Source organism: Cellulomonas persica, assembly GCF_007989825.1.
In the GTDB taxonomy this organism is placed as follows: domain Bacteria; phylum Actinomycetota; class Actinomycetes; order Actinomycetales; family Cellulomonadaceae; genus Cellulomonas; species Cellulomonas persica.
In genome coordinates this window covers 1-57671 of sequence record NZ_BJUA01000018.1, presented here as the reverse complement: position 1 = coordinate 57671, position 57671 = coordinate 1, and the positions used below count along the sequence as shown (strand labels likewise).

Genomic DNA, 57671 nt, shown 5'->3' with positions numbered 1-57671 from the left:
GTCGATGGGCCGCGCGCAGGGCGCGGCATGAGGTCAGCGCAGGTCAGCGTCGAGGAGCGAGCACGGCCGACGTCGTCGCCCCGTCACGGGGCGTCTTCCGACGCCGGCGTCCGATACCCGTCGGACGGCGTCGCGGTCCGGCGCGACGCGCGATAGGCGGGCCGGTACGCCGAGACCGTCCGCTCTCCCGTGATCCAGTAGCGCCACGGGTGGCGCATCGAGTCGCCGCCCGGGCCGGACACGCCGACCCGCGGCCCGCTCGCGTGCGTCGCGTGCACCGCGGCCTCGCGCCGGTGCACGACCACGCGGCCACCGGCCTCGGTGACGTCCGCCCCGTTCCACTCGCGGTCGATCCCCAGGCACACCGCGAGCCGCGCCGGCCCACGCGCGAGCTGCCGCGCGGAGTCGACGACGCCGACCGCCTCGCGCCAGCTCCAGGCGAGCTCGGCACCCTCGACCACTTCGCCGGCGCGCAGCAGCACGGCCGCGGGGCGACCGGTCGGCTCGGCGACCACGTTCACGCAGTGGTGCAGGCCGAGGTGGCGGTAGACGTACAGGCGCCCCGGCTCGGCGAACATCACGGCGTTGCGGGCGGCGCGTCCGCGGTACGCGTGCGAACCCGGGTCGTCGGCACCCGCGTACGCCTCGACCTCGGTCAGCCTGATCGTCACCGTGCCCGCGGGCGTGCGCGTCGTGACGTACGCGCCCAGCAGGTCCTTGGCGACGGCGTGCACGTCACGGCCGTACCAGGTGCGCGCCGGGATCACGGCGAACGCGTGCGCGTCCGGGACCTGCGGCGCCGTGGCGCCGGACGGCACGGCTGCGAAGGCGGTCCCGAGCGCGCCCGCGTGCGCCGCGTGGGCCGACGAACCACCCGACGAACCGGCCGGCGAACCAGACGACGAGCTCACCGACGCACCCCGCGCCGACGAGCCGTCGGGCTCGGGCGCGCGCGAGGCGTCGGCGAACGGTGTCACGGGGTCATCCTGCCAAACTCGTCGAGCCTGATGTCGGCCCGCTCACGGGTGCGTTCGCGCGTGAAGTGCACGTGCTCGTCGTCCATCCACCGAAGCCACTGCTCACGCGCGTGCTCGCCGTCGCGCGCCAGGCCCCGCTCGAGCCGCAGCGCGGCGTCCGCCTCGACCCAGACGCGCAGGACCGCGACCGGGTCGCACGCGCGGCGGGCGGCGCCGCAGCCCTCCACGACGAGCAGCGCGGGCACGGGGACCTCGACCCAGTCGGCGAACGCCCCGGCGTGCCAGTCGTAGCGCTGGAACCGACCGGGCAGGCCGCGGCGCAGGGGCTCCAGGACCTGCGCGGACAGGCGCGGCCACAGCGAGCCCTCGAGCCCGGACCAGCCCTCGTAGAGGTCGTCGAGGTGCACGACGCGCGTCATGACGCCGCGTGCGGTCGCGGCCCCGACCACGCGTGCGGCGGTCGTCGTCTTGCCCGAGCCCGCGGGGCCGTCGACGCACACGAGGCGCACCGGGCCCAGGCGCGGGGACGCCGCGAGGGCGCGCTCCACGATCGTGAGCGCGCCCTCGTCGGACGGTGTGGTCATGCCGGCCGTCAGGACACCCAGCCGCGCAGCTCGGCGGCGCGGGCCTGCGCACGCGTGAGCTGCTCGGCGACGCGCACCGGGGCGGTCCCGCCGTGCGCCGAGCGCGACGCGAGCGAACCCTCGACCGAGAGCACGTCACGCACCGCGGGCGTCAGGTGCGGGGAGATCGCGGCGAGCTCGTCGTCGGTCAGCTCCCACAGCTCGATCGTGGGCTCGTGCGCCTCGCACGCGCGGACGCACTCCCCCGCGACCTCGTGCGCGACGCGGAACGGGACGCCCTCGCGCACGAGCCACTCGGCGATGTCGGTCGCGAGCGAGAAGCCCTGCGGCGCGAGCGACGCCAGCCGGTCGGTGTCGAACGTGAGCGTGGCGACCATGCCCGCGAACGCCGGCAGCAGGACGGTCAGCTGGTCGACCTGGTCGAAGACCGGCTCCTTGTCCTCCTGCAGGTCGCGGTTGTAGGCGAGCGGCAGCCCCTTGAGCGTGGTGAGCAGGCCCGTCAGGTCGCCGACCAGGCGGCCCGCCTTGCCGCGCGCGAGCTCGGCGATGTCGGGGTTCTTCTTCTGCGGCATGATGCTCGACCCGGTCGAGAACGAGTCGTGCAGCCGGACGAAGCCGAACTCCTTGGTCGCCCAGAGGATGACCTCCTCGGCGAGCCGCGACAGGTCGACCGCGAGCATCGCCGAGACGAACGCGAACTCGGCGACGACGTCGCGCGACGCCGTGCCGTCGATCGAGTTCTCGACGGGAGCGTCGAAGCCGAGCTCGGCGGCCACGGCCGCCGGGTCCAGGCCGAGCGACGAACCGGCCAGCGCACCCGAGCCGTACGGCGAGACCGCGGCACGCTTGTCCCAGTCGACGTACCGCTCGACGTCCCGCAGCAGCGGCCACGCGTGCGCGAGCAGGCTGTGGGCGAGCAGCACCGGCTGCGCGTGCTGCAGGTGCGTGCGCCCCGGCATGGGCGCGTCGCCCGCGGCGGTCGCCTGCGCCGTGAGGGCGTCGACGACGTCCAGCACGAGGCCCGCGATCGTGCGCGCCTCGCGGCGCAGGTACATGCGCACGAGCGTCGCGATCTGGTCGTTGCGCGAGCGGCCCGCGCGCAGCTTGCCGCCCAGGTCCGCACCCGCGCGCTCGATCAGGCCGCGCTCGAGCGCGGTGTGCACGTCCTCGTCGTCCGGCGACGGGCCGAACGCACCCGACGCGACGTCGGCCCGCAGCCGCTCGAGCGCGTCGACCATGCCCGCGACCTCGTCGTCGGACAGCAGACCCGCCGCGTGCAGCACGTGCGCGTGCGCGACCGAGCCCGAGATGTCGACGTCCGCGAGGCGCCAGTCGAACTGCGTCGAGCGCGACAGGTCGGCCAGCGCCGCGGCCGGGCCGGACGCGAACCGACCGCCCCACAGGGCGAGCGGCGCGTCCGGCTGACCGGCCACGGGCGTCTCAGGCACTGATGCCACCCTGCGAGCCGAGGTCCACTCCGTTGCCGAACTTCACGTCGCGCGCGGCGGCGAGCTTGCTCGACAGGCCGTAGATCTCGATGAAGCCCTTCGCGGCGGCCTGGTCGAACGTGTCGCCCGTGTCGTACGTGGCGAGGTTGAAGTCGTACAGCGACGAGTCCGAACGGCGACCCGTGACGGTCGCGCGGCCACCGTGCAGCACGAGGCGCACGTCGCCGGAGACGTAGCGCTGCGTGTCCGCGATGAACGTGTCGAGCGAGCGCTTGAGCGGGCTGAACCACTGGCCGTCGTAGACGAGCTCGGTCCAGCGCTGCTCGACCTGGCGCTTGAAGCGGGCCTGCTCGCGCTCGACCGTCACGTTCTCGAGCTCCTGGTGCGCGGCGATGAGCGCGATCGCGCCCGGCGCCTCGTAGACCTCGCGCGACTTGATGCCGACCAGGCGGTCCTCGACGATGTCGATCCGGCCGACGCCCTGGGCACCCGCACGACGGTTCATCTCCTGGATCGCCTGCAGCGGCGTCACGGGCACGCCGTCGAGCGCGACCGGGACGCCCTGCTCGAACGTGATGACGACCTCGTCGGCGACCGGGGGGAAGGTCGGGTCGTCGGTGTAGGTGTAGACGTCCTTCGTCGGGCCGTTCCAGATGTCCTCGAGGAAGCCGGTCTCGACCGCCCGGCCCCACACGTTCTGGTCGATCGAGAACGGGTTGTGCTTGGTGGTCGCGATCGGGAGCTTGTGCCTCTCGGCGAACTCGATCGCCTTGTCGCGCGTGAGCGCGAGGTCGCGGACCGGCGCGAGGCACGTGAGGTCCGGCGCGATCGACGTGATGCCGACCTCGAAACGCACCTGGTCGTTGCCCTTGCCCGTGCAGCCGTGCGCCACGGTCGTCGCGCCGAACTGGCGCGCGGCACGCACGAGGTGCTTGACGATCACCGGGCGGGACAGCGCCGAGACCAGCGGGTACCGGTCGAGGTACAGGCCGTTGGCCTGCAGCGCCGGCATGCAGTACTCCTCGGCGAACTCGTCACGCGCGTCGGCCACGTAGGCCTCGACCGCGCCGCAGTCGAGCGCGCGCTGACGGATGACGTTGAGGTCCTCACCGCCCTGGCCGACGTCGACGGCGACCGCGATCACCTCGGCGCCGGTGGCCTCGGCGATCCAGCCGATGCCCACGGAGGTGTCCAGACCGCCGGAGTACGCGAGGACGACGCGCTCAGTCATGAGATGTCACTTTCTACGAGCTGGGTTGCTGCGAGCAGGGTTCGGGTCGTACAGGGATGCCGGTCAGGCGGGTCGCGGCGGGCTCAGGAGGTCCCGGTCGCGAGGGTCAGGAAGCGCGACGCCAGCGCGGCGCCGTCGGGGTCGCGGGACACGACCAGGATCGTGTCGTCCCCCGCGATCGTGCCGAGCACGGCGGGGAGCACGGAGTGGTCGATCGCGGAGGCGAGGTACTGCGCGCCCCCGGGCGGGGTGCGCAGGACGACGAGGTTGCCCGACGACTCGGCGGTCAGCAGCAGCTCGGCGCACAACCGCTCGAGCCGTGCCGCGAGGTGCTCGGCGTCGGCAGCGGGGGCGGTCGGCAGCGCGTGGACCGCACCCTCGGCGGGCACGGCGTAGACGAGGGCACCCGACGGCGCGCGCACCTTGACCGCACGCAGCTCGACGAGGTCGCGCGACAGCGTCGCCTGCGTGACCGAGACGCCCTCGTCCGCGAGCAGCTGGGCGAGCTGCTGCTGGGAGTGCACGGGCTCACGCGTCAGCAGCGCCGCCACGAGCGACTGCCGGGCCGCCTTGGTCTGCGGCACGGTGGACCGGGCCGTGCCGCTCGTCGTGCTCGAGACCGTCACCGCGCTCACCGGGCCTCGAGCAGGAACGTCAGGAGCGCCTTCTGGGCGTGCAGCCGGAACTCCGCCTCGTCCCACACGATCGACTGCGGGCCGTCGATCACGTCGGCGGTGATCTCCTTGCCGCGGTACGCGGGCAGGCAGTGCAGGACGTGCGCGTCCGGCGCGGCGAGGGCCAGCGCGGCGGCGTCGAGGCGGAACGGCACGAACGGCGTCTCGCGCTCGATCGCCTCGGCCTCCTGCCCCATCGAGACCCACGTGTCGGTCGCGACGACGTCCGCGCCGGACACCGCCTCGGCCAGCGAGCCGACGACCGCGACCGAGCCACCCGTGCTCGCGGCGATCCGCTCGGCGTCCGCGACGACGCCCGGGTCCGGGCGGAAGCCGTCCGGCGAGCCGATCCGCACGTGCATGCCCGCGGTCGCGCCGCCGAGCAGGTAGGAGTGCGCCATGTTGTTCGCGCCGTCGCCGACGTAGGCCAGCGTGAGCCCGGGCAGCGCGGCGACACCGCCCCGGTGCTGTGCGACGGTCGCGAGGTCGGCCAGGATCTGGCACGGGTGGAAGTCGTCCGTGAGCGCGTTGACCACGGGGACGCCGGCGACCGCGGCCATCTCCTCGATCCGCGACTGCGCGTGCGTGCGCCACACGATCGCGGCGACCTGCCGACCGAGCACGTGCGCGGTGTCCGCGATCGACTCGCGCTTGCCGATCTGCGCGAGCTTGCCGTCGACCACGAGCGGGAAGCCGCCGAGCTCGGCGATCCCGGTGCTGAACGAGACCTGCGTGCGCAGCGTCGGCTTGTCGAAGATGACGGCGACCGCGCGCGGACCCGACAGCGGCTTGCGGATGTAGCGGTCGTCGCAGAACGCGAGCGCGAGCTCGAGCACCTGCGCCTGCTCGTCAGGCGTCAGGTCGTCGTCACGCAGGAAGTGCCGGGTCACGCCGCCACCTCCCCCGGGTCGAGCGAGGCGAGGAAGTCGACGAACGTGCCGAGCTGCTCGTGCGTCACGACGAACGGTGGCGCGAGCCGGATCGTCGTCGGGTTCACGGGGTTGACGACGAAGCCGGCCGCGAGCGCGCGTGACGCGACCGCGGGCGCCACGGCCGAGCTCAGGCCGATGCCGACGAGCAGGCCCTCACCGCGCACCGAGTCGACGAGCGGGTGGTCGAGACCGGCGACGCGCTCACGCAGTCGGGCGCCCACGTCGCGCACGTGCGCGAGCAGGTCGTCACGCTCGATGACGCCGATCGTCGCCAGGCCCGCGGCCGCCGCCACCGGGTTGCCGCCGAACGTCGTGCCGTGCTGGCCGCGCCCGAGCAGCGTCGCGGCGGTGTCGCCGAACGCGATGAGCGCGCCGACCGGGAAACCACCGCCGAGGCCCTTGGCGACCGTGACGGCATCGGGCACGATCCCGCCGCCGACGTGCGGCAGCTGGTGCGCGAACCACTCACCGGTCCGGCCCATGCCGGTCTGCACCTCGTCGAGCACGAGGAGCGTGCCGTGCCGGGCGGTCAGCTCACGAGCGCGCGCGAGGTAGCCCGGGGGCAACGGCAGGACGCCGGCCTCACCCTGCAGCGGCTCGACGAACAGCGCGGCCACGTCACCCGGAGCGAGCGCCGCCTCGAGCGCGTCGGCGTCGCCGAACGGCACCCACTCGACACCCGCGGGCAGCGGCTCGAACGGCTCGCGGTACGCGGCCTTGTGCGTGAGCGCGAGCGCCCCCATGGTCCGCCCGTGGAACGCGCCCTCGAGCGCGAGGATCCGGGTACGGCCCGTGCGGCGCGCGAGCTTGAACGCGGCCTCGTTCGCCTCCGTGCCGGAGTTGGTGAGGAAGACGCGCGACCCGGCGGGCGCCTGCGCGAGCGCGAGCAGCCGCTCCGCGAACGCGATCTGCGTGGGGCTCGCGAAGAAGTTCGAGACGTGGCCGAGCGTGCCGAGCTGCGCGCTGATCGCGGCGGTCAGCGTGGGGTGCGCGTGGCCGAGGCTGTTGACCGCGATCCCGCCCAGCAGGTCCAGGTAGCGGTTGCCGTCGGCGTCCCACACGTACGGACCCTCGCCACGGACCAGGACGCGCTGCGGCGGGCCGAACGTGTCCATGACCGCGTGCGTGTACCGCTCGGTCCACTGCGCGACCGAGCCCTCGGCGACCGCCACGGGGATGCCGTCCACGGTCGCGGCGGCCTGGCGCAGCGCGCGCCGGGTCGTGGGCACCGGCGGGTGGGCCGATGCAGGGGCCGGCGCGGTCGTCGGCTCGCTCATGCGGACACCTCCGGGTGGACGACGGGGATCGGGGCGGTGAAGGGGGCGTCGGCAGGCTCCTCGTCCGGCAGGACCATCGTGCCGATGCCGTCCGAGGTGAAGACCTCGACGAGGATCGAGTGCGGCGCACGGCCGTCGATGACGTGCGCACGGCCGACCCCGCCGGTGACGGCGCGCCAGCACGCCTCCATCTTGGGGCGCATCCCGGAGTCGAGCGTGGGCAGCACCTCGGCGAGCTGGCTCGCCGCGATACGGCGCACGAGCGAGCCGCGGTCGGGCCAGCTCAGGTAGAGCCCCTCGACGTCGGTCAGGACGATGAGCTTGCGGGCACCGAGCGCGACCGCGAGCGCGGCCGCCGCGGTGTCGGCGTTGACGTTGAGCACCTGGGTCGGGTCGTCCATGTCCGGGGCGACCGTGCTGACGACCGGGATCCGGCCCGCGTCGAGCAGGTCCTGGACCGCGCCCGGGTTGACCTTGACGACGTCGCCGACGAGGCCGACGTCCACGGGCTCGCCGTCGACGTACGCGTGCCGCCGCCGCGCCTGGAACAGGCCGCCGTCCTCGCCGGACAGGCCGACCGCGTGCGGGCCGTGCGCGTTGAGCAGGCCCACGAGCTCGCGCGAGACCTGGCCCGTCAGGACCATGCGGACCACGTCCATGGCCTCGGGAGTCGTGACGCGCAGGCCGCCGCGGAACTCGGACTCGATGCCGAGGCGGTCGAGCATGGAGCTGATCTGCGGTCCCCCGCCGTGCACGACGACCGGCTTGAGACCGACCTGCCGCAGGAACACCATGTCTTCGGCGAAGGCGCGCTTGAGCTCGTCGTCGATCATCGCGTTGCCGCCGTACTTGACGACGACGAGGGCGCCCGAGAACTTCTGCAGCCACGGCAGCGCCTGGATGAGCACCTCGGCCTTCTGGTCGGGCCGCAGGTCCGTGCGCGTGTCGAAGTGGAAGTCGTCGGGGACGGCGTTCGTCTGGCCGCCGCTCGTCGGGTCGGGCTGGGTCACGTCGAGTACTCGCTGTTCTCGGAGACGTAGGCGTGCGTGAGGTCGTTGGTCCACAGCGTCACGACCTCGTCGCCCGCGTGCAGGTCGATGAGCACGTGCACCTCCCGCGACGCGGCCAGGTCGACCTTCGAGCGCGGCTCGTGCGCGCCGCCGGCGCGGCAGATCATGACGCCGTTGATCGTGACGTCGAGCTGCTCCGGGTCGAACGGCGCGACGTCCGCGGGCACGGTGCCGACCGACGCGAGGATGCGGCCCCAGTTCGGGTCGTTGCCGTAGACGGCCGCCTTGAACAGGTTCGAGCGCGAGACCGCGCGGGCGACGGCGAGCCCCGCCTCCTGCGACGACGCGCCCGTGACGGTGATCGCGATGTCGTGCGTCGCGCCCTCGGCGTCGGCGACGAGCTGGCGCGCGAGCTGCGCGGCGACCGCGGTGACCGCTGCGGTGAAGCCCGCCGGGTCCGGTGTGACGCCGGACGCGCCCGACGCCATGAGCGTGACGGTGTCGGACGTCGACATGCAGCCGTCGGAGTCGACGCGGTCGAACGTGTCCCGCGTCGCGGCGCGCAGCGCGGCGTCGGCGAGCTCGGCGTCGACGACCGCGTCGGTCGTGATGACGCACAGCATCGTCGCCAGGCCCGGCGCGAGCATGCCCGCGCCCTTCGCCATCCCGCCGACGTGCCACGTGCCGAGGTCGCCGTCGACCGTCATGTCGGCGGTCTTGGGGACGGTGTCGGTCGTCATGATCGCGCTCGCGGCCGCCGGTCCGCCCGTGGTCGACAGCGCGTCCCGCGCCGGCGCGATGCCGGCCAGGAGCGTGTCGATAGGCAGCCGCTCGCCGATGAGACCGGTCGAGCAGACGACGACGTCGCCGGGCGAGACACCGAGCGCCTCACCGACGGCCTCGGCCGTGCGGTGCACGTCGAGGAAGCCGTCAGGCCCCGTGCACACGTTCGCGCCGCCCGAGTTCAGGACGACCGCGCTCACGACACCGTCGGAGACGACCTGGCGCGACCAGGTGACCGGGTGGCCGACCACGCGGTTCGACGTGAAGACCGCGGCACCGACCTGCAGCGGGCCGTCGTTCACGACGAGCGCCAGGTCCGGCCGTCCGGAGACCTTCAGGCCGGCGGTCGTGCCGCTCGCGCGGAAGCCGGCCGGTGCGGTCACGCCCGGGGAGAGCTCGGCTGCGTCCTGCGCGGTGATCGTCACGGTGCCACTCCGTCCATGGGCAGGCCGAGCGTCTCGGGCAGCCCGAGCGCGAGGTTGAGCGACTGCAGCGCACCACCGGCGGTGCCCTTGACCAGGTTGTCGATCGCGGTGACCGTGACCACGCGCCCCGCGCGCTCGTCGACGGCCACCTGCACGAGCGCGGTGTTGGCGCCCAGCGTCGCAGCGGTCGTCGGCCACTGCCCCGGCGGCAGGAGGTGGACGAACGGCTCGTCGGCGTACGCGGTCTCCCACACGGCACGGACCGCGGCCGGGTCCGTGCCCGGCACGAGGCGTGCGGTCGCGGTCGCGAGGATGCCGCGGGACATCGGCACGAGCGTGGGGGTGAACGAGATCGTGACCTCGGGCGCACCCGCGGCGCGCAGGTTCTGGGCGATCTCGGGGATGTGCCGGTGCGTGCCGCCCACCGCGTACGGCTGGGCCATGCCGAGGCCCTCGGACGCGAGCAGGTGCGGCTTGAGGCTCTTGCCCGCACCCGAGTAGCCGTTCGCGAGCACCGCGACGACGTCGACGGGCTCGATGACGCCGGCCGCGACACCGGGCTGCAGGCCGAGCGTCACCGCGGTCACGTTGCACCCGGGGACGGCGATCCGCGTGGTGCCCGCGAGCTGGGCCCGCTGCGCCGCGGCGACCTCCTCCCCCGTGTGCAGGAGCTCGGGCAGCCCGTAGGGCCAGGTGCCGGCGTGCTCGCTGCCGTAGTAGGTCACCCAGTCCGCCGCGTCCACCAACCGGTGGTCCGCGCCGAGGTCGACGACGACCGTGGCGGGGTCACGCTCGGCGAGCTCGGCGGCGACCGCACCGCTCGCGCCGTGCGGCAGCGCCAGCACGACGACGTCGTGCCCGGCGAGCGCGTCGGGCGTCGTGGGCTGCAGGACGCGGTCGGCGAGCCGGCGCAGGTGCGGCTGGTGCTCCCCGAGCGTGCTGCCCGCGTTGGAGTGCGCCGTGACCGCGCCGATCTGCGCCTGTGGGTGCTGGAGCAGCAGGCGGAGCATCTCGCCCCCGGCGTACCCGCTGGCTCCCGCCACCGCGACTGTGAACACCATGCGCATGAACATACACGCCGACGCGAATCAATGCACGTAAGTCCGGCCACCGACGCCGGCGAGCTCGTGGGCTGCTGCCGTCGAGCCCGAGGTCGCACCCGCGACGGGGATGAAACGAGCGACCGCGAGCGTTCGCCTCGACGTGCACGCCGTCATCGCCACCCACGCCGGTGGACCCGAGGTCCTGTCGTCCGTGACGCAGCCCGACCCGAGCCCGGGGCCCCACGAGGCCCTCGTGCGGGTGGCAGCAGCCGGCGTCAACTTCATCGACACGTACCGCCGCGCCGGCGTGTACCCCGTGCCCTACCCGCACGTCCCCGGCTCGGAGGGCTCCGGGACCATCGTCGCCGTGGGCGAGCAGGTCACCGGGTTCGCACCCGGCGACCGCGTCGCGTGGTCGGCCGCGCCCGGCTCGTACGCCGAGCTCGTCGTCGTGCCGGAACGCGAGCTCCTCGCCGTCCCCGACGGCGTGGACGACGAGACCGCTGCCGCGCTGCTGCTGCAGGGGCTGACCGCGCACTACCTGGTGACGTCGACGTTCCCGGTCGAGCCCGGCGCGACCGTCCTGGTGCACGCCGGCGCGGGTGGCGTGGGCCTCCTGCTCACCCAGCTCGCGACGCAGCGAGGAGGGCACGTCATCGCGACCGTCGGGAGCGTCGAGAAGGAGGCGCTCGCGCGAGCCGCGGGAGCACGCGACGTGATCCGGTACCGCGAGCTCGGCGACCTGACGACGGACCTGCCCGCGCAGGTGCGTCGGCTCACCGACGGCCGCGGCGTGGACGCCGTGTACGACGGCGTCGGCCGGGACACGTTCGACGCGTCGCTCGCGTCGCTGGCTCGGCGCGGGATGCTCGTGCTGTTCGGCGCGTCGTCCGGGCCCGTCCCGCCCGTCGACCCGCAGCGCCTCAACGCCGCGGGCTCGCTGTTCCTCACCCGGCCGACGCTCGGTCACTACGTCGCCGACCGCTCCGAGCTCGAGTGGCGGGCCGGGGAGCTCTTCCGGGCCGTGGCCGACGGCCGCCTCGACGTGCGGATCGGTGCCCGCTTCCCCCTGTCGGCCGCGGCCGACGCCCACCGCGCGCTCGAGTCGCGTTCCACCACCGGAAAGGTCCTCCTGCTGCCGTGAGCATCCCCACCCTGAACGCCACCCGTACCGTCACGGTGGAGGTCTGGTCCGACGTCGCCTGCCCCTGGTGCTACATCGGCAAGCGACGCTTCGCGCAGGCGCTCGAGCGCTTCGACCACCGCGCGCACGTCGACGTCGTGTGGCGCTCCTTCCAGCTCTCCCCCGACACCCCGCGCGGGCCGGGGCGTCCCGAGGCGCAGGCGCTCGCCGAGATGAAGGGGATCCCGCTCGACCGCGTGCAGCAGATGTTTGCGCACGTCACGAGCGTCGCCGAGAGCGTAGGACTGCGGTACGACTTCGACACCGTGCTCGCGTTCAACTCCTACGACGCGCACCGCCTCACGCACCTGGCCCGCGAGGTCGGCGGGCCGGCGCTCGCCGACCGGACCGTCGAGGCGCTGTTCTCGGCACACTTCGAGCGCGGCGTGGACCTCGGCCGCGACGAGTCGCTCGTCGCGGTCGCGCGCGAGGCCGGGTTCGGTGACGCGGGGTACGACGACGAGGCCGTCGCCGCGTTCCTCGCGGGCGACGACCAGTCCGACGCGGTCGACGCCGACCTCGCGGCGGCGCGCGAGCTCGGTGTGTCCGGCGTGCCGTTCTTCGTCGTCGACCGCCGGTACGCCGTGTCCGGGGCCCAGCCCGTCGAGGTGTTCACCCAGCTCCTCGACGCGGGCTGGCGGGAGGCGAACCCGCTGCAGGTGCTCGCCGGCGACGCGTCCGCCGACGCGTGCACCGACGACTCGTGCGCCCTGTGAGCCCGGCGGTGCCCGCAGACGCGCCCACGCGCGCCGTCGACGTCGCGGTCCGCGACGTGCGGGCGGACGACCTGCCGCTGCTGGCCGCGCTCAACGACGCGGCCGCGCCCGCCGTCAACGCGCTGGGGCTCGACGGCCTGACGGCGCACGTTCCCGCGTGCGACGCCGCTCTCGTCGCCCACGCGGGCGACGAGGTGCTCGGGTTCCTGCTCGCGCTCGCGCCCGGCGCGCACTACACGAGCGAGAACTACCGGTGGTTCTCGCAGCACCGGCCCGGCTCGCTGTACGTCGACCGCATCGTCGTCGCACCGCACGCGCACGGGAGCGGCGTCGGACGCGCGCTGTACGCCGCCGCCGACGCACGCGCCCGGGCGCTCGGCCTCGCCCGCGTGACGTGCGAGGTCAACCTCGACCCGCCCAACCCCGGCTCGTCGGCGTTCCACGCGCGGCTCGGGTTCGCCCGCGTCGGCGAGCTCGACACCAAGGACGGGACGGTGCGCGTCGAGCTGCTCGAGCGGTCCCTGGACGCCGGCGCGCGCTGAACGTCACGCGATCACTGCGGGTCAGCGCACGGGTGGTCGCACGGGGTGGTCGCACCTCAGGGCGTCCGGCAGGTGAGAGCGGCCAGGTGAGCACGCGCTCTCCCCTAGGCTCACCGTGCGGACCACGGCGTCGTGGTGCACGCGCGTCGGCGGCCCGCACCGCACCACGACGCGCCCAGGAGGCCCCCGCATGACGACATCCCCGGACGTCCGGCCCGCTCCACGCCCGCTCACGGAACCCGTCGGCACGGTCGTGCCGTCGCAGGTCCCCACGCACTGGTACAACCTCGCGGCCGACCTGCCCGAGCCCCCGCCGCCCGCGCTGCACCCCGGCACGCGCGAGCCGCTCGGCCCGCAGGACCTCGCCCCCCTGTTCCCGATGGCGCTCATCGCGCAGGAGGTCAGCACCGAGCGGTACGTCGAGATCCCGCAGACGATCCGGGAGATCTACGCCCTGTGGCGGCCCTCGCCGCTGGTCCGCGCACTGCGCCTCGAGCGCGCGCTCGGCACGCCCGCCAAGATCTACTACAAGTACGAGGGCGTCTCGCCGGCGGGCTCGCACAAGCCCAACACCGCGGTCGCGCAGGCGTACTACAACGCCGTCGAGGGCACGACGAAGCTCACGACCGAGACGGGTGCGGGTCAGTGGGGCGCGTCGCTGTCGTTCGCGTGCTCGCTGCTCGGGCTGCAGTGCGAGGTGTGGCAGGTGCGCGCCTCCTACGACGCCAAGCCGTACCGCCGGATGCAGATGGAGACGTACGGGGGTGTCTGCCACCCGTCGCCGTCGGACCTCACCGAGGCCGGCCGCGCGATGCTCGCCGCCGACCCGGACACCACCGGCTCGCTCGGCATGGCCATCTCCGAGGCCGTCGAGGTCGCCGCGCAGGACCCGAACGCGCACTACGCGCTCGGCTCGGTCCTCAACCACGTGCTGCTGCACCAGTCGGTCATCGGGATCGAGGCGCTCGACCAGCTCGACGCGATCGGCGAGACGGCCGACGTCGTGTTCGGCTGCGCGGGCGGCGGGTCGAACCTCGGCGGGTTGAGCTTCCCGTTCATCGGTCGCAACCTGCGCGACGGGACGACGACGCGCGTCGTCGCGTGCGAGCCTGCGGCGTGCCCCTCGCTCACGCAGGGCGAGTACCGGTACGACTTCGGCGACGTGGCCGGCCTGACCCCGCTGCTCAAGATGCACACGCTCGGCAAGGACTTCGTGCCGCCGCCCATCCACGCCGGCGGGCTGCGCTACCACGGCATGGCGCCGATGGTCTCGCACGCGTACGAGCTCGGTCTGCTCGAGGCGATCGCGGTCGAGCAGGAGGTCGCCTTCGCGGCGGGCGTCGAGTTCGCCCGGGCCGAGGGCATCATCCCGGCGCCCGAGTCGACGCACGCGGTCGCCGGTGCGATCGCGCACGCACGCGCCGCCACGACCGACGAGACGATCGTCATCGGACTGTCGGGGAACGGCGTGCTGGACCTGCCCGCCTACCACGACTTCCTCTGACGGGTTCCTCTGACCGGGACCGACGGGGGCCGGGTGTCGTCTGACGCCCGACCCCCGTCGTCCCGGCTCACGTCGCGGCGACGGGTACCCGCCCGGGCGCGACGGCCTCGTCTCCCGCGGCGCGCTCGTCGTGCCGACCAGGACCCGGCCAGGACTGCGCGAAGAACGCGAGCTCGTGCTCGCACGAGCGGACGAAGGCCTCGGCCATGAGGCGCCGCTGCGTCTCGTCCACGCCGCGAGCGGCATCGTCGACCAGGGCCCGCGCCTGCGCGGCGCGCGCCGCGAACTCCGGGTCGCCGTACAGCGCGATCCAGTCCCCGTACGGGTGGCCCGCCAGGTCTCCGGCACGCGCGAGCAGACGCATTCCGACGTCCGCGTACAGCCAGTAGCACGGCAGGACGGCCGCCACGACCTCGGCGTACGAGCCGCGTGCGGCGGTCGCGAGGAGGTGGTCGACGTACGCGCGCGTCACCGCCGACCGCACGCCGCCCGTCCGCCGGTCCGCACGGGCGAGCCGTGCCTCGTGCAGCCGCTGCTCGACGTCCAGGCACGCGGCGGCGCCCCGCGCGAAGAAGCCCTGCGCCGTCGGGCTCGGCGCGGCCTGGCTCGCGTGCGCCAGGACGCGCGCGTAGTCGGCCAGGTAGAGCGCGTCCTGGTGCAGGTAGTCCTCGAACGCGGTGAGCGGCAAGGTGCCGTCGCCGAGCGCGCGCACGAACGGCAGCGCGTCGCACGCGGACCGGATGGCCGCCACCTCGTCCCAGACCTCGTCGGTGAACGGACGACGCCCGAGCGCCGGCAGGTGGTGCAGGTGGTCGACAGGGCCGGCGCCGGATCCCACGAGCAGCGCGTCGCCCGCCGCGATCGCCCCGGTCAGCCAGGCCTTCGCCTCCCGCGCCGCGGTGGGCCAGTCCGCGCGGACCGGCCGCAACGCGGCCAGCGCGGCCGACAGCGAGCAGCCCGTGCCGTGCGTGCTCGTCGTGGCCACCCGGTCCGCCGCGAACTCGACGACGCCCGCGGCCCCCACGAGCGCGTCCGGGCTCGCCGGGCCCGTGAGGTGCCCACCCTTGACGAGCACGGCCGTGCCGCAACGGTCCGCGAACCGACGGGCCTGGTCGAGCGCCATCGGCCACGTCGCGGCGACGGGCTCGTCGACGAGGACCGCCAGCTCGGGCAGGTTCGGCGTCACCAGGTCCGCCCGGACCGCGAGCGCCCGCACCCGCGACTCGGCGTCCCGGGAGAGCAGGCGGTCGCCGCTGCTCGCGACCATCACGGGGTCGAGCACGACGACCGGCGTGCGGCCGCGCGCACGCTCGCGGTCGAGCCAGGCCGCGACGTGCTGCGCGACCTGCGCGGTCGCGGTCATGCCGATCTTCACCGCGTCGACGACCACGTCGTCGCTCACGGCGTCGAGCTGGGCGTCGAGGAGCTCGACGTCCGGGACGTGCACCGCGCGCACCCCGTGCGTGTTCTGCGCGACGACCGCGGTGACCGCCGCCATGCCGTACGCGCCGTGCGCCGCGAAGGACTTGAGGTCGGCGGCGATGCCCGCCCCACCCGTGGGGTCGGTGCCGGCGATCGACAGCGCACGCACGCGTCGCGGCCGCGCCACGTCCGCCGGGCTCATGCCACACCTGCGCGGCTCGGTCCGGACATGCCCGAGGGCTGCTGCTGCCACGCCTCGACCAGCATCCGCGCCGCCCGTGCCGGGTCCGCGGCCGCGCAGATCGCGCTCACGACCGCGAGCCCCCGAGCACCGGCCCGTCGGACGGCGGGCACGTCGTCGAGACCGAGCCCGCCGATCGCGACGACCGGCAGCACGCTGGTCCGTGCGGCCTCGCCGAGCCCGTCGAAGCCGGCCGCCACCGCGGCCTCCGGCTTGGTGCGGGTGAGCCGCACCGGCCCGGTGCCGATGTAGTCGACGACGGCGGGGTCGACCGCGCGGACGTCCTGCGGGCGCGCGGCGGAGACCCCGATCAGCGCGCCGGGACCGAGCAGCGCACGCGCGTCGCCCGCCTCCAGGTCGCTCTGGCCCAGGTGCACGCCGTCGACCCCGGCGCCCCGTGCACGGGCCGCGAGCGCGACGTCGACCCGGTCGTCGACCAGCACGAGGGCCGGTCCGGCGAGCCGGACCGCGTCGGTCACCGCCACCGTCAGGTCGACGAGCTCACGCACGCCCACGTGCTTGGCGCGGACCTGCACCGTTCTTACGCCCGAGCGCACCGCTGCGGCGGCGAGGTCGGCGGGTCGCCGGCCGACGGCCGCGCAGACCGCGGCGTCGACCACGAGGTACGGGCCGGGCGGCAGCGACGCGCGGCCCCCGGCGCCGCCGGTCATGACCGCGCCCCCGGGACGTGACGACCCGTCGAGCCGCCGGCCGGGGCGCCCTCCACGGCCTCACCCGCCGGTCGGGCCGCGACGCTGTCGACGGTGAGCCGCTCGCCGGCGGCCTCGAGGTCCTCTCCCCGCAGCAGGTGCAGCTCGTCGAGGAGCGCCACCTGGAACGACGCCGGCCCGCGCGCGAGCGCCCTGGCTCGCTCGGCGGCGATCCCCAGCGCGAGCGACGCCCCGACCGCCGCGGTGATCGGGTCCGTCACCGCGGCGAACGCGGCGACGAGACCGCCCAGCGCGCAGCCCGCCCCCGTGACCGAGGTCAGCAGCGGGTCGCCGGCCTCGACCCGGACGGCGACGTCGCCCGCCACGACGAGGTCGGTCGGACCCGACACCGCCACGGCACCTCCCGTCGCACGCGAGACCCGCACGGCCGCGGCGTAGGCGGCGTCGACCGTGTCCAGCGCGTCGACCCCGCGGCCGGACGAACGCAGGCCCGCGAGCGCACGCACCTCGCTCGCGTTCCCCCGCACGACGGCCGGGCGGGCCGCGAGCAGGTCCTCCGCGAGGCGCGTCCGCACCGACAGCACACCGACGGCCACCGGGTCGAGCACCCACGGCACGCCCGCCCGCAGTGCGGTCGTCACGGTCGGCTCGACGCACGCGCGCTGGTCGGGTCCGGGCGTGCCGAGGTTCACGAGCAGGCCGCCGGCGACGGCCGCGAGCTGCTCCGCCTCGCCCGGCACGGCCGCCATCGCGGGTGACGCGCCGATCGCCAGCAGGGCGTTGGCGACGAGGTTCGTCGTGACCTCGTTCGTCAGGCACTGGACCAGTGGGGCGCGCTCCCGGACGGCGACCAGAGCGGCCGCGGCGTCGTCGGCGAGGGTCGCGCTCCGCATGGCGGGTCGCGCGGTGGTGGCGCGCAGGGGGACGGCAGACGTCATCACGATGACATCCCTTCGCTAGTACGAACTAGATCAGGTTCGGCGGGTGTGATCTCAGCCCTGCGAGCAGGGCACCCCGTGTCAGTGCGGTCAGGCTAGCGCTGCCGCGACCCGTCCGTCCGCCCCTCGACCGCCCAGTGGGACGGCACGCCGAAGGGCGCCCGGCCGGGGTCTCCGGTCGGGCGCCCTTCGGGTGGTGAGGTCAGGGCTTGGGCTTCGGGTGCGGCGGACCGCCCTTGCGGTCGACCTCGAGCCGCTCGTGCGCGGACGCCGACGCGTAGCCGTCGTCACCGGCGTAGGTCGCGGTGACCTTGACCGACTCCGTCACCGCCCCGAGCGTGAACGTCGCAGTGCCGTCGCTGAGCGTGCCCCGGTACGTGGTGCGCCCGACCTCGAGCGCGACCTTCCCGGTCGGCGCCGGCGCTCCCGGGGCTCCGGTGACCGTGACCGTGATGACCGGCGTGCTGCCCTTCGTCACCGTCCAGCTCGGGGTGGCCATCGTGACCTTCGGACGCGCCTTCGTCACGGTCAGCGTGACCGGCTTCGAGGTCGACGCCGTGACGCCCGCGCCACCCCCGTAGACGGCGGTCAGCGAGTGCGTGCCGACCGCGATCGTGCGCGGCAGCACGACGGTCGCCGTCGCGGTGGACGGCTTGGGCCTGCCCGGTCCCGGCTTCGCGGTGCCGGGGCCCGCGGGCACGAGCGTCCCGACCGCCAGCACGTCGTGGCCGTCACGGATCTGGACGACGCCCGTGGGCACAGCCCCCTCGGCCTTCACCGTGACCTTCGCCGTGACCTGCCCGCCGAATGCGACCTTGTGCGGCGTGACCTGGAGCACCGTGGTGGACGACGACGTCCGCACGATCGTCACCGACAGCGTCCCCGTGGACCCGTCGTGCCGGTCGTCGGTCGGGGTGAACACGGCGCGCAGGTCGTGGGCGCCCGCCGTGAGCTCGACGTCGAGCGTCGCCACGCCAGCCCGGACCGCGACCGTGCCGAGCCAGGCCGTGCCGTCCACGAACGTCACGGTCCCCACGGCGGCCTCGGGCGAGACGGCCGCGTGCAGCGTCTGCGTCGCGCCGGCGACCGGGTCACCGGTCATCGTGAGCACCGTCGTGGTCGGGGTCGCCGCCTCGACGGTCAGCGGGATGTGCACCGTCGTGCCGCTCGGGTCCGCGACGAGCGTCAGCTCGTGCGCACCCGCCGCGGTCCCGACCGGGACCTGGAACGCGACCGTGGCGGCGCCGTCGCTGACCGCGACCTCGCCGATCGACTCCCCGTCGAGGCGGATGTCGAGGCTCGTGTTCTGCGGGGAGCCCAGGCTCGTGAGGTCGAGGTGGGACACGCCGAACGAGACCGAGTCGCGGGCGGACACCGTGGACGGCAGGTCCGACACGGCGACCGCGTGCCGCGCGAAGTCGGGCGACAGGTCCGGGTGCGACTCGAGGAACGCGATCCACGCGTCGCGGTCGACCAGACCCGAGTCGCGCGTGTCGGAGCCCTCCGTGAACACCCGGAAGTTGTCGCCACCCGTCGCGAGGAACGAGAACGTGCCGACCCGGTAGTCCGCCTCGGGATCGAGCGGCTCGCCGTCGATCGTCACGGACGTGATGCGGCTGCCCTCCGGCAGGGTCGCGTCGTACGTGTACGACACGTTGTCCGAGAGGCCGAGCTGCAGGTACGCACGCGACGGCACGTTGCCGTTGGCGTCGCGCTGCCACTGCTGGTTGAGCATCGTGAGCAGCTGGGCACCCGTCAGCGTCGTGGTCCAGAGGTTGTTCGCGAACGGCAGCACCGCGTTCGCCTCGGCGTACGTGACGATCCCGTCCGTCTCCTCGGCCCCCGACTTCGCGTAGTACAGCTCGTTGCGCAGACCGCCCGGGTTGACCACGCCGATCTGGGCGCCACCCAGGCGCTCGTCGGCGAGCGTGTCCCGCAGCGCGTTCGCGACGAGGTTGCCGAGCGTCGACTCGCTCGCGCGGTCGTCGCGCCCGGTCGACGGCAGCGGGCCCGGGCCCACGTACACGCCGTCGACGTACGAGCCGCCCGTGTAGGCCGTCGTGATGTCGGCCGTGACCGAACCCACGGGCTCGCGACCGATCACGTCGGCGTACGCGATCGCCTCGTCGACGATCTGCTTGACCTGCGCGACGCGCGGGTAGGTCGCGATCAGCGTCGCGTCCGCGGTGGTGACGCGCGCGACGTTCTCCTCGGTGTGCGACAGCACCTCGTCGGTCGCCGGGTCGTACCGCAGCACGACCTTGCCGAGGAACTCGCCGTACGAACCCGTCTGCAGGATCGGACGCGTCTTGCCGGCGACGCCGGGCACCGCGCCCGCCCACGCGTACTGCTTGTGGGTGTGGCCCGTGAAGATCACGTCCACCGCGGCCGAGGTCTCGGTGACGATCTCGGCGAACGCGCCGCCCGCGGCGACCTCCTCCTCGAGCGTCGAGCCGTCGGGCGTGCCCGAGCCCGCACCCTCGTGGTACTCGGCGACGATGACGTCGGCCTCGCCGTTGCTCTCGTCACCGTCCGTGAGCTGCGCCGCGACGCGGTTGACCGCCTCGACGGGGTCCCCGAAGTCGAGGTTCGCGATGCCCGCGGGTGTCACGAGCGCCGGGGTCTCCTCGGTGACCGCGCCGATCACCGCGACGGTCACGCCGTCCATGTCGAACGTCGTGTACTCGTCGAGCGCGGGCGTCGTCGTGCCGTCGAGGTAGACGTTCGCGCCGAGGTAGTCCCACTGCGCGTTGCGGTCGCCGTCCGGGCCGATCACCCGGTCGGTCAGGTCGGCGTAGCCCTGGTCGAACTCGTGGTTGCCGACCGCGGAGGCCGCCAGCTCGAGCGCGTTGAGCACGTCGATCGTCGGCTGGTCCTGCTGGACCGCGGACGCGAACAGGGACGCACCGATGTTGTCGCCCGCGGACAGGAACGCGACCGGTCCGGTCGCCTCCGCCCGGAGCTTCTCGACGGTCCCGGCGAACTTCACCGTGTTCGACGACGTGACACCGGCGGTCGTCACCGACTCGATGCGGCCGTGGTAGTCGTTGATGTTGAGGAACGTCAGGTCGAGCGGACCGCCCGCCTGCTCACCGGCACCCAGCCCGACGATCACCGGGTCGTGGTCCGACGAGCGGTACTCGTCGCCGGAGTAGAACAGCGCGCCGTGGTAGTTGTACCGGCTGTACTCGAGCGCGATGGACTCCTCGGCGTTGATCTCCCAGATGTCCGCTCCCGTGGCGCGCTCGAGCGCCGCGTCGTTGAGCAGCACGTGGTCGAGCGACCCCGACAGCCCGCCGAACGAGTACGAGTACTCCCCCGGCGCGAGCTCGGCGGCCGCGTCGGTGTAGCCCGCGTCGTACAGCACCTCGAGCGGATCCTCGAGCGTGTAGGAGTTGAAGTCCCCGACGAGCGCGACCGCCTCGACGTCACCCTGGATGTCCGCGACCCAGTCGCGCAGCGCGGTCGCCTGCGCGACGCGTGACGCGTTCGACGCGCCCTGCCCGTCGCCCTGGTCCTCGTCGCCGGGCAGCGGACCCGCCGAGCCCTTGGACTTGAAGTGGTTGACCGCGACGAGCACCGGCTCGCCGCCGCCGACGGGCTCGAAGGCCTGCGCGAGAGGCTCGCGCGCGTTGTCGAACGGCTCACCGGCGTCGGACAACGTCCCGAGCGCGCGCGACTCGCCCACGCGCGACACCGCGGCCGGCTGGTAGATGAGCGCGTTCGAGATGACATCCATCGTGTCGGGGTCGGGCAGCTCGGCCGACGACGGTACGAACGCCCACTTCTCACTGCCCGCCGCCGCGTTCAGCGCGTCGACCAGCGTGCTCAGCGCCTCGTCGGCGACGCCGTCGACGACCAGGGAGTTCTCGATCTCGAGCAGCCCGACGACGTCGGCGTCCAGGTCGTTGATCGCGGTGACGATCTTGGCCTGCTGACGCGCCAGGTCGTCCGGGTCCCACGCGCCGCGCGGGTCGCACCCGGTGTTCACCGTGACGGGGTCGCCGGTGCGGTCGGTGTACGGCACGCAGCCGGACGTCGTCGCACCGAGCGTCGTGAAGTAGTTGAGGACGTTGAACGACGCGACCGTCAGGTCGCCGCCGACGTCGCGCGGCCGCTCGGTGCGCGTGTTCTCGAACGTCACGGGCCCGTCCGTCGGGCCGCCGAGCGGCCGGGTCGGGTCGAGCTTCCACGCGTTGTTGACGTAGGTGACGACGACCGGCTCGTCGAACGTGACGGCAGCGCCGACGCGCACCGGGTTCGTCAGGGACACGTACGGCGGCACGAGCGCCTGGTTGGCCGACGAGAGGTAGTTCGTCGTCGCGCCGTCGTCGAGCACGACGCCGCGAGCGGCGTTGTCGTCCTTGACGGCCTGGATCGCGGCGGTGTCCTGCGGGTCGGCGACCTCGGTCCACTGCAGCAGCGGCGTGGTACCCGTCGCGAGGCCGACCTCGCCGTACTGGTTCGTCGAGAAGGTGTTCGAGACCGTCAGGTCGCCGCTCGGGGCGAACAGCATCGACTCGATCGACTCGCGCGCCGCCGCGGTCGCCGGCCAGGCGCCCGTCAGCGGGGTCACCGTCGCGTCGGAGTCGAGGACCTCGAGGCCCGCCGCGCTCGTGACCGTGATCTCGGTCAGCCCGTTGAACTCGCTGACCGCGCCGGTGACCGTGACCTCGTCACCGATCGCCACGAGGTCGTCGGTGCTCGAGGAGAAGACGAACAGGCCGTCGGACGCGGTGCGCTCCCCCAACGTCCCGCCCGTCCCGGCGGTCTGGATCACGTAGCCGTTACGCCCGCCGGTCGGGTACGCGGCCGTCACGACGCCCTGCGTGGTCACGGTCTTCCCGACGTACGGCGAGGTGTCACCGGTGCCCTGGATCTGCGCGATCGCCAGCACCGACGGGTCCTCGGGGTCCGGGTCGCCGTCCCCGTCCGACTTCTGCGGGCTCGGCGCGCCGACCGTGAAGTCGGCCGCGTTGTCGGCGGTGTTGCCGTGCTCGGCCGACCGCGACGCCGACGTGGTGGCCGACAGGTTGCTCGTCGGGCCGGTGCCCGCGAAGTCGTTGGTGGCCGCGCCGTACCCGACGAAGTCGACGACGGCGTCGATCGTCGCGCAGCGTGTCGCGCTGGTGCAGCCGAGCGCCGTCGTGGACGACGACAGGGCGACCTTGCCCGCGGCCGCGCCCATGGCGATCGTGCCGTTGAGGTCGGTCTCGATGTCGGCCTGCGTCCCGGCCCCCGTGGCCTGGCCGACGAGGAAGAAGTCGTGCGGCTGGATCGTGCCCGACAGCGCGGTGACGAGGCCCCCGTTCCCCACGGTGCCCGTGGACGACCCGTACTGGATCGACCATCCGGCGAGGCTCACCGGCTCGTCGCTCACGTTGTACAGCTCGACGAAGTCCCGCAGGATCGGGGCCCCGCTGTTGCCCCCACCGCCGTAGACCTCGTTGATCACGACGGGAGCCGTCGGCGAGACGGCGGCGGTCGCGGGGGCGGCGGCGACCACCGAGCTCGCGAGCACGACGGCGAGGGCGGCGAGGCCCCCGGTGAACGATCGGTTGCCAGGACGCACGGGGGCTCTCCTTCATCGGGGAACACAACCTGGCCGCGGGGTGAGCAGCCACCGCTCACCTTCCCGCCCGGTCCGAAATGTCGCAACTACTCGTCAGTAACGATGCGGTGAACTCCCGAGACGCACGAGGCCCCCCGGGCTGGGACCGTGTCGGGTCCCGGCCCGGAGGCCTCGTGCGGACTGGCGGGTCGAGCCGGTGGCCGAGCGCGGATCAGGCGCGCAGCGTCGCCCCGAACCGCGCCGCGGCCTCGACGACCACCGCGTCACGCACCGCCGCCGTCTCCGCCGCGGTCAGCGTGCGGTCCCCCGCACGCAGCCGCAGCGCGAACGCGAGCGACCGGTGGCCCGCCGGGACCTGGTCGCCCTCGTAGACGTCGAACAGCCGCACGTCCTCGACGACGTCGCCCGCGGGGCTCGCCGCGGCGCCCGTCCGCACCGCGTCGAGCACCTCGGCCGCCGGCACGTCGGCCGGCACGACGAGCGCCACGTCCTCCTTCGCGACGGGGAAGGTCGAGACCGCCCGTGCCTGGAGCGCGTCCGTCGGCGCCGCGCCGAGCACCGCGTCGAGGTCGAGCTCGAACGCGGCGGCGCGCGCGGGCAGGTCGTGCGCCGCGACCACGTTGGGGTGCAGCTCACCGGCCCAGCCGAGCACGACGCCGTCGAGCGTCTCGACTCGCGCGCACCGGCCCGGGTGCCACGGCGCGCGCTCGGCGTCGGCGACCAGCCGCACGGGCAGCCCGGCGACCTGAGCGACACGCTGCGCGGCGGCGATCGCGTCCGTGTGGTCGGCCCGACGGCCCGGCCCCCACACACCCGCGGGCTCGACCCGGCCCGCGAGCACGCCGGCCACATGACGCGGCTGCGGCGGGACCGCCGCAGCGATCGCGTCCAGCTCCTCCTGCGACGGCCGTACACCACCCGGGAGCGCGGGTGCCGCGCCGGAGCCGGCCACGGGCCGGGTCACCAGCCCGATCTCGTACACGCACACGTCGACGTTGCCGCGCGCGACGTTGCGGCGCGCGGTGTCGAGCAGCGTCACGAGCAGATCCGTGCGCAGGAGCGGCTGGGCGTCCGAGAGCGGGTTGACCAGACGCACGGTGCGGCGCCGCTCGTCGTCGTCGGGCAGGCCGAGGGCGTCGAGCTGCTCGGTCCCGACGAACGGGTAGGAGAGCACCTCGACCAGACCCGCCTCCGCGAGCGCGTCCGCGATCGCGCGCCGGGCCCGCTGAGCCCACGTCAGCCCCAGGCCGGCGGGCGCCGGCGGGATCACGCTCGGGATCGCGTCGTAGCCGCGCAGCCGCGCGACCTCCTCGACGAGGTCCACCGCGACCGTGAGGTCGGGCCGCCACGTCGGCGGCGTCACCTCGGCGACGCCGGTCCGCGCGTCGCGCACGGATGCGCCGATCTGCGTGAGCACGTCGCGGACCTCGTCGTGCGTGTACGGCACGCCGACCAGACGGCCCGGGTGGTCCAGGTCCAGCTCGATCGAGGCGGGCGGCGTCGTGCGGTCCACGTCCGTGAGCTCGGCGTCCACCGTGCCGCCGCCGTGCTCGACGAGCAGCGCCGCGGCGCGGGCGACCGCGACGCGCGGCAGGCGCGGGTCGACGCCCCGCTCGAACCGCTTGCTCGCCTCGCTCGGTAGCTTGTGCCGGCGCGCGGTGCGCGCGACGCTCACCGGGTCGAAGTGCGCGGCCTCGAGGAGCAGGTCGGTCGTGGACGCGCTCACCTCGGTCTCGCCGCCACCCATGACCGCCGCCAGGCCGATCGGGCGCGAGCCGCGACCGTCCGGGCTGTCGGTGATGAGCAGGTCCTGCGGGTCGAGGGTGCGGACCTGGTCGTCGAGCGTACGCAGCTTCTCGCCCGCGCGGGCACGCCGCACGACGATCGGTGCCGTGAGCGTCGCGAGGTCGTAGGCGTGCAGCGGCTGACCCAGGTCGAGCATCACGTAGTTCGTCACGTCGACCGCGAGCGAGATCGGCCGCATGCCGGCCTGCTGCAGGCGACGCTGCATCCACGCCGGCGACGGGTCGTTCGCGCGCACGCCACGGACCACCTGGGCGACGAACCGGTCGGCCCCGGGCACGCCGTGGATGGGCGCGTCGTCGTCGATCTCGACCGCGAACCCGGCCGGGCGCACGTCGGTGGGCTCGGGCAGCGCGGGGTCGGTGAACGTCGCGCCCGTGGAGTGCGCGTACTCCCGCGCGACGCCGCGCATCGAGAAGCAGTAGCCCCGGTCCGGGGTCACGTTGATCTCGAGGACCTCCTCGCCGAGCCCGAGCAGCTCGCGCGCGTCGGTCCCGACCGGCGCGTCCAGGCCGATCTCGCTCAGCACGATGATCCCGGAGTGGTCCTCGCCCAGGCCGAGCTCGCGCGCCGAGCAGATCATGCCGTCGGACACGTGCCCGTACGTCCTGCGCGACGCGATCGGGAACGGGCCGGGGAGCACCGCACCGGGCAGCGCGACGACGACGTGGTCGCCCACGTCGAAGTTGTGCGCGCCGCACACGATCCCGCGCGGCGTGCCGCCGGGCTCGTTGTGCGCCGGGCCGACGTCGACGCGGCACCAGTTGATCGTCTTGCCGTTCTTCTGCGGCTCGGGCGTGCGCTCGACGACGCGTCCGACGACGAGCGGACCCGTCACCGCCGCGGCGTGCACCGCCTCCTCCTCGAGACCGACCTTGACGAGGTCGGCCGCGAGCTGGGCGGCCGTCAGGTCCGCGGGGAGCTCGACGTGCTCGCCGAGCCAGGACAGGGGAACGCGAGGCATCAGATCACCGCCTGGAACTGGGTGGAGAAGCGCACGTCGCCCTCGACCATGTCGTGCATGAGCCCGATGCCGTGCCGCAGCATGAGCGTGCGCTCGATGCCCATGCCGAACGCGAAGCCCGAGTAGACCTCGGGGTCCACGCCGCACGCGCGCAGCACGTTCGGGTTGACCATCCCGCAGCCACCCCACTCGATCCAGCCGGGCCCACCCTTCTTCTGGGGGAACCACAGGTCCATCTCGGCGGACGGCTCGGTGAACGGGAAGTACGACGGGCGCAGGCGCATGCGCGCCTCCTCGCCGAACATCGCCTTGGCGAAGTGGTCCAGCGTGCCCTTGAGGTGCGCCATCGTCAGGCCCTTGTCGATCGCGAGGCCCTCGACCTGGTGGAACACGGGCGTGTGCGTCGCGTCGAGCTCGTCGGTCCGGAACACCTTGCCGGGGCACGCGATGTAGACCGGCACGCCGCGCTCGAGCAGCGAACGTGCCTGCACGGGGCTCGTGTGCGTGCGCAGGACGAGGTTCGACGGCTCGTCGGAACCGTCCGGGTGCGCCACGTAGAACGTGTCCTGCATCTGGCGCGCCGGGTGGTCGACGCCGAAGTTCAGCGCGTCGAAGTTGAACCACTCCGCCTCGAGCTCGGGGCCGTCGGCGATCTCCCAGCCCATCGCGACGAACACGTCGGCGACGCGCTGCTGCAGCGTCTCCAGCGGGTGCCGCGCACCGCGGGGCCGACGGTCGACGGGCAGCGTGACGTCGACGGTCTCCTCGACCAGGACGCGCGCGTCGCGCTCGGCCTCGAGCACCGTCTGGCGCTGCGCGACCGCGGCGTTGACGCGCCCGCGCGCCTGGCCGACGAGCCGGCCGGCCGCACCCTTGTCAGCCGGGGCGAGCCCGCCGATCGCGCGGTTCGCGAGCGCGAGCGGGCTGCGGTCACCGGTGTGCGCGAGCCGCACGGTCTTCAGGTCGTCGAGGTCGCCGGCCGCGGCGATGTCGGCGAGGGCCGCCTCGACGGCGGCGGCGACGCCGGCCTCGTCGAGGGGCGACAACGGGGCACCGGCAGCGGCGCTGTCGGTGGCAGGGTTCTCGGGCATCCGAACCTTCCGGGGGTGGTCTGGCGGTCGCGCGCACGAGCGCGCCGACCAGCGGGCAAGTCTAGGGCGCCCGCTCCGAGGCCGTCCGGGAGGTCCACCACGCGGGGCGTCCCGCAAGGGGACGACGAGCCTGCGCGGCTCAGCTCACGTGCGCGTCAGCGCGGCCCGGAACGGGCCGCGGAAATCGGCGACCAGCCGCCGCGCGTCGAGAGCTCACGCGTCCAGCATGGCACGCCGCACGCGGCGGGCACCACCTCGTTCGGCGTGCACCGCACCGCACCGCGGCGCCCGGTCGCCGCTCAGCGGCCGAGCCCGACCCGCTCGACCGTGCGGTACAGCGGGCCGCCGCCTCGACCGGCGCCCGGCGTGGACTCCACGACGAGCACCTCGGCGACCGGCCAGGTGGGTCCCTCGTAGACCGCCAGCGCGCGCACGAGACCCGCGAGCGGGTCGTCGTCGAGGCGGCTCGAGTCCCGCGGGCGGGACGAGCGCCTGCGGGGCGGGCCGCTGCCCGGCCGCGCCCGCCCGATGGTCAGGTGCGGCCGCTCGCGCGCCCGGCCGTCGTCGTGCACCCCGAGCTCGGCGCCCGCCTCGCGACACCGCGCGGTCAGCGCACGGTGCTCGGCCAGCCCACCGGTCGCCCCGACCCACAGCGTGCGGTGCGAGAACACGCCCGCGCCGCGCAGCGCCAGCTCGTACGGCGTCAGGTCGGCGCACGCGTCGCGCAGCGCGTCGACGAGCGCCGGGACGAGACCGTCGGGGACCTCGCCGTAGAACGACGTCGTCAGGTGCCACGTCTCGCGCGCCGACCACCGCACGTCCGCGGACCGCCCCGCGGCACCGCCGCGCACGCTCGCGAGGGTCAGGTCCAGGTGGTCCAGGACCTCGTCGCGCGGCCACACCGCCGCGAACAGGCGCACGGTCAGCGCCCGCTCGCCCGTTGGGCGCGAGCGCTCGCGTAGAGGCACACGGTCGCCGCGGTCGCCAGGTTGAGCGACTCGGCGCGCCCGTGCAGCGGCACCCGCACGACCGCGTCGGCGAGCGCGCGGTCCGCCTCGGGCAGCCCCCACGCCTCGTTCCCGAACACCCACGCGGTCGGTGCCGCGAGGTCCGGCACGCCGTCGGGCGCGCGTCCCGCGACGTCGAGCAGGTCGTCGATGTCGTGCTCGCCGGACCCGTCGGCCGCGAGCACGGTCATCCCCGCGCCCCGCAGCTCGCGGACCGCGGTCGACAGCGCGACGTCGTACGCCACGGGCAGGTGGAACAGCGAGCCCGCGGTCGAGCGCACGACCTTCGGGTTGTGCACGTCGACGCTCTCGGCCGTCAGGACGACCCCGCCCGCGCCCGCGGCGTCCGAGGCGCGGATCACCGTCCCCGCGTTCCCCGGGTCGCGCACGCGCGCGAGGACCGTCACGAGGCGCGGATGCTCGTCGATCACGCGGTCGAGCCCGCCGCCGAGCAGGTCCGCCACGGCGATGACCCCCTGCGCGTCGGGGCTCATCGCCGCGAGCACGTCGGCCTCGCCGATCGTCGTGCGCACGCCCCGCGCCGCCGCGGCCGTGACGATCTCGTCGTACCGGTCCGCGGCCGCCGCCGTCAGGTACAGGTCCCGCACGCGCGTGCGGGAACCCGACACCGCCTCGCGCACGGACTGCGGTCCCTCGACGACGAACCGGCCGTGCCGCTCGCGCACCGGGCGCCCGGCCAGGGCGCGCACGGCCTTGACCCTGTCGCTGCGCGGGTTGGTCAGCACCTCCGAGGCATCCACGCCCTCATCATCGCGGGTCACGGCGCCGTCCTGCGCCATCCTCGCCCGCCGGTCGCCGCGCGAGGCCCGAGCCGTCTCGAGCCCCGCGGCCTGGGAACGCCACAGCGCCCCCGCAGGACCGTGGTCCGCGGGGGCGCTGTGCGGCAGAGCGCAGGGGGCGCTGTGCTGGAGAGCTCGGGTCAGGCCGCCTTGGGGGCGTTGACGTCGGCCGGGAGCGCGTCCTTGGCCGCCTTGACGAGCGTGTTGAACGCCGCCACGTCGTTGACCGCGAGGTCCGCCAGGACGCGGCGGTCCACCTCGATGCCCGCGAGCTTGAGGCCCTGGATGAGGCGGTTGTAGGTGATGCCCTCCGCGCGGGCCGCAGCGTTGATGCGCTGGATCCACAGCTTGCGGAAGTCCGCCTTGCGCGCCTTGCGGTCGCGGTAGGAGTAGACGAGGGAGTGGGTGACCTGCTCCTTCGCCTTGCGGTACAGGCGCGAGCGCTGGCCGCGGTAACCGCTGGCCCGCTCGAGGGTCGAACGACGCTTCTTCTGGGCGTTGACTGCCCGCTTCACGCGTGCCACGTGATGCTCCTTGCTTGGTCAGGGCCGGTAGTGACCCCGGGCGCCGGTGGCGCCCGGACGAGTCACTTGCCGAGCAGCTTCTTGATCTTGGGGGTGTCGGCAGCGGAGACGACCACGTCACCGGCGATGCGGCGGGTGCGGCGGCTCGACTTGTGCTCCAGCAGGTGGCGACCGTTGGCCTGCTCGCGCATGACCTTGCCCGTCCCCGTCACGCGGAAGCGCTTCTTGGCACCGGAGTGCGTCTTGTTCTTCGGCATGGCTGCCGTGTCTCCTTGTCGTTCGCATCGCACGGGTTCGTGCGACTCGTTCGTGGTCGACCGGACCGTCGGGCGTCCCGGCCGTCGTGATGTCAGTCGGTGGAACGCGGCTTCGGCCGGGGTGCCGGGCGAGGTGCGGCGGGCTTGGCTGCCGCGGGGCTCGGCTTGGGCGTCGCGACCGGCTTCGGGGCGGCCGCCGGCTTGGGCGTCGCCGCGGGCTTGGCAGCGGCGGGCTTGGCAGCAGCGGGCTTCGCCGCCGCCGGTCGCGCAGGCGCGGCCTTCGGGGCAGCGGCCTTCGGAGCCGCAGCCGGCTCGGCCGGAGCGGGCTCCTGGCCCTCCGGAGCAGCAGCCGGGTCCTCGACCGGAGCAGTCTCGGCCGCAGCAGTCTCGACCGGAGCAGTCTCGACCGCAGCAGTCTCGACCGCCTCGGCGACCGGGGCAGCCGCGGGGGCCGCAGCGGTCTGCTCGACCTCGGCCTCGGCGGGTGCCTCGGTCGCAGCCGTGCGCTCGCTCGCCGCCTTCGCGTTGGCCTCGCGAGCCGCCTGGGCCTGCGCCTGGCGGCGCTGCTCCTGACGCTGCTCGGCCTTCTTCTTGTTCGGGCCGATGACCATGATCATGTTGCGCCCGTCCTGCTTCGGCGAGCTCTCGACGAAGCCGAGCTCGGCGACGTCGGCCGCGAGGCGCTGCAGCAGGCGGAAGCCCATCTCCGGGCGCGACTGCTCGCGGCCGCGGAACATGATCATGACCTTGACCTTGTCGCCGGCCTTGAGGAACCGCTCGACGTGCCCCTTCTTGGTGGCGTAGTCGTGCGGGTCGATCTTGAGCCGGAAGCGGATCTCCTTGAGGACCGTGTTGGCCTGGTTGCGCCGGGCCTCGCGGGCCTTCATGTCCGCCTCGTACTTGTACTTGCCGTAGTCCATGATCTTGACCACGGGCGGGCGGGCTTCCGGGGCGACCTCGACCAGGTCGAGGTCGGCGTCCTGGGCCAGGCGCAGTGCGTCTTCCACGCGGACGATGCCGACCTGCTCGCCGGCGGGGCCGACCAGGCGGACCTCGGCGACGCGGATCCGATCGTTGATGCGGGGCTCGCTGATGGGTGCTCCTCTAGGTTCGTCGTGACGGACCTCCGGGAACGAAGAAGGCCTCCGTCCCTGGGCACAGGAGGAGGCCTCGCACGATCCACCGCACGACACGCGTGCGCCGACGGCCTGCCGCGTGCGCGGCTGCGAGCCGAGCGCGACGACCACCGTCGTACGGACCGAGACCCGGTCCCCTTCGCCGGCGAACCGGGAGGGACCCAGGTGGGAGAGTTCTCCACTTGTGCACCTGCGCCGCATCCACCGGGCCTCGATCGCTCGAGGCTTACGCGGGCACAGCACAGGTCAGTCGGTGCACGAGGCTACCAGACCCACGGCCGCACACCCACCGCCCCTGGCGCCGCCGAGGCGTTGCCGGGTCTACACCCGACTCGTTCCAATTCTTGAATCGTTCCAGATTTTGTGCTGAGATGCAGGTCATGGACGACGACGAGCTCCTGCGCAGTCGCGGCCTGCGAGTCACAGCCCCCCGGCTCGCGGTGCTCGCGGCCCTCGACGACGCCCCGCACGCCGACGCGGACGCGGTGCTGCGCGGCGTCCGCATGCGCATGCCGTCGGTCTCGGTCCAGGCGATCTACGACGTGCTCGCCGCGCTGACGCAGGCGGGCCTGCTGCGGCGGATCGAGCCCGCGGGTCACCCCGCGCGCTACGAGCGCCGCGTCGGTGACAACCACCACCACGTGGTGTGCCGATCGTGCGGCGTCCTCGAGGACGTCGACTGCGTCGTCGGCCACGCGCCGTGCCTCGAGCCGAGCACGACGTCCGGGTTCGCGATCGACGCCGCCGAGGTCACGTTCTGGGGCCTGTGCCCCGCGTGCCGCGCTGCGGCCGACCCCGCCGACGCACCCGCCGGGACGGCCGCGCAACCCGTCCCCTAGACCGGCTGCGCCCGGCCCCGTCCCCCAGACCGGCTGCGCCCGGCCCCGTCCCTCAGACCGGCTGTGCCCGGCCCCCCGCTCACGCCGACGTCTCGTCGGCGTGCCGACCTGTCACGCCCACCCATCGAGAGGACATCCATGTCTCACGTGCCCCCCACCACGACGAACTCGGGCGCCCCGGTCGCCTCCGACGCGCACGCGCTGTCGGTCGGCTCCGACGGCCCGATCGTCCTGCACGACCACTACCTCGTCGAGAAGCTCGCGCAGTTCAACCGCGAGCGCGTCCCCGAGCGCGTCGTGCACGCCAAGGGTGGTGGCGCGTTCGGCACCCTGCGGGTCACGAACGACGTGTCGGCGTACACGCGTGCCGCACTCTTCCAGCCGGGTGTCGAGACCGAGATGCTCGCGCGGTTCTCGTCGGTCGCCGGTGAGCTCGGCTCGCCCGACACGTGGCGCGACCCGCGCGGCTTCGCGCTGAAGTTCTACACGTCCGAGGGCAACTACGACCTCGTCGGCAACAACACCCCGGTCTTCTTCATCCGCGACGGGATCAAGTTCCCCGACTTCATCCACTCGCAGAAGCGCCTGCCGGGCTCGCACCTGCGCGACAACGACATGCAGTGGGACTTCTGGTCGCTGTCGCCCGAGACCGCGCACCAGGTGACCTGGCTCATGGGCGACCGCGGCCTGCCCTCCTCGTGGCGGCACATGGACGGCTTCGGCTCGCACACCTACCAGTGGATCAACGCCGCGGGTGAGCGGTTCTGGGTCAAGTACCACTTCAAGACCCAGCAGGGCATCAAGAACCTCACCGCCGACGAGGCCTCGCAGCTCGCGGGCTCCGACGCGGACGTCCACATCCGCGACCTCTACGAGCACATCGAGGCCGGCGACTTCCCGCGCTGGACGCTCTCGGTCCAGGTGATGCCGTACGAGGACGCCAAGGCCTACCGCTTCAACCCGTTCGACCTGACGAAGGTCTGGCCGCACGCGGACTACCCGCTGATCGAGGTCGGCGTGATGGAGCTCAACCGCAACCCGGAGAACTACTTCGCGCAGATCGAGCAGGCCACGTTCGCGCCCAGCAACTTCGTGCCGGGCATCGCGGCCAGCCCCGACAAGATGCTGCTCGCGCGGATCTTCTCCTACGCGGACGCGCACCGGTACCGCGTCGGCACCAACCACGCGCAGCTCCCGGTCAACGCACCGAAGTCGCCCGTGCACTCGTACTCGAAGGACGGCGCGGCGCGCTACACCTTCGCGTCCGCGCAGACCCCGGTCTACGCGCCCAACTCGGTCGGCGGCCCCGCCGCGGACCCGGCACGCGCGACCGACGGCAGCTGGGAGTCCGACGGCGAGATGACCCGCTCGGCGGCGGCTCTGCACGCGGAGGACGACGACTGGGGCCAGGCCGGGACGCTCTACCGCGAGGTGTTCGACGACGCCGCGCGCGCTCGCTTCCTCGACACGATCACCGGACACGTCGGCGGCGTGAAGAGCGACGAGATCCGTGAGCGGGCGGTCCAGTACTGGACGAACGTCGACGCCGGCCTGGGCATCGCGCTGCGGGCGAACCTCGAGGGTGCGCCCGTCGAGACCGGCACGCCGGCCACGTCGGCCGTCCCGGTGGCCTGACCGGTCGTACCACCTGTCGACGGCCCTCGTACCCCCAGGGGTGCGGGGCCGTCGACCGTCCTGGCCGAGCGCTCCCACGGCACGGCGAGGTCGTCCCCGGTGGCGGTGCGCGGTCACCCCCGTGGTCGGGACCCGAGACGCGCGGTGGAAGGATGGGCGCATGACTGACCAGCCCGTCGACGAGGCCGCCCCCCAGCAGGACCCGACCCGCGACGCCACGCGCGACATCGCCGACGTCGCCGCCGTCGAGGTGATCGTGACCGCCGCGGTCCATCTCATGAGCGCCGCCGCGGTCAAGTGCGGTCTGGCCGAGGAGCAGGGCGAGGAGTACCTCGACCTCGACGAGGCGCGCAAGCTCATCACGGCGCTCGCCGCGCTCGTCACCGCCTCGGCGCCCGACATCGGCAACCAGCACGCGCGGTCGCTGCGCGACGGGCTGCGGTCACTGCAGCTCGCGTTCCGTGAGGCGTCGCCCTACCCGGACGAGCCCGGCGAGGGTCCGGGCGAGGCGTTCACCGGCCCGGTGAGCTGACCTTCTCCACGCCGGGCGCCGCGTCGGTCGCCAGCGCGTGCGCCTCCTGCGGTCCCGAAGCGCCGGTCAGCCCGCGGCGTCGGCGCACCGCGCGCTGGACGGCGAGCCCGGCGACGGCAACCCCGGCCCCGACGAGACCTGCGGTGAGGAAGCCGGCGCCCGGGTTCGTGCGGTCGATCACCCACCCGCACAGCGGCGCACCCACGGCGTTGCCGACGGTCGACATGGTCCCCGACCAGCCCATGACCTCACCGCGCCGCTCCTCGGGCGCGAGGCGCACGAGGGTCGCGTTGATCGAGGCGAGCGTCGGCGCGCACGGCAGGCCCGAGACGAAGACCGCCACCGCCAGCCACACGGGCATCGGCGCGAACGCGGCCGGCAGGATCGCCAGTCCCAGCACGCCCGCGAGCACGAGCGGCGGGGGTGAGCTCGTGCGCGCACCGTGGATCAGGCCGCCGACGACCGAGCCGCCCGCCCACAGCGCGATCATCCAGCCCACGTCGCCGGGCCGTCCCGCGTCGTTGAGCGACGCGACGAGCGACACGTCCGTCCCGATGAGCACGAAGGACGCCGTCGCCGCGGCGACGAGCAGCACGACGAGCTCGGGGCTCATGACCTTCTGCCTGCGGGCCGGCGCGGCGTCGTGCGGTGCCGGCTCGGCGTGAGCGCCCGACGAGCGCGTGGGCGGGTCGGCCCACATGAGCAGCAGGCCGCCGCCCACCGTCGCGCACCCCACGACCGTGAGGGCGGCGGTCGTCGAGACCTGCGTCGCCAGCAGCACGCCCACCACGGGCGCGAGCATGAAGGTCAGCTCGACGAGCACCGAGTCGAGCGCGAACGCCGTGCGCTGCTGTGCGACCGGCACGAGCACCGAGAGCGACTGGCGCGCGACCGAGAACACCGGCACCAGGAACAGCCCTGCGACGAACGCGGCGACGACCAGCGCGTGGTAGCCGAGGTGCGGCGCGAGCACCCAGACCGCCGACTCGACCACGATCGACGGCGCGATCGCCCGTCGCAGGCCGAACCGGTCGACGAGCCGCCCGCGCCAGGGCGCACCGATCGCCACGCCGATCGTCGAGGCACCCGCGACGACACCCGCCTGCCCGTACCCGCGGTCGAGGGAGGTCACCACGTGGAGCGTGAGGACGACCCCCACCATCGCCGCGGGGATGCGGCAGACGAACGCCACGAGGTACAGCCGTCCCACCGACGGCAGGCGCAGCAGGGCCGCGTAGGACGAGCGGGACATCCCACCATTGTCGCTCGCTCTCGCGCGTGCTCCGGCCCACCTGCCTATCCTGTGCGGGTGCCGCTGCAGGACACACCCGCCCCTGAGGGTCGCCCGACGGGCACCCCGGGCTGGGCGTCGCGCGCCGAGCGCGCCGCACACGCCGACGAGGTGCCACCCGAGGCCGCGTCGCCGGCCGACACCGGTGCCCCGTCCGAGCCGGTCGTGCCGGGTCCCGAGCCTGCGTCGACACCCGGTCCCGCGGTGTCACCCGGGTCCGCGACGTCACCCGGTCCTGCGGCGTCCGGGTCGGCAGCGTCCTTGGCGTCCACAGCGTCGCCACGTTCCGCGGCGTCGCCCGACTCGGCGGCCTCGCCCGCCTCCGACGCCCTGCCTGGCCCCGCGACGCCGGCTCCCGCGTCGCTGCCGACGACACTGTCGGCCGTCCCCGCGGCGCGGACGCCCCACGACCTCCCGTCGCGCGCGCGCGACGTGGACGAGACGCCGCCGCCGGGAGACACCGGCGACGACGACCGACCGCGGCGCCGGTCGCGCGCCGTCCCGGTGCTGGCGACGCTGCTCGTCGTCGTCCTGCTCGTCGCCGGACCGCTGGTCGCCTACCTGTGGCGCACGACCGACGAGTGGCGCGCCTCGAGCGAGGACTGGGAGGACCTCGCGCGCGGGACGGCCGTCGAGCTCGAGCGCACGCAGGGCGATCTCGCCGCCGCGCAGCGCACGCTCGACGACACGCGCGACCAGCTCGCGACGGCGCAGGAGCGCATCACCGAGCTCGCCGACGAGAAGGCACAGCTGGGCGACGACTCCGCGGCTCAGCAGCAGCTCGCCGACTACCAGGCCCGCGTCTCGCAGGCGGCGGGCAAGGTCGCGACCGCGCTCGCGACGTGCATCGCCGGTCAGAGCCAGCTCATCGGGTACATGGACGACGCCGACTCCTACGAGCCCGACGTGCTCGCGCGGTTCCGCGAGGACGTCGACGCGCTGTGCGGACAGGCCACCGAGGCGAACGAGCAGCTCCAGCACGAGCTCGAGCCGTGACCCGGGCACGCCTGCTCGTCGGGCTCACGGCCGCGACGTGCGCGGGCGTGCTGGCCGCGTGCGGCACGCTGCCCCCGCGACCCGACCCGGTGCCCACGTCGCTCGACGCGGTCCAGCGCCGCGACGAGGCACCGTCGTCCGCCGGTGCGCTGTCCCCCGACGGCTTCGACGCGGCGCAGCGCATGGCGGTCCGCATCCGCAACGTCGGCTGCGGCTCGCTGTCGACCGGCTCGGGGTTCGCGATCGACGACCACACGCTCGTGACGAACCGGCACGTCGTGGCCGACTCCGCGGCGCTCGAGATCAGCACGTACGACGGCCGTGACGTGCGCGCGCAGACCGCCAGCACGGCCGCGCTGGCCGACCTGGCGTTCGTCCGGACGGTCGACCCGCTGCCCGCGTACGGCGGGCTCGCGCCGCTCGACCCGGTCCCGGGCGCGTCGGTCACGGTCGTGGGCTACCCGCGCGGCAGCCGGCTGACGATGACGACGGGCAGCGTGATCGGTGCGACCACCGACCCGTTGCACGAGAACCTGGGCGAGGTGCTCGTCACGGACGCGCAGGTCGACCTCGGCTCGTCCGGGTCCCCGGTGCTCGACGCCGAGGGCCGGGTCGTCGGGGTCGTGTACGCGAAGGGTCAGGACGGCGCGAGCTTCGTCGTCCCGGTCAGCACGCTGCGCGCGATGCTCGACGACGAGACGCAGGTGTCCGCTGCCCCGACCTGCGGCGACTGAGCGTCCGGACGCTCGCGCGAGTGAGCGCACCGGACGCTCCTGCGAGACGGCGGCCCGCTCCCCCTGGACCGCGGGACGACGGCGCACGATGATCGGGGGACGACCGATCGCTGGAGGCTCCCATGACCCGCGTGCCCCGCTTCGACCCTGCCTCGCTGAGCAGCGCCGCCAACGAGACGTTCACCGTCCGGCGCGTGTTCGGTGAGGCGTACGAGCGCGACGGGGTGACCGTCATCCCCGTCGCCAAGCTCTGGGCCGCGACCGGCATGGGCGCGGGCGACGGCGAGGGCGGTGGCAGCCTCCCGCAGGCCGGCCCGACTGCGGCCGCGTGGGCACGGTCGGCGCGCGCCGCGTGGTCGCGCGCGACCGGTGAGCGGACCTGGGACGACGAGGAAGAGGTCGAGCCTGCCGCGACCGAGGACCCGAGCGACGTGGAGCCCGACGCGGCCGAGACCGGCGCGTCCGACGGCCACGGCGGGTACGGCGGCGGGCACGGCGGGGGTGGTGGCTACGGCGTGCGCGTCAAGCCCGTGGGCGTCTACGTCGTCGACGACACGGGCGTGCACTGGCGTCCCGCGCTCGACCTCAACCGCGTGATCCTGGGCGGGCAGGTGGTGGGCGCCACCGCCGTCGCGTCGCTCGGCCTCGTCCTCGCGGTCAAGGCGGTCGCCGGCGCGGTCGCGAAGTCGGTCACCGCGTTCGCGAACCGCTGACGCAGCGCGTCAGGAGGCTCGGCGCAGGCGCAGCTCGAGCGAGTCGACGCGCTCGGCGACCACGTCGTTCGCGGCGAGTGCGGCGTTGACGCGCGCGACCGCGTCGTCGAGCCCGGCCCGGTCGAGCCCGTCGACGAGCGTCACCACGACCGCGAGCTCGGCACGCCGCCCGGGCTCGACGTCCGCCCGGACCACCGCACCCACGCCGGACAACGCCGCGACGACCGCGGCGGCGACGTCGGGCGCCACGACGGCGCCGTCCACCGCGGGCTCCCACGTCTCCTGCTTGGCGAGCGACCAGACCGCGGGACGCGGCAGGAGCGCCGTGACCGGTCCGCCGGCGTCGACGACGACGACCTCCCAGCCCTCCTGCACCGCGGACAGCGCGGCACGCGCCACGTCCGTCGGCACCGGCCGTGCGTCGCGGCGCCAGGCGGCCATCGTCGCGACCGACGAGAACACCGGGAGCGCCCGACGGCCGTCGGGGGCCCGCAGCGCGACGATGCCGGCCGAGGCCTCCTTGTCGACCGTGTGCTCATGGCCGTCGTGCACGGCCGTGCCCTCGACCTCGAGCTCGGCGAGCACCGGGACGAGCACGCGCGTGCCCGCGAGCGCCGCGACGACGCCGGCGAGCGACCCCTCCCCAGCGCCGAACGCCGCGAGCGCCGCCGCGACCCCGGGGTCGGCCGACCCGTCGTCGGCCGCGAACGGCGACGACGGCGGCAGCTCGCGCCCGGCCACCGCTCAGGCCTGCGCGGGACGACCCGCGACGTCGAGCGCCTCGGGCAGCGTGAACGCTCCCGCGTACAGCGCCTTGCCGACGATCGCGCCCTCGACGCCCTCGCCGACGAGCGTGCGCAGCACCCGCAGGTCGTCGAGGCTCGAGATGCCGCCCGAGGCGACGACGGGCGCGTCGGTCCGGGCGCACACGTCGCGCAGGAGCTGCACGTTCGGGCCCCGCAGCGTGCCGTCCTTGGTCACGTCGGTGACGACGTACCGCGCGCAGCCTGCGTCGTCGAGGCGCGCGAGCACCTCCCAGAGGTCGCCGCCCTCCTGCGTCCAGCCGCGCGCCGCGAGCGTCGTGCCGCGCACGTCGAGCCCGACGGCGATCTGTGCGCCGTGCGAGCCGATCACGCGCGCGGTCCACTCCGGGTCCTCGAGCGCCGCGGTACCGAGGTTGACGCGCGTCGCCCCGGTCGCGAGCGCGCGCTCGAGCGAGGCGTCGTCGCGGATACCGCCCGACAGCTCGACCTTGACGCCCTTGCCGGCGAGCTCGGCGGTGACCTCGGCGAGCAGCGCCGCGTTCGAGCCGCGACCGAAGGCGGCGTCCAGGTCGACGAGGTGGATCCACTCCGCACCGCCGGCGTGCCAGTCGAGCGCCGCGGACAGGGGGTCGCCGTAGGAGGTCTCCGAGCCGGCCTCGCCCTGGACGAGTCGGACGGCCTGGCCGTCGGCCACGTCGACGGCGGGCAGCAGCTCGAGGCGGGGGTCGGTCATGCTTCTCGGTCCTCCAGGATCGTGGGGGTGCAGGAGCGTCGTGGGAAGGCGGAGGCGCGGGGTTCAGCGCAGCGAGTCGAGCCAGTTGCGCAGCAGCTGCGCGCCGGCGTCGCCGGACTTCTCGGGATGGAACTGCGTCGCGGACAGCGGGCCGTTCTCGACCGCGGCGACGAACCGGTCGCCGTGCTCGGCCCACGTCACGAGCGGCGCGGCGACGTGCTCGGACGGCGAGTCGTGCAACGGGAACGAGCGCGCCGCGTACGAGTGCACGAAGTAGAAGCGCTCGTCGCCCAGGCCGTCGAACAGCACCGACCCGGCCGGCGCCTCGACGGTCGCCCAGCCCATGTGCGGGACGACGTCGGCCTCGAGCCGGTCGACGACGCCGGGCCACTCCCCCAGCCCGTCGGTGCGCTGACCGTGCTCGACCCCCTCGGCGAACATCACCTGCATGCCGACACAGATCCCCAGCACCGGCCGCCCGCCCGCCAGACGCCGGTCGACGACCTGGTCGCCGCCGACGCCGCGCAGACCCGCCATCACGGCCGCGAACGCGCCGACACCCGGCACGACGAGGCCGTCCGCCTCGGCGGCGGCGCCCTTGTCGGCGGTCAGCTCGACCTGCGCCCCGACGCGCTCGAGCGCGCGGACCGCGGAGCGGACGTTGCCGAAGCCGTAGTCGAGGACGACGACGCGGGGGGTGGAGGGCACGGCGTCAGGGTACCCGCGTGGCGCATCGGAACCCCGTCCGCACCAGCACGCGAGACGTCACCCGTCCTGCGAGCTGCCCTGGGCTCCACGCCGGAAGCGGGCGGTCGCGAGGTGCGAGCGAGATGATCACCGCGGCGTCGTCCGGGTGCGACAGGACGAGCCCACCGGGCCGACCGCTCAGCGCTTGCGTCCGCGCGCGAGCGCGCGCATGGCCTTCCACCGCGACATGCCGACGCTGGTCACGACGCCCGGGACCTCCGAGACGTCCACGCCGCCCAGGAGCAGGTCCTCGAGCACGGCGGGTGCGTCGGAGAGCACGAGACCAGCGGGGAGCTCGTCGTCGTGGGCGCCCCCGATCCAGCGGGCTGCGGAGATCTGACCCTCGCGCCGGGTCAGGAGCACCACGGGAAGCTGACGCAGGAGCTGCGAGATCGCCGCTGCGCCTGCCTCAGCGGCCGCCGGGTCACGCAGGACGGCGACGGCGCCGACCGACGTCGGCACCGCGTCGACCTGGACGTTCGCGAGCGCGCACGCCGCCGCGAGCGGCTCGGGGGCGGCCACCTGCGTCACGACGAGCGCGATGCTCGGGACCTCGGCCGTCTGCTCGAGCAACCCGGACAGGTCGTCCGGGACGACGACGTCAGGCCCCTCGTCGTCCGCGAGGGCGTCGTCCACGGTCGCGACGTCACTCGGCTCGTCGGTGACGAGCCCGCTCAGGTCGTCGGGCACGACCACGTCGGCCAGGTCGTCGGGAGCGCCGGGCTCGACCGCCGGCTCGTCGTCGCGGGGCGTCTCGTCGGACGTGCTCACAGCGCTCCCTTGGTCGAGGGGATGCCTTCCACGCGCGGGTCGAGCTCGACCGCGAACCGCAGCGCGCGAGCCAGCGCCTTGAACTGCGCCTCGACGATGTGGTGCGGGTCGCGGCCCTCGAGCACGCGCACGTGGATCGAGAACGCCGCGTGGTGCGCGATCGACTCGAGCACGTGCCGCGTGAGCGAACCCGTGAAGTGCCCGCCGATCAGGTGGTACTCCTGCCCGGGCGGCTCGCCCGTGTGCACGAGGTACGGCCGGCCGGACACGTCGACGACGGCCTGCGCGAGCGCCTCGTCGAGCGGGACGAGCGCGTCGCCGAACCGCGAGATCCCCCGCTTGTCGCCGAGCGCCTCCTTGAGCGCCTCGCCCAGGCAGATCGCGACGTCCTCGACCGTGTGGTGCGCGTCGATGTGGGTGTCGCCCGTGGCCGTGACGGTCAGGTCGATGAGCGAGTGCTTGCCGAGCGCGGTGAGCATGTGGTCGTAGAACGGGACCGTCGTCGCGATGTCGGTCTTCCCGGTGCCGTCCAGGTCGAGCTCCACGACCACGCTCGACTCGCTCGTCGTGCGCTCGATGCGTGCCGTGCGGCGCGCGCGGCGCCCCGTCCCCGTCGAAGAGTCCGTCGAAGGGCTCACAGTCCTGCCACCTCCACCAGGGCGTCCTTGAACGCCTGCGTCTCCCGCGGCGTGCCGACCGACACCCGCAGCCATCCCGGCGGGCCCACCTCGCGGATGAGCACGCCACGGTCGAGCAGACCCTCCCACACCGCACGACGGTCCTCGAAGAGGCCGAACAGCACGAAGTTCGCGTCGGAGTCCGCCACCTGCAGACCCCGCTCACGCAGCCAGACGACGAGCGCGTCCCGCTCGTCGCGCAAGGACCCGACCTGGGCCATGAGCTCGGTCGAGTGCGCGAGCGCGGCGCGGGCGACCGCCTGCGTCACGGCCGACAGGTGGTACGGCAGCCGCACCACGCGCAGCGCGTCGACGAGCTCGCGCGACGCCGCGAGGTAGCCGAGTCGCGCACCCGCGAGGCCGAACGCCTTGGACATCGTGCGGCTCACCGCGAGGTGCGGGTGGTCGGCCAGCAGCTCGAGCGCGCTCGGGGTGCCGCGGCGACGGAACTCGCCGTACGCCTCGTCGACCACCACGACGCAACCGCCGGGGACCTGCGCGGCGGCGTCGAGGACCGCGAGGATCGTCGCGGTCGGCAGCGCGGTGCCCGTCGGGTTGTTCGGGCTCGCGAGCAGCACCACCGACGGCGCGTGCTGCGCGATCGTCGCGCGCGCGACGTCCGGGTCGAGGCTGAAGTCCTCCTCGCGCCGCCCGGCCACCCACGCGGTGCTCGTGTCCCGCGCGTACTCGGGGTACATCGAGTACGTCGGCGCGAACGACAGCGCGGTGCGCCCGGGACCGCCGAACGCCTGCAGCAGGTGCAGCATGACCTCGTTCGAGCCGTTCGCCGCCCAGAGCTGCTCGACGCCCAGGCCGACACCCGACTCCGTGAGCAGGTAGGCCGCGAGATCCGCGCGCAGCGCCTCGAAGTCGCGGTCCGGGTAACGGTTGAGCCCGCGCGCCGCGTCCGCGACAGCCGCCGCGATGTCCGCCACGACCTGCTCGGACGGCGCGTACGGGTTCTCGTTGACGTTGAGGGCGACCGGCACGTCGAGCTGCGGTGCGCCGTACGGCTCGAGCCCCGCGAGCTCGGGCCGCAGGGGCAGGCTCGTGGGTCCGGTCACGGTCGTGTCGAGGTCGGCGCTCACGCCCGCGATTGTAGGGAGCGTGCCGTCCGGGGTGTCGGCGTCGTCCACGGGCGCGCGCTCAGAACCGCGCCCGCACCGCGTCGCCGTGCGCGGGCAGACCCTCGGCGTTCGCGAACGCGACGATCCGGTCCGCGACGACACCGAGCGCGTCGGCGTCGTACTCGATGACCTGCACCGCGCGGACGAAGGAGTGCACGCCCAGCCCGCTCGTGAAGTGCGCGCAGCCACCGGTCGGCAGGACGTGGTTCGAGCCCGCCATGTAGTCGCCGAGCGACACGGGTGAGAACGAGCCGACGAAGATCGCCCCGGCGCTCGTGACGCGCTCCGCGACCGCCGCGGCGTTCTCCGTCTGGATCTCGAGGTGCTCGGCGCCGTAGGCGTTGACCACCTCGAGGCCCGCCTCGAGGTCGTCGACCAGCACCACGGCGGACTGCGTGCCGCCCAGCGCGGTGGCGACACGCCCCCGGTGGAACGTCGACTCGACGAGGTCGACGAGCTTGGACTCGACCGCGCCCGCGAGCTCCACGCTCGGCGTGACGAGCACGGACGCGGCCAGCGGGTCGTGCTCCGCCTGGCTGATGAGGTCCGCCGCGACGTGCACCGGGTCGGCGTTCCCGTCCGCGAGGATCGCGATCTCGGTGGGACCGGCCTCCGCGTCGATGCCGACCACGCCGCGCACCACCCGCTTGGCGGCCGCGACGTACACGTTCCCGGGCCCGGTCACGACGTCGACCGGCTCGCACAGCACGGCGCCGTCGGCCTCGGTCTGGCCGTCCGCGCCGTAGGCCAGCATGGCGATCGCCTGCGCACCGCCGACGGCATACACCTCGTCGACGCCCAGCAGCGCGCACGTGGCGAGCACGACCGGGTCCGGCAGGCCGTCGCGGTCCCTCTGCGGCGGCGACACCACCGCGAGCGACCCGACACCGGCCTCCTGCGCCGCCACGACGTTCATGACGACCGACGACGGGTAGACCGCCAGCCCGCCCGGCACGTACAGCCCGACGCGGCGCACGGGCAGCCAGCGCTGGCGCACCTGGGCGCCCGGCGCGACGTCGACCGTGAAGTCCTGCGGGCGCTGCGCGGCGTGCACCGTCCGGACGCGGGTGATCGTCTCGGACAGTGCGGCCCGCACCTGCGGGTCGAGCACGTCGACGGACGCCTGGACGACGTCGGCCGGCACGCGCAGGTGCTCTGGGCGCACGCCGTCGAACCGCTCGGCCAGGTCGCGCAGCGCCGCGGCCCCGCGGTCGCGGACGTCGGCGATGATCGGGGCGACGGCGGCCGCGGCGTGCTCGACGTCGAGCTCGGCCCGGGGCAGCTCCGCGAGGAGCTCACGACGTGACAGACGGCGACCGCGCAGGTCGATGCGGGAGATCACGACGTCGAGTCTAGGCCGCGCACCGAGCGGCGGCCGGGCCGTCCGGTGTGCGATCAGGGCCCGGCGCTCGGGCGCCCGGTCGGGCCCGGTGGGGGTCCGGCCGGGGCCGGGTCGGGGTGCGGACGGGGCCGCGGTCAGGCGCGGTAGCGGGCTGAGCGCTGGTCGTACAGCGCGTCCCACGGCCGCACCGGACGGTCCGCGCAGTGGTCGTCGAGCTGGTCGAGCACCACGTGCCAGCCGCCGCCGTACCCGCGCGCAGCCGACGGCTCCAGGCCGGTGTGGACGAGCGTGAGCAAGGCCCCGTCGTCGTCGGCCTCGATATGCACGCGCACGTGCGACGTCCGCTCGCCCGGGAACGACCACGTGAGCTCCAGGAGGTGCGGCGGGGCGCACGTGCGCACGTCGCCGCGAGCGACGTCGTCCGCGTCGGGCCGGTCCTCCCCCATGCGCAGCTCGTAGGACCCGCCGGCCCTCAGGTCACCGTGCAGCGCGCCGAGCCACCGGCGGGCCCGCTCGGGATCTGTCACCGCCGACCACAGGTCGTCGGGAGTCGTCGCGTAGCGGCGGCGGAACTCGACCCGGGCGCCGTCGGCGTCGACCTCCACGGTCCCGTCCGGGCCGAGCACTCCTGCGGGTGTCGGGGTGCTGCCGGGCGTGTGCGTGCTCATGCGTCCTCCTCGTGCGGTGCCGTGCTGGGACGTGCGGGACTAGGACGGGCTGCGCTGCTGGGACCGGCTGTGCTGGGACCCGGGGCCGGCAGTCCGTGCCGCGCCCGCGTCGTGGCCGGCACGCGCCGCACGGCGACCTCGCGCGACCTCCGTCGCCAGCGCGTCGAGGCGCGGCCGCCAGGCCCGCACGACCTCGTCGGCCCAGCGCCCCACCTCGTCCACGGCCTGCGGGCGCAGGGCGTACAGGCGCACCGTGCCCTGGGGGCGGGACTCGACCAGCCCCGCCTCGCGCAGGACTCGCAGGTGCCGGGACACCGCGGGCTGGCTGATGCCGAACTCCGCGCCGACGGCCGCCGCGAGATCGCCCGCGGGCCGCTCGCCCGCGCCGACGAGCTCGACCAGCCGCCGGCGGACCGGGTCACCGAGCGCGTCCATCGGGTGCATGGCCGCCATATTTGCGCAGTCTGTTAAATAACGCAAGGGTTAGATACGGCAGCGGCCGGCCGTGCCGCACACTGGTGCCGTGAGCCACCCCGACGCGCCGATCCGTCTCGGCCAGTTCCTCAAGCTCGTGAGCCTCGCCGAGTCCGGCGGGCACGCCCGCGCGCTGCTCGACGACGGCGCCGTCACCGTCAACGGCGAGCCCGAGACGCGCCGAGGTCGCCAGCTGCGCCCCGGCGACGTGGTCGAGGTCGACCTCCCCGGCGGCGTCCAGCGCGCCACCGTCGAGCTCTAGCCGCAGCGCACGGTCCGGGACGCCCCGCACGCGTCGCGTCAGCCCGCCAGGCAGCCCGGGCCGAGCAGGGCCTTGAGGTCGCCGAACAGCGACGGGTTGCGCGTCACCCGCAGGCCGTCGTCGAGCCGCATGACGGTCGCACGCCCGGGCTGCGTGAGGCGCAGGTGCACCTCGGTGATCCCCGGGTGGGTGCTGAGCACCTCCTTGAGCCTCTCGACGACGGGTGCCGTGCACCGCGCGACGGGCAGCGTCACGACGACGGGCGCGTCCGCCGCGACGTTGACGTCGGGCAGCGTGACCTCCATCGCCTGCAGCTGCATCGTCTCGTCGCGCCGCCGCACGCGACCCTTGATCACGACGACCGCGTCCTCGGCCAGCACGGTCGAGTACGCCACGTAGGTCTCGCCGAAGAACATGACCTCGACCGAGCCCTCGAGGTCCTCGAGCGTGACCGCGGCCCACGCGTTGCCCTGCTTGGACATCTTGCGCTGCAGGCTCGTGATGAGCCCCGCGACGACGACGGTCGAGCCGTCCGGTCGCAGCTCGTCGGCGTTGAGCGTCGCGATCGAGACGTCCGCCGCCTGCGCGAGCACGTGCTCGAGACCCGACAGCGGGTGGTCCGAGACGTAGAGGCCGAGCATCTCGCGCTCGAACGCGAGGCGCTGCTTCTTGTCCCAGTCGGGCAGGTCCGGGATCGCCACCTGGAAGCCGACCTCGTCCTGCTCGCCGAACACGTCGGCGAACAGGTCGAACTGCCCCTCGGCCTCCTTGCGCTTGACGCCGATGACCGCGTCGACCGCCTGCTCGTGGATCAGCAGCAGGGCCTTGCGCGGGTGCCCGAGCGAGTCGAACGCGCCCGCCTTGATGAGCGACTCGATGGTCCGCTTGTTGCACACGACCGCCGGGACCTTGTCGAGGAAGTCGGTGAACGACGTGTACGCGCCCTTCTCCTCGCGCGTGCGCACGATCGCGTCGACGACGTTCGCCCCGACGTTGCGGATCGCCGTCAGGCCGAACCGGATGTCGACGCCGACGGCGGTGAAGTTGGCGGCCGACGAGTTCACGTCCGGCGGCAGCACCGTGATGCCCATGCGCCGGCACTCGTTGAGGTACAGCGCCGACTTGTCCTTGTCGTCGCGCACGCTCGTCAGCAGCGCCGCCATGTACTCGGCCGGGTAGTGCGCCTTGAGGTACGCGGTCCAGTACGAGACGAGCCCGTACGCCGCGGTGTGCGCCTTGTTGAACGCGTAGTCCGCGAACGACTCGAGCACGTTCCACAGCGCCTGCTGCGCGTCCTTCGAGAAGCCGCGCTCGGTCATGCCGCCGAAGAAGTCCGCCTGCTGCTTGTCGAGCTCGGACTTCTTCTTCTTGCCCATGGCGCGGCGCAGCACGTCGGCCTGGCCGAGCGTGAAGCCGGCGACCTTCTGGGCCGTCGCCATGACCTGCTCCTGGTACACGATCAGGCCGTAGGTCGAGCCGAGGATCTCCGCGAGCGGCTCGGCCAGCTCGGGGTGGATCGGGGTGATCTCCTGCTGGCCGTTCTTGCGCAGCGCGTAGTTCGTGTGCGAGTTCACGCCCATCGGGCCGGGGCGGTACAGCGCGAGGACGGCGGAGATGTCCTCGAAGTTGTCCGGCTTCATGAGGCGCAGCAGCGAACGCATCGGGCCGCCGTCGAGCTGGAAGACGCCGAGCGTGTCGCCGCGCGCCAGCAGCTGGTAGCTCTCGAGGTCGTCGAGCTCGAGGTCCTCCAGGACCAGCGGGGGCTTGCCGTTCATCACGATGTTCTCGAGCGCGTCGTCGAGGATCGTGAGGTTGCGCAGCCCCAGGAAGTCCATCTTGATCAGGCCGAGGCCCTCACACGTGGGGTAGTCGAACTGCGTGATGACCGCGCCGTCCTGCGGGCGGCGCATGATCGGGATGATGTCGATCAGCGGGTGGCTCGACATGATGACGCCGGCGGCGTGCACGCCCCACTGACGCTTCAGACCCTCGATGCCCTTGGCGAGCTCGACCACACGCTGCGCGTCCGGGTCGGCCGCGTGGACCTGACGGAACTCCTCGGCCTCGTGGTAGCGCGGGTCGTCGGGGCTGAAGATGCCCGTCAGGCTGATGTCCTTGCCCATGATCGCGGGCGGCATCGCCTTGGTGAGCTTCTCACCCATCGCGAACGGGAAGCCCAGCAGGCGTGAGGAGTCCTTGAGGGCCTGCTTGGCCTTGATGGTGCCGTACGTGACGATCTGCGCGACGCGGTCCTCGCCGTACTTCTCGGTCACGTACTTGATGACCTCGCCGCGACGACGCTCGTCGAAGTCGACGTCGAAGTCGGGCATCGAGACGCGGTCGGGGTTGAGGAAGCGCTCGAAGATCAGGCCGTGGCGCAGCGGGTCGAGGTCCGTGATGCGCATCGCGTACGCGGCCATCGAGCCGGCACCCGAGCCACGGCCCGGACCGACGCGGATGCCGTTGTTCTTGGCCCAGTTGATGAAGTCGGCGACGACGAGGAAGTACCCCGGGAAGCCCATCTGCGTGATGACGCCGGTCTCGTAGTCGGCCTGCTTGCGCACGTCGTCCGGGACGCCGCCGGGGTAGCGCTCGTGCAGCCCCTTCTCGACCTCCTTGACGAACCAGCTGGTCTCGTCCTCCCCCGCCGGGACGGGGTAGTTCGGCATGTAGTTCGCCTTGGTGTTGAACGAGACCTCGCACTGCTCGGCGATGCGCAGCGTGTTGTCGCACGCCTCCGGCAGCTCGGCCCAGATGCGGCGCATCTCCTGCGCCGACTTCACGTAGTAGCCGGACCCCTCGAACGCGAACCGGTTACCGCCCTGCTCGTACGTCGGCTCCGTGAGCGCCGAGCCCGAGTTGATCGCGAGCAGCGCCTCCTGCGAGGACGCGTCCTCCTCGGTCACGTAGTGCAGGTCGTTCGTCGCGACCAGGGGCGCGCCGATCGTCTCCGCGAGCCGCAGGAGGTCCTTGAACACGCGTGTCTCGATGTCGAGCCCGTGGTCCATCAGCTCGACGTAGAAGTAGTCCCTGCCGAAGATGTCCTGCAGCTCGCCCGCGGCCCGCACGGCCTCGTCCCACTGCCCGAGCCGCAGGCGCGCCTGGACCTCGCCCGACGGGCAGCCGGTGGTGGCGATCAGTCCGTTGCCGTAGCGCTCGAGCAGGTCGCGGTCCATGCGCGGCCACTTGCCCATCTGCCCGTCGAGCGACGCGAGCGACGACGCGCGCATGAGGTTGTGCAGGCCCTCGTTGTTGCGGGCCAGCAGCGTCATGTGGGTGTACGAACCGCGCGCGGAGACGTCGTCGCTCTCCTGGCCCTGCTGCCCGAACCGCACGCGCGTCTGGTCGAACCGGCTCGTGCCGGGCGTCACGTACGCCTCGACCCCGATGATCGGCTTGATCCCCGCCGCGGTGGCCTTGGACCAGAAGTCGAACGCGCCGAACAGGTAGCCGTGGTCGGTCGTCGCGATCGCGGTCTGGCCGAGCCGCTCGACCTCCTTGAACAGCTGCGGCAGCCGAGCGGCACCGTCGAGCATCGAGTACTCGGTGTGCACGTGGAGGTGGACGAAAGAAGGGTCCTGCACTGCTGCTCCGGCTGCCACGGAGCGAGTCTAGGCGGCGCCGGGGACACCCCCGGCCAGACTCAGCGGTAGCCGGCGGAGATCACGTCGAGCGCGTGCTGCAGGTCGTCGGGGTACCGGCTCTCGACCTCGAGCCACTCACGCGTCCCGGGGTGCTCGAAGCCCAGGCGGACGGCGTGCAGCCACTGCCGCTCGAGCCCCACGCGCTGCGCGAGCGCGGGGTCGGCGCCGTACGTGAGGTCCCCCACGCACGGGTGCCGCAGCGCCGAGAAGTGCACGCGGATCTGGTGCGTGCGGCCCGTCTCGAGATGCACCTCGACGAGCGACGCTGCGGGGAACGCCTCGAGCAGCTCGTAGTGCGTGACCGACGGCTTGCCGCTCGCGGTGACCGCGAACTTCCAGTCGTGGCTCGGGTGGCGCCCGATCGGCGCGTCGATCGTGCCCGTGGTCGGCTCCGGGTGGCCCTGCACGAGCGCGTGGTAGACCTTCTCGACCGTGCGCTCCTTGAACGCGCGCTTGAGCACCGTGTAGGCGTGCTCGCTCTTCGCGACGACCATGAGCCCGCTCGTGCCCACGTCGAGCCGGTGCACCACACCCTGGCGCTCGGCGGCCCCCGACGTCGAGATGCGGTAGCCCGCCGCGGCCAGCGCGCCGACGACCGTCGGACCCGTCCAGCCCGGCGACGGGTGCGCCGCGACGCCCACCGGCTTGTCGACCACGACCACGTCGTCGTCGTCGTACACGATGCCCATGCCGGGCACGGGTTCGGGCACGACCTCGACCGGGGCGGGCGCGGCCGACGGGATCTCGACCTCGAGCCACGCGCCGGCCGGGAGCCGGTCGGACTTGCCCACGCTGCGGCCGTCGACGAGCACGCCGCCCGCCTCGGCGATCTCCGCGGCGCGCGTGCGCGACAGCCCCAGGAGCCGCGACAGGCCGGCGTCCACGCGCTCGCCCGCGAGGCCGTCCGGCACGGGCAGGCTGCGCACGTCAGCCACGGGCGCCCCCGTCCTCGACGGGAGGCACGGCGCGGTCACGTTCGCGCGTGCCGTCCACCCCGATGCCCCGCGCGACGAGCAGCACGACGAGCCCCGCGGCGACCACGATCGCGATGTCGGCGACGTTGCCCACGAACCAGTCGAGGTACGCGATGAAGTCGATGACGTGCCCGCTCGGGAAGCCAGGCTCCCGGACGAGCCGGTCGACGAGGTTGCCGAGCGCGCCGCCCAGCAGCAGCCCGAGCGCGACCGCCCACATCGTGGACCCGAGACGTCGCGCGACCCGCACGAGCACCACGACGACCGCGGCGGCCACGAGCGTGAGCACCCACGTCATGCCCGTGGCGATCGACAGCGCCGCACCGGGGTTGAAGACGAGCTGCAGCCCGAGGAGGTCGCCCACGAGCTCGCGGCGCGCGCCGTCCAGCGTCGCGATCGCCCAGGCCTTGCTGAGCTGGTCGACCGCCAGGACACCGGCCGCGATCACGACGAGCAGCCCGACGAGCCGCCGACGACGGCGCTCCTGCGACGTCAGCTCGTCGGGCGCGGCTGCTGCGACGTCGAGCGTCGGGTCCCCGTCGGGGAGGTAGGAAGGCACCGCAGGAGTCTACGGGCGCGTTCGCGACGAGACGCCGAGGCTCGTCAGCGACGCTCCTCGCGCTGCTTGCACTCCACGCACAGCGTCGCGCGCGGGAACGCCTGCAGACGCGCCTTCCCGATCGCCTTGCCGCACGACTCGCAGGTCGCGAACGTGCCGGCGCTGATCCGCGCGAGCGCGTGCTGCGTCTGGCCGAGCATGTCGCGCGTGTTGTTCACGAGCGTGAGCTCCTGCTCGCGCTCGAGCGCGGACGAGCCCGAGTCGGCCTGGTCGTCGCCCGCGCCGTCCCCCGAGTTGCGCAGGAGGTCGGACAGCTCGGCGTCGGCAGAGGCCAGCTCCTGCGACAGGCGGTCGACGTCCGCCGCGAGCTCGTCGGCGACGTCCCGCACCTCGCGGGCCGTCCAGGCCGTCTCGCCGTCGCGGACCGGGAAGAGCTTCGCGAGGCGCGCGAGCTCCTTCGCGTCGTCGGGAACGACGACGGTGGTGCTGAGCGAGTCGTGTGCCACGGTCGGCCCCCCTGTCTGTGAAGTCACGTGACTGTAGACGTGCATACGGTCACGCACAACACGACACGCCGGGTGAAAACCCGGCGTGCCGTGGCGCTGACCAGCGTGAACGGCGGCAGTACCCCGGCTGCCGCCCGCTCGTGCCAGCGGGTCGCCCGCGTGTCGCGGGCGGATGCGATCAGGTGACCTACAGGTTGTGCCCCTCGCCGACCGGCTGGGCCTGCGACGAACGCGGCGGCAGGGCGTTGCCGCGGTTGTCGAGGTCGCCGAGCAGGTTCTCGAGGTAGCTCTTGAGGCGCGTGCGGTAGTCGCGCTCGAACACGCGCAGCTCGTCGATCTTGCGCTCGAGGAGCGACCGCTCCTGCTCGAGCTGGCCGAGCGTGCGCTGCGACGTCTCCTCCGCCTCGCGGACGATCCGGTTCGCCTGCGCCTTGGCCTCGCCGACGAGCCGCTCCGACTCCTCCTGGCCGCTGCGCACGTAGTCGTCGTGCAGCTTCTGCGCGAGCTGCAGCATGCCGGTCGCCGACTCCGGCTCGCTCGTGCGGGCGGGCGCCGCGGACACGGCGGGCGCGACGGGCGCGGGGGCGGCCACGACGGGCTCGGGCACCGGCTCGGGCTTGGGCGGCGCGACAGGCGCGGCGACGGACTGCTGCGCACCGGCGCGGCTCAGCTCGGCGATGCGCCGCTCGGCGGCCGCGAGCTTGGTCTTGAGGTCCTCGTTCTCACCCTGGAGGTCGCGAAGCGTGTTGACGACCTCGTCGAGGAAGTCGTCGACCTCGTCCTGGTCGTAGCCCTCACGGAACTTCGTCGCCTGGAACTTCTTGTTCAGGACGTCGTCTGCGGTCAGCAGTGCCATCGTCGTCACCTCGTTCGGGTAGTGCGGGGTAGGTGTTGCAGTGGTCGGCTCTCACGCGCCCACCTCGGCCACCGTAGCGGACAACGCCCGGCGGCGACGGCAGCCGTCACGCGCGCGGACGCAACCTAGAGCCGGGCCGCGATGCTCGGCAGCACGGACAGCAGGAACGTGCACGCGAAGAAGAGCAGCAGGAAAGCCAGGTCCAGCCGCACGGGACCGATCGCGAGCGGTGGCAGCACGCGACGCAGGGCGCGCAACGGCGGGTCGGTCACGGTGTACGTGGCCTCCGCGACGACGAGCACGACGCCGCGCGGGCGCCACTCGCGCGCGAAGAACATGACCCAGTCGAGGACCAGGCGCGTGAGCAGGAACAGGAAGAAGACGAAGACGACGAACGTCAGCAGCTGCAGGACGAGAGCCACGCGTCAGCTCTGGTTGTAGAAGCCCGGGCGGCTGCCGCCGGCGCTCGGCGTCTCCCCGCCCGAGACCTCGACGTGCGCGGGCGACAGCAGGAACACCTTGTTCGTGACGCGCTCGATCGCCCCGTGCAGCCCGAAGATCAGGCCCGCCGAGAAGTCGACGAGGCGCTTGGCGTCGGCGTCGTCCATGTCGGTGAGGTTCATGATCACCGGCGTGCCCTCACGGAACGCCTCACCGATCCGGCGCGCGTCGTTGTACGAGCGCGGGTGGATCGTGGTGATGCGCCGCAGCTCGCCTGCCGGCGCGGGCTGCTCGACGGCGGCGACGCGCGTCGGCCGGAACGGCGTGACCTGCGCCTCGTGCTCCTCGTGCTCCATGGCCGCGTCCGTCCCCTCGTACTCGTCGAGGTACTCGCCGTTCTCGGCGTGCTCGTCGGCCAGGCCCAGGTACAGCATCGTCTTGCGCAGCGCTCCGGCCATGGCCCCGCTCCTCCCCCGGACGTCGTCCGGACCAGCTCGTCGAACCTGCGACGCCGCAGCCCGTCACTGCGGCCTGGTGTCGCAGGCCCGTCTTATCCGCTGGTCACGCTAGCAACGCGGTTCGGATCCCTCTCGGCGCGACACGCCGTTTCGACGCCGTGTCAAGAGTGGATCTGCACAGCCGCCGCGGCCGCCGGTTGCCGTCGGGGTCCGGTCAGACCAGGCGCACGACGCCCGCGAAGCGTCCCGTGCGCTGCTCGCGTCGGTACGAGAACAGGTCCTCCTCGTCACGCGTGTCGCGTACGGAGCGGACGACGTGCGACACGCCGGCCGAGCGCAGCACGGCCTCGACACCCGCAGGCAGGTCGAGCGCGGGGGTCCCCCACGCCGTCGTCGCAGCCGTGGCCGGCACGACCGCCGCGACCTCGTCCCGCAGCGCGGTGGGGACCTCGTACGACGCACCCGCGACCGCGGGGCCGATCGCGGCCCGCACGCGCCCGGCGACGGCCCCGCGCGCGACCATCGCGTCGAGCGCCGCCTGGACGACCCCGTCGAGCAGTCCCCGCCGGCCCGCGTGCGCGACGGCGACCACACGCGCCTCGGGGTCGGCGAGCAGGACCGGCACGCAGTCCGCGACGAGCACGCCGAGCGCGACGTCGTCCGCGCTCGTGACGAGCGCGTCGCCCGTGCCGACCGGTGCGAGCACGTCGTCGGGCAGCGCGTCCGCGCCGGCGACCTCGACCACGTGCGTGCCGTGCACCTGGTCGGCGAACGCCACCCGCACCGCCAGGTGCGTCGCGAGGCGGTCGCGGTTCGTCGCCACCGCGCGGGGGTCGTCCCCGACGTGCGCGCCGAGGTTCAGCGACGCGTACGGGATCGCGCTCACGCCGCCACGCCGGTCCGTGAAGCCCGCGACGACGCCGGGGCCGAGATCGACCTCGTCGAGCTGGATCTCGGCCCCGGTGCGGGACGTCACTTGAGGAAGTCGGGGACGTCGAGCTCCTCGCGCTCACGCTCGCGACGCGGCTCGCCCTCGGTGAAGATGCGCGGCACCTCGAGCGCGCCCGTCACGGGCGTCGGCTCGGCCTGCGTCGACAGGAACGCCGGGACCTCGGGGACCGCAGCCGTCACGGCCGGGGCGGGTGCCGGGGCCGCGGACGGCACGAACGCGGGCACCGGCTCGGACGCGTCCGGGCGCGGAGCCGGGACGTGCGGGACCTGACGCGGCGCCTGCCCGCTGACCTGTCCGAGCGCACGCGCGTCACGGCGGACCGTCGGCGAGCCGCCGTCGAAGCCCGCGGCGATCACGGTCACGCGCACCTCGTCGCCCAGCGCGTCGTCGATGACCGCACCGAAGATGATGTTGGCCTCGGAGTGCGCGGCCTCCTGCACCAGGCGGGCCGCCTCGTTGATCTCGAAGAGCCCGAGGTCCGAGCCACCCTGGATCGACAGCAGGACGCCGTGCGCGCCGTCGATGCTGGCCTCGAGGAGCGGCGAGCTGATCGCCATCTCCGCAGCCTGCACCGCACGGTCGTCGCCGCGCGCGAAGCCGATGCCCATGAGCGCCGAGCCGGCGCCCTGCATGACGGACTTCACGTCCGCGAAGTCGAGGTTGATCAGGCCCGGCGTCGTGATGAGGTCCGTGATGCCCTGGACGCCGGACAGCAGCACCTGGTCCGCCGAGTGGAACGCGTCGAGCACCGAGACCGAGCGGTCCGAGATCTGCAGCAGGCGGTCGTTGGGGATGACGATCAGCGTGTCGACCTCGGCACGCAGCGCGTCGATGCCCGCGTCTGCCTGCACGGAACGGCGGCGACCCTCGAACGTGAACGGCCGGGTGACGACACCGATCGTCAGCGCGCCGAGCGAGCGCGCGATGCGCGCCACGACGGGCGCCCCGCCGGTGCCCGTGCCGCCGCCCTCGCCCGCGGTGACGAAGACCATGTCGGCGCCCCGCAGGACGTCCTCGATCTCCTCGGCGTGGTCCTCGGCCGCCTTCTTGCCGACCTCGGGGTCGGCACCCGCGCCGAGACCGCGCGTGAGCTCGCGGCCGACGTCGAGCTTGACGTCGGCGTCGGACATGAGCAGGGCCTGCGCGTCGGTGTTGACGGCGATGAACTCGACACCCTTGAGGCCGACCTCGATCATGCGGTTCACGGCGTTGACGCCGCCGCCGCCGATGCCGACGACCTTGATGACCGCCAGGTAGTTCTGCGGAGCTGCCACGGTGGGTGCCTCTCGTTCGTGCCGATCGTGCGAGCCTGTCGGGCGCGGGCCCGGCGTGTGTCGCTCCGCCGGGTCCCGGTGGTCGCGCCCCGGTCCCCCTGCGGTCCGACGTCCGCCCCGCGACACGCCGCGAGGACGAGCTCAAACCTTCACCCTCAACTTGAGGGTTATAGTTATGTCAGGTGTGCTGTCAGGGCGTGACGCTAGGTCGCGTCCCCGCGCGGATCAACGACCGCGCGCGCGTGTCGGGCCACGGATTCCCCACACCCGTCACGCGGCGTCACTTGATGATGGGCATGCGCGGCGCCGAGACGTCGACGACCGTCGCGCCCTTCACGGCGTCCGAGCCGAGCAGCGTCGTCAGGACCGCGATCTTGAGCGTCGTGTCCGACGAGCTCCCCCAGTCCACGCGCAGTCCCCCGCGCAGCTCCATCGACACCGTGTCCTGCGTGCGCGCCGAGATCGAGGCGACCTGGGCCGAGAGCTCGGCCGGCAGCTCGTGCACGACCTCGAGCACCGCGCGCAGCGTGCGCTTCTGGCCCGCGGGCACGTCCACGACCGGCAGCTCCCCGGGCGCCTTGCGCACGTGGCCGACCTGCACGCCCTCCTCGTCGAGCAGCGTGTACCCCGAGCGGCCCTGCGCGGGAACGGCGGCGACGGGCTCACGCGCGACGATCGTGACCGTCAGCCCGTGCGGCCAGTCGCGCGAGACCGACGCCTCACGGACACCCGGCACGTCGAGGACGTCCTGACGGATCCCCCCGGTGTCGAGCCGCGGCAGCGGCGTGCCGTCGCGCTCCGCGACGACCTCACGGACCTGGTCGCTCGCGACGACCGAGCCGGCGCCCTGGATCTCGATCGCGAGCTCGTCGGGGTCGAGCGCGAGCACGGGCGACCACAGCAGCACCCAGGCCACCGCCACCACCGCCAGGCCCGCCGAGACGAGCGAGATCGCCTGACGCCGCGCGATCGTCCGGCGCACCTTGGCGCGTTCGGCGAACCGGGCGGCCGACGTGGTCGACACCACCGGTGGAACACGGATCGAGACCGCGGGCGGAGGCGGCACGGGTCGCAGCACCGGGGTCGCTGCGGTGGCGGGCGTCCCGGCGCTGGCCGGCGTGCGGGGGCTCGCGGCCGATCTCGCGCTGGCAGGGCTGCTCGCGCTGGCGGCCGAACCTGCGCTGGCGGGGGTACGGGCGCCGGCGGACGTGCCGGCGCTCGCCGGCGTGCGGACGCCCGGGGGCGTCGCCGCCCCCGGCGGGTCGCCGCCACCCCGCGGGGTCTCGTCCGCGCGTTCGTCGCTGCGGGGGACCACGGGACGCGACGAGGCCGTCCGCGGCCGCCTCGCCGCCGGGACCTCGGGCTCGACGCCCGCGCCGTCCGCCCCGGCCACCGGGCGCACCCCGCCGCCGCGCGCCGCCGAGCGGGGACGCGCGGGAGGTCGGGGCGCCGGCGGCCGCGGCGGACGCGACGGGCTCACTGCGCCGGTCCCCCGTCGCCGGCGCGAGCGGCGAGCCGCTCGAGGATCGTGGGCGCGAGCGCCGTGACATCACCGGCGCCGACCGTGAGCAGCAGGTCGCCCGGGCGAGCGGCGTCGGCGATCGCGCGTGCGGCGTCGAACCGGTCCGCGACGAACGTCGCCCGGCCCGCCGTCGGCACGCGGTCGACGACGAGCGCACCCGTCACGGACGGGTCGGGGTCCTCCCGCGCCGCGTACACGTCGGTGACGACGACGACGTCGGCGAGGTCGAGCGCGGCGCCGAACTCGTGCGCGAACGTCCGCGTCCGGGAGAACAGGTGCGGCTGGAACAGCGCGAGCACGCGCCCGTCGCCGGCGACGCTGCGCGCGGCACGCAGGAGCGCGGCGACCTCGGTGGGGTGGTGCGCGTAGTCGTCGACCACGCGCACGCCGCCGGCGGTGCCGCGGTCCTCGAAGCGGCGACCGGTTCCCCGGAAGCTGCCGAGCGCGGCCGCCGCGTCCGGTCCGGGCACGCCGAGGCGCACGAGGACCGTCCAGGCGGCGGCGGCGTTGAGTGCGTTGTGCGCGCCCGGGAGCGCGAGCGTGACGGTCGTGGGCGCGGCGGTCGCCTCGCCCGTGCTGACCTCGAACGTCCAGCCACCGTCGCACGCGGTGAGCTCACCCACGCGCACGTCGGCCTCGGCCGAGCGCCCGTACGTGCGCACCTCGACGCCGCGTCCCGCGAGGTCGTCCCGCACACGCTCGACGAGCCGGCGCGCGCCCTCGTCGTCGACGCACGCCACGAGCAGCCCGCCGGACCGGATGCGGCCCGCGAACGCCACGAACGCGGCCTCGAACGCATCGCGCGTGCCGTAGTGGTCGAGGTGGTCCGGCTCGACGTTGGTCACCACCGAGACGAGCGGGCCGTACGCGAGGAACGAGCCGTCGGACTCGTCGGCCTCCGCGACGAACGCGCGGCCCGTGCCCTGCCGCCCGCCGCCGACCGAGCCCTCGGCCGTCAGGACGGTGCCGCCGATCGCGAAGGACGGGTCCGCGCCCGCGGCCAGGAGCCCCGTCGCGATCATCGCCGACGTCGTCGTCTTGCCGTGCGCTCCCGCCACCGCCACGCCGTCGCGGTCCGCCATGAGCGACGCGAGCGCCTGCGACCGGTGCAGGACGCGCACCCCGGCCGCGCGCGCGGCGGCGAGCTCGGCGTTCGACTCGCGCACCGCGGACGAGACGACGAGCGTGTCCACGCCCTCGACCAGGGCGGCGTCGTGGCCGACGTGCACGGCGACGCCCGCATCGCGCAGGCCGGGCAGCGCGGGCCCGTCCGCGGCGTCCGAGCCGCTCACCTCGAGCCCGCGCGCGGCGAGCAGCAGCGCGACCGCGGACATCCCCGCACCGCCGACGCCGACGAGGTGCACCCGCCCCAGCTCGGCGACCGGCACCGGCGCGTCGCCGGAACCGGTGCGACCCGACTCCGTC

The 57671-nt window shown here is 74.0% G+C and carries 53 protein-coding genes and 1 riboswitch; of the genes, 11 read left to right on the top strand and 42 right to left on the bottom strand.

Annotated elements, in window-relative coordinates:
* Window positions 1–83: 83 nt before the first annotated feature.
* From CPE01_RS14595 to argC, 10 genes are all read right to left on the bottom strand, one after another.
* Entirely contained in the window at window positions 84–977 is an 894-nt protein-coding gene (locus tag CPE01_RS14595; RefSeq protein WP_371862013.1) for a DNA-3-methyladenine glycosylase, read from the bottom strand.
* Window positions 974–1561: a nucleoside/nucleotide kinase family protein gene (locus CPE01_RS14585; protein WP_146807538.1), complete on the bottom strand. Its 588-nt coding sequence runs from the start codon at window positions 1559–1561 to the stop codon at window positions 974–976. Before CPE01_RS14585 ends, CPE01_RS14595 begins: the two co-directional genes overlap by 4 nt.
* An 8-nt stretch (window positions 1562–1569) precedes the next feature.
* Complete coding sequence (argH, locus tag CPE01_RS14580; protein WP_146807537.1) at window positions 1570–3009, bottom strand: argininosuccinate lyase; 1440 nt, start codon at window positions 3007–3009, stop codon at window positions 1570–1572.
* On the bottom strand, window positions 3002–4240 hold the full coding sequence (locus tag CPE01_RS14575; protein WP_146807536.1) for an argininosuccinate synthase: 1239 nt from the start codon (window positions 4238–4240) through the stop codon (window positions 3002–3004). Before CPE01_RS14575 ends, argH begins: the two co-directional genes overlap by 8 nt.
* A gap of 83 nt (window positions 4241–4323) precedes the next feature.
* Complete coding sequence (locus CPE01_RS14570; protein ID WP_246783973.1) at window positions 4324–4875, bottom strand: arginine repressor; 552 nt, start codon at window positions 4873–4875, stop codon at window positions 4324–4326.
* The gene (gene argF, locus CPE01_RS14565; RefSeq protein ID WP_146807535.1) at window positions 4872–5804 is read right to left on the bottom strand and encodes an ornithine carbamoyltransferase; all 933 of its coding nucleotides are present in this window, start codon (window positions 5802–5804) and stop codon (window positions 4872–4874) included. Before argF ends, CPE01_RS14570 begins: the two co-directional genes overlap by 4 nt.
* Entirely contained in the window at window positions 5801–7123 is a 1323-nt protein-coding gene (locus CPE01_RS14560; RefSeq protein WP_146807534.1) for an acetylornithine transaminase, read from the bottom strand. The genes argF and CPE01_RS14560 overlap by 4 nt, the downstream gene beginning before the upstream one ends.
* The gene (argB, locus tag CPE01_RS14555) at window positions 7120–8133 is read right to left on the bottom strand and encodes an acetylglutamate kinase (protein WP_186811562.1); all 1014 of its coding nucleotides are present in this window, start codon (window positions 8131–8133) and stop codon (window positions 7120–7122) included. Before argB ends, CPE01_RS14560 begins: the two co-directional genes overlap by 4 nt.
* Complete coding sequence (argJ, locus tag CPE01_RS14550) at window positions 8130–9341, bottom strand: bifunctional glutamate N-acetyltransferase/amino-acid acetyltransferase ArgJ (protein ID WP_146807533.1); 1212 nt, start codon at window positions 9339–9341, stop codon at window positions 8130–8132. The genes argB and argJ overlap by 4 nt, the downstream gene beginning before the upstream one ends.
* Complete coding sequence (argC, locus tag CPE01_RS14545; protein WP_222592944.1) at window positions 9338–10402, bottom strand: N-acetyl-gamma-glutamyl-phosphate reductase; 1065 nt, start codon at window positions 10400–10402, stop codon at window positions 9338–9340. Before argC ends, argJ begins: the two co-directional genes overlap by 4 nt.
* A 142-nt stretch (window positions 10403–10544) precedes the next feature.
* Here argC and CPE01_RS14540 point away from each other — a divergent pair, with 142 nt between their 5' ends.
* The 4 genes from CPE01_RS14540 to CPE01_RS14525 all read left to right on the top strand — a co-directional run bounded on the left by CPE01_RS14540 (window position 10545) and on the right by CPE01_RS14525 (window position 14329).
* Window positions 10545–11528: a quinone oxidoreductase family protein gene (locus tag CPE01_RS14540; RefSeq protein ID WP_146807531.1), complete on the top strand. Its 984-nt coding sequence runs from the start codon at window positions 10545–10547 to the stop codon at window positions 11526–11528.
* On the top strand, window positions 11525–12283 hold the full coding sequence (locus CPE01_RS14535) for a DsbA family oxidoreductase (protein ID WP_146807530.1): 759 nt from the start codon (window positions 11525–11527) through the stop codon (window positions 12281–12283). Before CPE01_RS14540 ends, CPE01_RS14535 begins: the two co-directional genes overlap by 4 nt.
* Window positions 12271–12825 carry a GNAT family N-acetyltransferase gene (locus CPE01_RS14530; RefSeq protein WP_246783972.1) on the top strand — a complete coding sequence of 185 codons (555 nt, stop codon included), beginning with the start codon at window positions 12271–12273 and terminating at the stop codon, window positions 12823–12825. Before CPE01_RS14535 ends, CPE01_RS14530 begins: the two co-directional genes overlap by 13 nt.
* Window positions 12826–13015: 190 nt before the next feature.
* Window positions 13016–14329 (top strand): TrpB-like pyridoxal phosphate-dependent enzyme, encoded by a 1314-nt coding sequence (locus tag CPE01_RS14525; RefSeq protein WP_146807529.1) that lies wholly within the window; start codon window positions 13016–13018, stop codon window positions 14327–14329.
* Between the two features lie 67 nt (window positions 14330–14396).
* On the opposite strand, the gene thiD is transcribed toward CPE01_RS14525, so the two are convergent.
* From thiD to infC, 11 genes are all read right to left on the bottom strand, one after another.
* The gene (thiD, locus tag CPE01_RS14520; protein WP_146807528.1) at window positions 14397–15953 is read right to left on the bottom strand and encodes a bifunctional hydroxymethylpyrimidine kinase/phosphomethylpyrimidine kinase; all 1557 of its coding nucleotides are present in this window, start codon (window positions 15951–15953) and stop codon (window positions 14397–14399) included.
* Window positions 15950–16663, bottom strand: coding sequence for a thiamine phosphate synthase (gene thiE, locus CPE01_RS14515; RefSeq protein ID WP_146807527.1), 714 nt, complete (start codon window positions 16661–16663; stop codon window positions 15950–15952). Before thiE ends, thiD begins: the two co-directional genes overlap by 4 nt.
* Window positions 16660–17556, bottom strand: coding sequence for a hydroxyethylthiazole kinase (gene thiM / locus CPE01_RS14510; protein ID WP_146807526.1), 897 nt, complete (start codon window positions 17554–17556; stop codon window positions 16660–16662). The genes thiE and thiM overlap by 4 nt, the downstream gene beginning before the upstream one ends.
* 38 nt (window positions 17557–17594) lie before the next feature.
* A riboswitch (TPP riboswitch) is annotated at window positions 17595–17690 on the bottom strand.
* Window positions 17691–17803: 113 nt separating this feature from the next.
* On the bottom strand, window positions 17804–23173 hold the full coding sequence (locus CPE01_RS14505; protein WP_146807525.1) for an ExeM/NucH family extracellular endonuclease: 5370 nt from the start codon (window positions 23171–23173) through the stop codon (window positions 17804–17806).
* A 211-nt stretch (window positions 23174–23384) separates the two neighbouring features.
* Window positions 23385–25940 carry a phenylalanine--tRNA ligase subunit beta gene (gene pheT, locus CPE01_RS14500; protein WP_146807524.1) on the bottom strand — a complete coding sequence of 852 codons (2556 nt, stop codon included), beginning with the start codon at window positions 25938–25940 and terminating at the stop codon, window positions 23385–23387.
* Window positions 25940–27031: a phenylalanine--tRNA ligase subunit alpha gene (gene pheS / locus CPE01_RS14495; protein WP_146807523.1), complete on the bottom strand. Its 1092-nt coding sequence runs from the start codon at window positions 27029–27031 to the stop codon at window positions 25940–25942. The genes pheT and pheS overlap by 1 nt, the downstream gene beginning before the upstream one ends.
* A gap of 299 nt (window positions 27032–27330) precedes the next feature.
* Window positions 27331–27951, bottom strand: coding sequence for an RNA 2',3'-cyclic phosphodiesterase (thpR, locus tag CPE01_RS14490; protein WP_146807522.1), 621 nt, complete (start codon window positions 27949–27951; stop codon window positions 27331–27333).
* A 2-nt stretch (window positions 27952–27953) separates the two neighbouring features.
* On the bottom strand, window positions 27954–28838 hold the full coding sequence (locus tag CPE01_RS14485) for a TrmH family RNA methyltransferase (RefSeq protein WP_146807521.1): 885 nt from the start codon (window positions 28836–28838) through the stop codon (window positions 27954–27956).
* A 140-nt stretch (window positions 28839–28978) separates the two neighbouring features.
* Window positions 28979–29362, bottom strand: a complete 384-nt coding sequence (gene rplT, locus CPE01_RS14480; RefSeq protein ID WP_146807520.1) for a 50S ribosomal protein L20 — start codon at window positions 29360–29362, stop codon at window positions 28979–28981.
* Between the two features lie 62 nt (window positions 29363–29424).
* Complete coding sequence (rpmI, locus tag CPE01_RS14475) at window positions 29425–29619, bottom strand: 50S ribosomal protein L35 (protein ID WP_013883985.1); 195 nt, start codon at window positions 29617–29619, stop codon at window positions 29425–29427.
* A 92-nt stretch (window positions 29620–29711) separates the two neighbouring features.
* Complete coding sequence (gene infC, locus CPE01_RS14470; RefSeq protein WP_371862014.1) at window positions 29712–30812, bottom strand: translation initiation factor IF-3; 1101 nt, start codon at window positions 30810–30812, stop codon at window positions 29712–29714.
* A 323-nt stretch (window positions 30813–31135) separates the two neighbouring features.
* On the opposite strand from infC, the gene CPE01_RS14465 reads away from it, so the two are divergent.
* From CPE01_RS14465 to CPE01_RS14455, 3 genes are all read left to right on the top strand, one after another.
* Window positions 31136–31594, top strand: a complete 459-nt coding sequence (locus tag CPE01_RS14465; protein WP_146807519.1) for a Fur family transcriptional regulator — start codon at window positions 31136–31138, stop codon at window positions 31592–31594.
* Between the two features lie 138 nt (window positions 31595–31732).
* On the top strand, window positions 31733–33229 hold the full coding sequence (locus CPE01_RS14460) for a catalase (RefSeq protein ID WP_146807518.1): 1497 nt from the start codon (window positions 31733–31735) through the stop codon (window positions 33227–33229).
* A 160-nt stretch (window positions 33230–33389) separates the two neighbouring features.
* On the top strand, window positions 33390–33761 hold the full coding sequence (locus tag CPE01_RS14455) for a DUF1844 domain-containing protein (protein WP_146807517.1): 372 nt from the start codon (window positions 33390–33392) through the stop codon (window positions 33759–33761).
* Here CPE01_RS14455 and CPE01_RS14450 read toward each other — a convergent pair.
* The gene (locus CPE01_RS14450; RefSeq protein WP_146807516.1) at window positions 33742–35013 is read right to left on the bottom strand and encodes an MFS transporter; all 1272 of its coding nucleotides are present in this window, start codon (window positions 35011–35013) and stop codon (window positions 33742–33744) included. The genes CPE01_RS14455 and CPE01_RS14450 overlap by 20 nt on opposite strands.
* A gap of 471 nt (window positions 35014–35484) precedes the next feature.
* Between CPE01_RS14450 and CPE01_RS14445 the strand changes: the two genes are divergently transcribed.
* The 3 genes from CPE01_RS14445 to CPE01_RS16845 all read left to right on the top strand — a co-directional run bounded on the left by CPE01_RS14445 (window position 35485) and on the right by CPE01_RS16845 (window position 37495).
* Window positions 35485–36048 (top strand): hypothetical protein, encoded by a 564-nt coding sequence (locus tag CPE01_RS14445; protein WP_246783970.1) that lies wholly within the window; start codon window positions 35485–35487, stop codon window positions 36046–36048.
* Window positions 36045–36782: a S1C family serine protease gene (locus CPE01_RS14440; RefSeq protein WP_146807515.1), complete on the top strand. Its 738-nt coding sequence runs from the start codon at window positions 36045–36047 to the stop codon at window positions 36780–36782. Before CPE01_RS14445 ends, CPE01_RS14440 begins: the two co-directional genes overlap by 4 nt.
* Window positions 36783–36904: 122 nt before the next feature.
* Window positions 36905–37495: a hypothetical protein gene (locus tag CPE01_RS16845; protein WP_246783969.1), complete on the top strand. Its 591-nt coding sequence runs from the start codon at window positions 36905–36907 to the stop codon at window positions 37493–37495.
* A 9-nt stretch (window positions 37496–37504) separates the two neighbouring features.
* Here the strand turns inward: CPE01_RS16845 and CPE01_RS14430 are convergent, their stop codons facing one another.
* The 9 genes from CPE01_RS14430 to CPE01_RS14390 all read right to left on the bottom strand — a co-directional run bounded on the left by CPE01_RS14430 (window position 37505) and on the right by CPE01_RS14390 (window position 44777).
* Window positions 37505–38236, bottom strand: coding sequence for an SseB family protein (locus CPE01_RS14430; protein ID WP_146807514.1), 732 nt, complete (start codon window positions 38234–38236; stop codon window positions 37505–37507).
* A gap of 3 nt (window positions 38237–38239) precedes the next feature.
* On the bottom strand, window positions 38240–38992 hold the full coding sequence (priA, locus tag CPE01_RS14425; RefSeq protein WP_146807513.1) for a bifunctional 1-(5-phosphoribosyl)-5-((5-phosphoribosylamino)methylideneamino)imidazole-4-carboxamide isomerase/phosphoribosylanthranilate isomerase PriA: 753 nt from the start codon (window positions 38990–38992) through the stop codon (window positions 38240–38242).
* A gap of 63 nt (window positions 38993–39055) precedes the next feature.
* Window positions 39056–39700: an imidazole glycerol phosphate synthase subunit HisH gene (gene hisH, locus CPE01_RS14420; RefSeq protein ID WP_146807512.1), complete on the bottom strand. Its 645-nt coding sequence runs from the start codon at window positions 39698–39700 to the stop codon at window positions 39056–39058.
* A gap of 177 nt (window positions 39701–39877) precedes the next feature.
* Entirely contained in the window at window positions 39878–40510 is a 633-nt protein-coding gene (locus tag CPE01_RS14415) for a hypothetical protein (protein ID WP_246783968.1), read from the bottom strand.
* Window positions 40507–41148, bottom strand: a complete 642-nt coding sequence (gene hisB, locus CPE01_RS14410) for an imidazoleglycerol-phosphate dehydratase HisB (protein ID WP_186811560.1) — start codon at window positions 41146–41148, stop codon at window positions 40507–40509. Before hisB ends, CPE01_RS14415 begins: the two co-directional genes overlap by 4 nt.
* Window positions 41145–42275 carry a histidinol-phosphate transaminase gene (locus CPE01_RS14405; protein WP_146807511.1) on the bottom strand — a complete coding sequence of 377 codons (1131 nt, stop codon included), beginning with the start codon at window positions 42273–42275 and terminating at the stop codon, window positions 41145–41147. The genes hisB and CPE01_RS14405 overlap by 4 nt, the downstream gene beginning before the upstream one ends.
* 58 nt (window positions 42276–42333) lie before the next feature.
* Window positions 42334–43656 (bottom strand): histidinol dehydrogenase, encoded by a 1323-nt coding sequence (gene hisD, locus CPE01_RS14400; RefSeq protein ID WP_146807510.1) that lies wholly within the window; start codon window positions 43654–43656, stop codon window positions 42334–42336.
* A gap of 134 nt (window positions 43657–43790) precedes the next feature.
* A complete protein-coding gene (locus CPE01_RS14395; RefSeq protein ID WP_146807509.1) occupies window positions 43791–44324 on the bottom strand; it encodes an SRPBCC family protein in 534 nt (177 codons plus the stop codon).
* 39 nt (window positions 44325–44363) lie between these two features.
* Window positions 44364–44777, bottom strand: a complete 414-nt coding sequence (locus CPE01_RS14390; protein WP_307723714.1) for an ArsR/SmtB family transcription factor — start codon at window positions 44775–44777, stop codon at window positions 44364–44366.
* Between the two features lie 70 nt (window positions 44778–44847).
* On the opposite strand from CPE01_RS14390, the gene CPE01_RS14385 reads away from it, so the two are divergent.
* On the top strand, window positions 44848–45060 hold the full coding sequence (locus CPE01_RS14385; protein WP_246783967.1) for an RNA-binding S4 domain-containing protein: 213 nt from the start codon (window positions 44848–44850) through the stop codon (window positions 45058–45060).
* Window positions 45061–45098: 38 nt separating this feature from the next.
* Here CPE01_RS14385 and dnaE read toward each other — a convergent pair whose 3' ends face one another.
* The 11 genes from dnaE to murC all read right to left on the bottom strand — a co-directional run bounded on the left by dnaE (window position 45099) and on the right by murC (window position 57610).
* Complete coding sequence (dnaE, locus tag CPE01_RS14380) at window positions 45099–48662, bottom strand: DNA polymerase III subunit alpha (protein WP_146807507.1); 3564 nt, start codon at window positions 48660–48662, stop codon at window positions 45099–45101.
* A gap of 41 nt (window positions 48663–48703) precedes the next feature.
* On the bottom strand, window positions 48704–49639 hold the full coding sequence (locus CPE01_RS14375) for an RluA family pseudouridine synthase (protein ID WP_186811559.1): 936 nt from the start codon (window positions 49637–49639) through the stop codon (window positions 48704–48706).
* Window positions 49632–50237, bottom strand: coding sequence for a signal peptidase II (locus tag CPE01_RS14370; protein WP_146807505.1), 606 nt, complete (start codon window positions 50235–50237; stop codon window positions 49632–49634). The genes CPE01_RS14375 and CPE01_RS14370 overlap by 8 nt, the downstream gene beginning before the upstream one ends.
* A 44-nt stretch (window positions 50238–50281) precedes the next feature.
* Window positions 50282–50743, bottom strand: a complete 462-nt coding sequence (locus CPE01_RS14365) for a TraR/DksA family transcriptional regulator (RefSeq protein ID WP_246783966.1) — start codon at window positions 50741–50743, stop codon at window positions 50282–50284.
* 187 nt (window positions 50744–50930) lie between these two features.
* The gene (locus CPE01_RS14360) at window positions 50931–51599 is read right to left on the bottom strand and encodes a DivIVA domain-containing protein (protein ID WP_146807503.1); all 669 of its coding nucleotides are present in this window, start codon (window positions 51597–51599) and stop codon (window positions 50931–50933) included.
* Window positions 51600–51724: 125 nt separating this feature from the next.
* Window positions 51725–52021 (bottom strand): YggT family protein, encoded by a 297-nt coding sequence (locus CPE01_RS14355; RefSeq protein WP_146807502.1) that lies wholly within the window; start codon window positions 52019–52021, stop codon window positions 51725–51727.
* Window positions 52022–52024: 3 nt separating this feature from the next.
* On the bottom strand, window positions 52025–52498 hold the full coding sequence (locus CPE01_RS14350; protein WP_146807501.1) for a cell division protein SepF: 474 nt from the start codon (window positions 52496–52498) through the stop codon (window positions 52025–52027).
* Window positions 52499–52712: 214 nt separating this feature from the next.
* Window positions 52713–53474 (bottom strand): peptidoglycan editing factor PgeF, encoded by a 762-nt coding sequence (gene pgeF, locus CPE01_RS14345; RefSeq protein ID WP_246783965.1) that lies wholly within the window; start codon window positions 53472–53474, stop codon window positions 52713–52715.
* Window positions 53471–54724 (bottom strand): cell division protein FtsZ, encoded by a 1254-nt coding sequence (gene ftsZ / locus CPE01_RS14340; RefSeq protein ID WP_146807500.1) that lies wholly within the window; start codon window positions 54722–54724, stop codon window positions 53471–53473. The genes pgeF and ftsZ overlap by 4 nt, the downstream gene beginning before the upstream one ends.
* A gap of 280 nt (window positions 54725–55004) precedes the next feature.
* Entirely contained in the window at window positions 55005–55748 is a 744-nt protein-coding gene (locus CPE01_RS14335) for a cell division protein FtsQ/DivIB (protein WP_246783964.1), read from the bottom strand.
* 452 nt (window positions 55749–56200) lie between these two features.
* A complete protein-coding gene (gene murC, locus CPE01_RS14330; protein WP_307723715.1) occupies window positions 56201–57610 on the bottom strand; it encodes a UDP-N-acetylmuramate--L-alanine ligase in 1410 nt (469 codons plus the stop codon).
* Window positions 57611–57671 lie beyond the last annotated feature (61 nt).

What these genes read in the sequence shown, in the direction of transcription:
- CPE01_RS14585 (WP_146807538.1), bottom strand. Translation starts at nt 1,561, where the DNA reads ATGACCACACCGTCCGACGAGGGCGCGCTCACGATCGTGGAGCGCGCC.
- CPE01_RS14575 (WP_146807536.1), bottom strand. Translation starts at nt 4,240, where the DNA reads ATGACTGAGCGCGTCGTCCTCGCGTACTCCGGCGGTCTGGACACCTCC.
- CPE01_RS14560 (WP_146807534.1), bottom strand. Translation starts at nt 7,123, where the DNA reads ATGAGCGAGCCGACGACCGCGCCGGCCCCTGCATCGGCCCACCCGCCG.
- argC (WP_222592944.1), bottom strand. Translation starts at nt 10,402, where the DNA reads ATGGTGTTCACAGTCGCGGTGGCGGGAGCCAGCGGGTACGCCGGGGGC.
- CPE01_RS14525 (WP_146807529.1), top strand. Translation starts at nt 13,016, where the DNA reads ATGACGACATCCCCGGACGTCCGGCCCGCTCCACGCCCGCTCACGGAA.
- thiD (WP_146807528.1), bottom strand. Translation starts at nt 15,953, where the DNA reads ATGAGCCCGGCGGACGTGGCGCGGCCGCGACGCGTGCGTGCGCTGTCG.
- thiE (WP_146807527.1), bottom strand. Translation starts at nt 16,663, where the DNA reads ATGACCGGCGGCGCCGGGGGCCGCGCGTCGCTGCCGCCCGGCCCGTAC.
- thiM (WP_146807526.1), bottom strand. Translation starts at nt 17,556, where the DNA reads ATGCGGAGCGCGACCCTCGCCGACGACGCCGCGGCCGCTCTGGTCGCC.
- pheT (WP_146807524.1), bottom strand. Translation starts at nt 25,940, where the DNA reads ATGCCTCGCGTTCCCCTGTCCTGGCTCGGCGAGCACGTCGAGCTCCCC.
- pheS (WP_146807523.1), bottom strand. Translation starts at nt 27,031, where the DNA reads ATGCCCGAGAACCCTGCCACCGACAGCGCCGCTGCCGGTGCCCCGTTG.
- CPE01_RS14485 (WP_146807521.1), bottom strand. Translation starts at nt 28,838, where the DNA reads ATGGCGCAGGACGGCGCCGTGACCCGCGATGATGAGGGCGTGGATGCC.
- rpmI (WP_013883985.1), bottom strand. Translation starts at nt 29,619, where the DNA reads ATGCCGAAGAACAAGACGCACTCCGGTGCCAAGAAGCGCTTCCGCGTG.
- CPE01_RS14465 (WP_146807519.1), top strand. Translation starts at nt 31,136, where the DNA reads ATGGACGACGACGAGCTCCTGCGCAGTCGCGGCCTGCGAGTCACAGCC.
- CPE01_RS14460 (WP_146807518.1), top strand. Translation starts at nt 31,733, where the DNA reads ATGTCTCACGTGCCCCCCACCACGACGAACTCGGGCGCCCCGGTCGCC.
- CPE01_RS14455 (WP_146807517.1), top strand. Translation starts at nt 33,390, where the DNA reads ATGACTGACCAGCCCGTCGACGAGGCCGCCCCCCAGCAGGACCCGACC.
- CPE01_RS14450 (WP_146807516.1), bottom strand. Translation starts at nt 35,013, where the DNA reads ATGTCCCGCTCGTCCTACGCGGCCCTGCTGCGCCTGCCGTCGGTGGGA.
- CPE01_RS16845 (WP_246783969.1), top strand. Translation starts at nt 36,905, where the DNA reads ATGACCCGCGTGCCCCGCTTCGACCCTGCCTCGCTGAGCAGCGCCGCC.
- priA (WP_146807513.1), bottom strand. Translation starts at nt 38,992, where the DNA reads ATGACCGACCCCCGCCTCGAGCTGCTGCCCGCCGTCGACGTGGCCGAC.
- CPE01_RS14395 (WP_146807509.1), bottom strand. Translation starts at nt 44,324, where the DNA reads ATGAGCACGCACACGCCCGGCAGCACCCCGACACCCGCAGGAGTGCTC.
- CPE01_RS14390 (WP_307723714.1), bottom strand. Translation starts at nt 44,777, where the DNA reads ATGGCGGCCATGCACCCGATGGACGCGCTCGGTGACCCGGTCCGCCGG.
- CPE01_RS14360 (WP_146807503.1), bottom strand. Translation starts at nt 51,599, where the DNA reads ATGGCACTGCTGACCGCAGACGACGTCCTGAACAAGAAGTTCCAGGCG.
- CPE01_RS14350 (WP_146807501.1), bottom strand. Translation starts at nt 52,498, where the DNA reads ATGGCCGGAGCGCTGCGCAAGACGATGCTGTACCTGGGCCTGGCCGAC.